The organism is Leclercia sp. Colony189 (genome assembly GCF_009740165.1).
Classification (GTDB): domain Bacteria; phylum Pseudomonadota; class Gammaproteobacteria; order Enterobacterales; family Enterobacteriaceae; genus Enterobacter.
The window spans coordinates 1,667,135-1,724,805 of the sequence record NZ_CP046557.1 but is presented as its reverse complement, the minus strand read 5'-3'; the positions used below and the strand labels follow the sequence as shown (position 1 = coordinate 1,724,805).

Genomic DNA, 57,671 nt, shown 5'->3' with positions numbered 1-57,671 from the left:
ATTTTGGTCAATTTACCGACGTTCTCCGCCGTGATCTGGGTCAACGGGCTGTATTTCTGCGCGTTAAGCTGTCCGTGGAAGCTGTCCCAGGTGGCGGCAGAGGGCACCAGCGGGGTCGCTGGTTGCTCAGCCGAAGCCACTTTTTGTCCCTCACTCTGCCCGGTAGAGGCTTCATCGGTGGTTTTGGTGGTTCCCGGCGCCTGCTGATCCGCTGCATCCACGTTGAGCTCTTCTTGCGTTCCCTGAGAGGCCTCAGTGGCTTTCTCCTGCGCCTGCACAGAGAGTGGCGCGATCAGCAGCGCCAGCGCCGTCATGCTGACTTTCATAAAGGGGTAGTGTTTATCGTTATACACGGGTGGGACTCCTCAGGCTCTGACGCGGGTATTGTGGTGAACGGGCTTGCTGCTCAGCATAATCAGACCAATCAGGCCGACCACCATCGCTGCAGTAATGATGTACTGGTGCAGCAGCGCGGCGGCGAACCCAATACCAATGAGTACCACGAGGGTGACGATAACCAGAAAGATACGCGCCCCACGACCAGATGCGGCACGTAACATCAAGGTCAGTACCGCCAGTACCGCGCTGGCAATGGCGACGCCCAGCGCACCGATGGTATCGGTAACGCCGGTAAGAGGCGTCAGCCAGGCGTATAACGCCACCGCGACGCCAATGACCGCAGCCAGCAGCAGCAATATCGTGCCAGCGCGGGAGGATTGAGAATGTAACATAGCAGGAACTCCCCCTATCAAAACAAAATTAACCAATAATTCAGGCTCGTGGATTTATGCGGCTGCGACTTGCATGGGCAATAGCGAAAAACTCAGGCAGTAAGAAAAACAGCGGCATAGATCACTAAACGTAACTGAGTATAGAAGAAGGATTTTAAAGGGGGCGTGCAAACACGGCATAGCCGCGTAGTTGGGCATAAAAAATGCCGCCTGAGGAGGCGGCATAATGATGTTAACGAACCAGATGCAGGAAGTGCAGATGCTTTTCGTACTGGTCGAGAATATCGTTGATCAGCTGCTCCTGGTTCCAGCTCATCACGTCGTAATTCTGTCCCCCTTCTTTGAGGTAGACTTCCGCACGATAGTATCGGTGTTGCTCCGCCTGCTGTTCGTCGTTGTCTATCGCCGACAGGGCAAAGGTCGGAGAGTTATAGCCCCGCAGCCTCACCTCATAGAGGAAGTTCAGTTCGTTGCCTAAGTCCACCTCAAGACGAATACGATCGTCGGAGGCATCGCTGATTCGGCTCACCGTGCCCTGCTTGCTCAACTCCTCCTGCACGAGGATCATCGCCGGTTTGATGACTTCGTCCATAAAGCGTTTCACCAGCGATCGTTTTGGCAGATAGGCAATGTTGCGTAAACGACGCTGCCACGGAATAGGATTGCGGGCCGCGGTCGGCGCAATCGTCGCCATGCTCAGGCTCTCGCGTTTGGTTAAATCCCGACGCAGCGCTTTGAGCAGCCCGTAGATGGAAATCAGCAGGATGATGGAAAACGGTAACGCGCTGGCGATGGTGACGGTTTGCAGCGCGCTTAACCCACCCGCGAGCAGCAGCGCAATCGCCACCACGCCCATCAGCGCGGCCCAGAAAATGCGCTGCCAGACGGGAGTATTGGCCTCGCCGCCGGATGCCAGCGTATCCACCACCATCGCCCCGGAGTCGGCCGAGGTGACAAAGAAGACGATGACCATCGCCATGGCGATAAACGACAGCACAGACGAGAACGGGAAGTGCTCAAGGAAGTTGAAGAGCGCCAGCGCAACGTCCTGCTGCACCGTATTCGCCAGATCGGTTGCCCCCTCGCGCATGATGAGATTGATCGCGCTGTTGCCGAAGACGGTCATCCACATCAGCGTGAAGCCCGCGGGAACAAAGAGCACGCCGGTGACGAATTCACGGATGGTTCTGCCGCGGGAGACGCGGGCGATAAACATCCCGACAAACGGTGACCAGGAGAGCCACCAGCCCCAGTAGAGCAGTGTCCAGCCACCCAGCCAGTTGCTGGATTTTGGCTCGTAGGCGTAAAGGTTGAACGTCTTACTCACCAGCTCGGAGAGATAGCCGCCGGTGTTTTCCACGAAGGATTTCAGCAGCAGCACGGTTGGCCCCAGGCACAGTACCAGCGCCAGCAGCAGTAACGCCAGCCCCAGGTTAAGCTCGGACAGGATACGAATGCCTTTGTCTAGCCCGGAGACCACGGAAATTGTCGCGAGCCCGGTGATGACCACGATCAGGATAACCTGCACCGTTTCGTTGATGGGCACCCCGAAGAGATGATTGAGCCCGGCGTTCACCTGCAGCACGCCATAACCCAGCGAGGTCGCCACCCCAAAAACGGTACCGATAACGGCAAAAATATCAACGGCATGGCCTATCGGACCATGAATTTTGTCGCCAATAATGGGATAAAGCGCCGAGCGCAACGTCAGAGGCAGGCCGTGCCGGTAGCTGAAAAAGGCCAGGATTAGCGCCACAATGGCGTAGATAGCCCATGCATGAAGCCCCCAGTGGAAGAAGGTCAGCCGCATCGCCTCTTTCGCGGCGGTGACGGTCTCGGGCGTACCTACCGGTGGAGAGAGATAGTGCATAACCGGCTCGGCCACGCCGAAGAACATCAGGCCGATCCCCATACCCGCTGAAAAGAGCATGGCAAACCAGGAGTGATAGCTGAAATCGGGCTGGGCATGATCGGGGCCAAGTTTGATATCGCCGTAGCGCGACAACCCCAGGAAGGTCACGCTGAGTAAGATCAGCGCGACCGCCAGGATGTAGAACCAGCTGGCGTTGGTGAATATTTGCTGCTGTAGCAGTTTAAAATTTTTGTCAGCTACGTCAGGAAAAATCGCTGCAAAAGCAACGAGAAGGAAAATTAACAAAGCAGATGTATAGAATACCGCTTTGTTAATCTTGCTTTCAGACTTCTGGGGGATGGTGTTATTTTCACTCATATTTTATCTATTCCATTAATCCGGATGTGAGGAATCACCTCTTTGAGGTTAGCAAATTTACGCTGCTTATGCAGGTGCTGATGACATTGTCATCGGATTATCTCCTTGTGATTACTGGGTTTGATTTATTGAGATCGGGTCTTTAGTTGGCTGACATAATGTCATCGGACAGGTAAAACGACAAAAGAAAAAACCCCGCGATATTGCTATCGCAGGGCTTATCTAATCTGGCGGAAGCGCAGAGATTCGAACTCTGGAACCCTTTCGGGTCGCCGGTTTTCAAGACCGGTGCCTTCAACCGCTCGGCCACACTTCCAGAATGAGGCGAACTATAAACAGCTCCTTGCGCCCTGTAAAGCGTGCCCGCGATCGTTCGCCTGAAAAATAGTCAAAATGCGGTTAATCGGTTGAATAGCCAACATCCTGACCATTTTATCAGCACAAAATCACGCGCTGACCGCTCAATGTTTTTTGATATACATATCCTTGGTGAAGTAGTACCCCAGCTTATCCGGCGTAAATCCGCCCACCCACGGCTTCACCAGATGGGTGCGCACGTAGTGATAGACCGGAATAGCCGGGACATCCCGCGCCAGCAGATCTTCGGCCTGCTGGTAAAATGCCCCGCGCTCGGCGGTGGTTTTCGCCTTCGCGGCATTTGCCAGCGCCTCGTCATAGGCCGCATTACTGTACTGGCTGGTGTTCTGACTGTCACCGGTACGGAAGTTATTCAGGAAAGTCGCCGCATCGTCGAAATCGGCGATCCAGGCGTAGCGCACCGCGTCAAAGTTGTGGGTATGCATGGTGTCCAGCATCGTTTTCCACTCCTGGTTTTGCAGCTTCGCCTCCACGCCGAGGTTTTTCTTCCACATCGAGCTGACGGCAATGGCAATCCGCTGGTGTGACTCCGAGGTGTTATACAGGAGATTAAAGCTGAGCGGGTGGCCGTCGTTAAAGCCTGCTTCGTTCAGCAGTTTTTTCGCTTCGGCGATGCGTTTATCCATCGGCCAGCTGGCGTAATCCGGATTTTTCAGTTTCACCCCGCCGATATCCGGCTGGCTAATCACCCAGGCCGGACGTTGCCCCTGCCCCAGCACCTTCCCGGCAATAATCTCTTTATCCAGCGCCAGGTTCAGCGCCTTGCGCACGCGCGGATCGTTAAACGGCGGCCGGGAGGTATTGAACTGGTAGTAGTAGGTTGCCAGCTGCGGGGAAACATCCACCTCTTTGCCCAGCGTTTTTTGCAGCTGCGCGAACTGGTTGATAGGCAGCGTATAAGCGATATCGATTTCACCCGCCCTGTAGCGGTTCACGTCGGCGGCTTCGGAGGTGATGGGCAGATAAGTCACCTTGTTGATCACCGTATGGGCATTGTCCCAGTAGCGCGGGTTGCGCTCGGCGACGATCCGCTCGTTGACCACCCACTGCTTGAGGGTATAGGCCCCGCTGCCAACAAAGTGCTCCGGCCTGGACCATTTATCGCCGTAGCGACCAATCAGGACCTTATCCACCGGCACCAGCGACGGGTGCGCCAGCATGGCAAGAAATGCCGCGTTGGGCTGATCCAGCGTCACTTCCAGAGTGGTGTCGTTCAGCGCCTTCACCCCCAGGGTATCAGGGGCTTTTTTCCCCTCGGCGATATCGGTGGCGTTGACCATATGCATGTTGCCTGGGAAGCTGGCATACGGCGAGACGGTTTTGGGGTCCACCAGCCGCTGCCAGCTCCAGACTACGTCCTGGGCAGTAATCGCTGTACCGTCGCTCCAGGTAATCCCCGGACGGAGATGGAAGGTCCAGACGGTGTTGTCTTTGTTCTCCCATTTCTCGGCCAGCCGCGGCTGGATCTCACCTTGCGGCGAGACGCTCACCAGCCCGTCGAATATATCGCTGATAATATTGAATTCGACATCGCTTTCGACTTTATGCGGATCGAGCGATGCCGGCTCATTGCCATTATTCCTGACCAGTTCCTGCTTCTCTGCCAGCTCTGTTCCTGCCGGTACACTGGCGGCGAACGCCGTTGTGCTTGCGCACAGGATGCCTGCCGTCAGTAAAGAGAGGGTAAATGTTGCTTGTGATGAGGGTTTCATGTCCTTCGCCTTATAGTTTCGTTTTGACGATGCAAAATAACTCTTAGCGCTGGGGCTGGAATAAGGCAATATATTTCAGTGACCTATAAGAGCTTGATCTGATTAATCCTGACAAACCGGGGTTCGTGCTGCATTGAGCGCATTGCGAAACATTTCATGCTACCTCAATACCTAAGATGCTGAGTAAAGATGGGTAAAACCATTTTATAACCGGCGCGTCGTTTTCTATTCTTGCCGTCAATTACATCTGTCATAAGAGAGTGACTCATGGATCGTATTATTAGTTCTTCACGCGACCGCACATCGCTACTCAGCACCCACAAGGTGCTGCGCAATACCTACTTTATGCTCAGCCTGACGCTGGCCTTCTCCGCGCTGACGGCCACCGCCAGCACCGTACTGATGCTGCCATCGCCGGGGCTGATCCTGACCCTGGTCGGTATGTATGGTCTGATGTTCCTGACCTACAAAACGGCTAACAAGCCGGTAGGTATTTTGTCGGCGTTCGCCTTCACCGGTTTCCTGGGCTACATCCTGGGGCCAATGCTTAACACCTACCTGTCTGCCGGTATGGGCGATCTGATCGGCCTGGCGCTGGGGGGGACAGCACTGGTCTTCTTCTGCTGTTCTGCCTATGTGCTGACCACCCGCAAGGACATGTCTTTCCTTGGCGGTATGCTGATGGCGGGCATCGTGGTGGTGCTGATCGGTATGGTGGCGAACATCTTCCTGCAGCTGCCAGCTCTGCACCTGGCTATCAGCGCCGTGTTCATCCTGATCTCCTCCGGGGCGATCCTGATGGAAACCAGCAACATCATTCACGGCGGTGAGACGAACTACATCCGCGCTACCGTGAGCCTGTATGTATCGCTGTACAACATCTTCGTCAGCCTGTTGAGCATCCTGGGCTTCGCCAGCCGCGATTAACCGACAGTGCTCTATAACCAGCCCCGCTTATGCGGGGCTTTCTTTTTTGGTAAACTGTCGCGGTTTTCGATAATTCCGTGATGATTATGCTGAACTTTGAAGGTAAAGAGATTGAGACCGATAGCGAAGGCTATCTGAAAGAGACCAGCCAGTGGAGCGAAGGGCTGGCGGCGATTATCGCCGAAAAAGAGTCTATTGCCCTGACGCCAGAGCACTGGGAAGTGGTGCGCTTTGTGCGCGACTTCTATCTGGAATTTAACACCTCTCCCGCCATCCGCATGCTGGTGAAAGCGATGGCCAATAAGTATGGCGAGGAGAAAGGCAACAGCCGCTACCTCTATCGTCTGTTCCCGAAAGGCCCGGCAAAACAGGCAACCAAAATCGCCGGTCTGCCTAAGCCCGTGAAGTGCATTTAATAGCGAATACCGAAGTTCACGTATTCCCGGCCGGGTTGATGCGGTTCTGACAGAACCTTTTCAACCCGTGCAATGCGCGGCCCGCCCGCCTTAAGCCAGGCGAGCAGTTTATCGACCTGTTCCGCCTCGCCGCAGGCCACCACTTCGACGCTTCCGTCATCCAGATTACGCGCGTAACCGGTCAGCCCCAGCTCCGTGGCTTCTCGCTGCGTGCTGTAACGAAAGCCCACACCCTGAACCGTGCCGTGAACCCACGCGATAATGCAGACATTTGCCATACTCCCTCCCCTTATCCATGCCTGACCTGAACCCAAAGAATAGCAAATTATGGCTCCAGGTTTAGCGTAGCGTTTTGGGTAAACAGCCGTAATGCTGGCGGAAACGGGCCGTGAAACGCGAGCTGGACAGGTACCCGCACTGCATGGCGATCTCGCCGATGGGCAGGCGGGTCGACTGTAGCTGCGAGAGCGCTACCGCCATGCGTACCTCCTCCACAATCTGGCGAAAACTTTGCGACTCTTCCCGTAAGCGTCGGCGCAAGGTGGGTACGCTTACGGCCAGACGGCTGGCGATCTCCTGCGCGGTCCATGCCTTACCGGGCGACACCATGATGAAATGCCGTACCTGCTCGGTAAGATTGATATTTCTCTCGATAAGCAGCGGCCCTGCCACCCCATCATGCAGCAGCGCCAGCAGGAGCCCGAAGGCCTGATGCTTTTGCAGCTCTTCCGGAAAACCGTGCCGCACCGCATGCAGCAGATTGCTCCACATAAAGGCCAGCCCTTCGCTGAGCGGAGCACACAACGAGTCCGTTCTGGCGCGCGGCCAGGATTGCAGGTAGCGCGTTTTAAACTCGGCGATAATGTCGGGGGATAACAGCAGCAGATCGGAATGAAACAGCTCCTGCGCGGGCTGATTAATGATCTCCATTGGGGTATTCGCCGGAATAATGATTAGCTCATCCGGCGTCGCCACTAAGCGCCGCTCATCCTGAATAATCACCTTGCTGCCGTGTGTAATATGGCAAATGGCCGGGTAAAAAAGCTTTACGTGGTGCAGGCGATGCATTTTGCTGGCATTGACCTCAGCCGCTGTCAGATGATTATGTTGAAAATGAAAATCCTGCACCGGACCACCTTTTATCGTGCGTATGTTGCGGTTAATTGCGCTTTAGCCAGTACATGGCTGTTGAGCATGAAACCGACCAGCGCGCCGCTGGCATTACTGTCGATTGGCAGTTTATCCACATTCAGCGCCCAGACGGTGAACTGATAGGGGTGCGGTTTATCCCCTTCCGGCGGACACGCCCCACCAAAGCCAGCATACCCGAAATCGTTCCGCCCCTGCACCGCCCCTGCGGGTAATTTATCGCTGTCCGTTTTTCCGGCGCCAGCGGGCAGGCTCAGCGTGTGAGCGGGAAGATTGACCAGGGTCCAGTGCCACCAGCCGCTGCCCGTGGGGGCGGCTGGATCGTAGGCCGTGATGGCAAAACTTTTTGTGCCCGCCGGGGGATGCTGCCAGGCCAGCTGTGGCGAGGCATTTCCTCCCTTGCAGCCAAAGCCAGTAAAAACCTGCTGTTGCGTTAAGGGGTGGCCATCGGCGATATCCTGACTGCTGAGACTAAACGGCAACGCCGCAGACGCAGTAAAACTGATTGTCGCCAGCGTAATGACGGCGATGGCAATGTGCTTTTTCATTGTGGTTTCCTTTTGCTGAACCGGAAACCTCACTGTAAAGCTCACGACGAATTCATAATGTGCCTGAGCGATTTTAAAATGTGCCGAAACGCTCAATAGTGTCCGCAGATGATTGCCACTGACCATCTGTGCTACTCTACGCGCCATTTCCCTGGAATCGACAGAACAGAAAATTATGAGTGTACGTTTAGTGTTAGCCAAAGGGCGCGAGAAATCATTGCTGCGCCGCCATCCCTGGGTCTTCTCCGGTGCAGTTGCCCGTATGGAAGGCAAAGCCAGCCTCGGTGAAACCATCGATATCGTTGACCACCAGGGTAAATGGTTAGCGCGCGGCGCATACTCGCCTGCGTCCCAGATCCGGGCGCGCGTCTGGACGTTTGATAAAGATGAATCCATCGATATCGACTTCTTTGTCCGTCGCCTGGAGCAGGCGCAGCAGTGGCGCGACTGGCTGGCAAAACGCGACGGGCTGGACAGCTATCGTCTGATCGCCGGTGAATCCGACGGTCTGCCAGGCGTGACCATCGACCGTTTTGGCAATTTCCTGGTGCTGCAGCTGCTAAGCGCGGGGGCGGAGTATCAACGCGCGGCGTTAATCAGCGCGCTGCAGACGCTGTTCCCTGAGTGTGCCATTTACGATCGCAGCGACGTCGCGGTGCGTAAAAAAGAGGGCATGGAACTGACCCAGGGTCCGGTAACGGGCGAACTGCCACCTGCCCTGCTGCCTATCGAAGAGCACGGCATGAAACTGCTGGTGGATATTCAGGGCGGCCACAAAACCGGTTACTACCTCGATCAGCGCGACAGCCGTCTGGCAACACGCCAGTACGTTGCCGACAAGCGCGTGCTGAACTGCTTCTCCTATACCGGCGGTTTTGCGGTTTCGGCGCTGATGGGCGGATGTCGTCAGGTGGTGAGCGTGGATACGTCCCAGGAAGCGCTGGACGTGGCGAAGCAGAACGTCGAGTTGAACAAGCTGGATCTCAGTAAAGCCGAGTTTGTGCGCGATGACGTCTTTAAGCTGCTGCGCAAATACCGCGACCAGGGCGAGACGTTTGACGTGATCGTCATGGATCCGCCGAAGTTCGTGGAAAATAAAAACCAGCTGATGGGCGCCTGCCGTGGGTATAAAGACATTAATATGCTCGCCATCCAGCTGCTTAACCCGGGCGGAGTGTTGCTGACCTTCTCCTGTTCCGGCCTGATGACCACCGAATTATTCCAGAAAATTATCGCGGATGCCGCTGTAGATGCTGGTCGTGATGTACAATTTATAGAGCAGTTCCGTCAGGCGGCCGATCATCCGGTGATCGCTACCTATCCGGAAGGGCTGTATCTGAAAGGATTTGCCTGTCGCATCATGTAACTTGAAAAGTGGAATGTTGCCCACACCTATAGTGTAAGTAACATTTCCGGGAGGTGACTATGAATGCCAGCAAATTCGGTATCGGCCAGCAGGTCCGCCATTCCCTGTTAGGTTATCTGGGTGTGGTCGTGGATATCGACCCGGAATATTCTCTCGACGAGCCGTCAGCGGATGAGCTGGCGGTGAATGCAGAACTCCGCGCCGCGCCCTGGTACCACGTGGTGATGGAAGATGACGATGGCCAGGCCGTGCATACCTATCTTGCCGAAGCCCAGTTAAGTAGCGAACAGCAGGATGAACATCCTGAACAGCCATCGATGGATGAACTGGCGCAAACGATCCGCAAACAGTTGCAGGCGCCGCGCCTGCGTAACTAATGAAAACCCGGTAGCCCACGGCTGACCGGGTTTTTTATTACTTCGCCATCCCGAGACGTGGGATCTCAATGGCCGGGCAGCGATCCATCACCACATTCAGGCCTGCATCCCGTGCCAGCACCGCCGCCTGTTCATTGATTACCCCGAGCTGTAGCCACAACGTTTTCGCCCCGACCGCAATGGCTTCCTGCGCCACCCCCCAAGCCGCTTCAGAGTTGCGGAACACATCCACCATATCGATTTTTTCCGGGACTTCCGCCAGGGTGCCGTATCCCTGCTGGCCCAGCAATGTTTTACCTGCCACTTTTGGTGATACCGGGATCACGTGGTAGCCCTGGTCGAGCAGGTATTTCATCACCCGATAACTCGGGCGATCGGGCTTATCACTCGCCCCTACCAACGCAATGGTTCGGGTGGTGGTAAGGATGTCAGCTATGTTGTTCTCTTTCATTTATCTCCTCCTGGCTCGTTCAAACCGGGTATCAACGCCGTTAAGTATCTTCTCATCCCATACGTCTGTATGAGGGCAAATTGCCGGACCCTGTCTATATGTTAGTAAATATGATTAACGAAAAATTTTGATACATTATTCAAGACGCATGTCTTTTAAGAGGGCTCACTATGAAAACCGACATTGCCTGGAGTCTGTTTGCGCTGCTCATGCCGGTTTGCGTTTTCGCCACAACGCTGCGGCTCTCTACAGACATCGACCTGCTGGTACTTGATGGCAAAAAAGTCTCCAGTTCCCTGCTGCGCGGCGCCGATAGCATAGAGTTGGACAACGGTCCGCATCAGATTGTCTTCCGGGTAGAAAAAACCATTCGCCTTGGCAATCACGAGGAGCGCATCTATATCTCCCCTCCTCTGGTCGCCAGCTTTAACACCCAGCGGATCAGTCAGGTTAATTTTAGCCTTCCGCGGCTGGAAACAGAAAAAGAGTCACAACTTTTTGATAAATCACCGCAAATCGAATTGCTGGATGGTGACGCGACCCCGATTCCGGTCAAGCTGGATATTCTGGCGATCACCAATACGCCGAACGGCGTCAATTACGAGTACGATACCGAGCGCTATAACAAAGCCGGGCAGAGCGCCTCGATACCGCAGTTTTCTACCACCATGGCGGATGACAGCACGCTCTTGTCCGGCGTGTCTGAACTGGATATGCCGCCACCGCAATCCCAGAGCATGACGGAGCAGCGCCTGAAATACTGGTTTGCCCAGGCCGATCCCGAGACCCGAAGCCGTTTCCTGCAATGGGCGAAGCAACAACCCTCGTCCTGAGCCGCATTTTTTATCCCTTTCTCTTGCAGCGTCAGGTGCTTCCAGTAATCTGTAGCCAGTTAACTAACGGATAGAGACTATGGAACTCACAACCCGCACACTGCCGGAACGCAAACATATCGCCCTTGTCGCGCACGATCACTGCAAACAGATGCTGCTCAACTGGGTTCAGCGCCATAAATCCCTGCTGGGACAACATCAGCTTTCGGCCACCGGAACAACCGGCAACCTGATCCATCGTGAGACCGGGCTGCAGGTGAATGCCATGCTGAGCGGCCCTATGGGGGGCGATCAGCAGGTGGGCGCCCAGATTTCGGAAGGAAAGATTGATGTGCTGATCTTCTTATGGGACCCGCTCAATGCAGTACCGCACGATCCGGACGTAAAAGCCCTGTTGCGTCTGGCAACGGTGTGGAATATTCCGGTCGCCACTAACCTGTCGACGGCGGACTTTATTATCGAATCCCCACAGTTCAACTCGCCGGTGGAGATCCTGATCCCGGATTATCAGCGCTATCTGGCTGAACGTCTGAAGTAAATGCCCGTCCTGCCGGGTGGCGGCTTCGCCTTACCCGGCCTACGGTTTCCGTGCCACCGGCACATCGATGTTTTTCAACATCTCCACAAAGCGTGACGGCTGCTGTTTATTGAACAGCAACCAGACCCGGTGGCGGGCGCGGGTCATCGCCACATATAACAATCGCCGCTCTTCGGCATCGGGAAAGTCTTCAGTCACAGGCAGCAGAGCCTGCTCCATGACCGATTCGCGCGCAGGCGCCGGGAAACCGTCGCTTCCTTCCTGTAACCCCACGACGATGACATAGTCCGCCTGCTGCCCCTTGCTGGCGTGGATGGTCATAAAATCCAGCTGCAACTTTGGCCAGCGGGTCGCGGCTTTCTCCAGGCTGGCGGGCTTGAGATGGTGATAGCGCGCCAGCACCAGAATGCGCTCCTCCGGTCTGGCGTAACCGCTGAGCTTATCCAACAGGGCATCAAGCTGATCGTCTGCCAGCAGCGTGACCGCTTTTTTGTCCCCTGCCGAGAGGCTGTTCAGCGGTTTTGCCAGCTGATGCGGGTTCTGTTGGATAAAGCGGTTGGCAATCTCACCGATCCGGTTATTGAACCGGTAAGTCGTGTCGAGATCGCAGCGATCGCCTTCGCCAAAGTAGTGATGAAACGCGGTAGTCAGCGACAGCTGCGCGCCGCTGAAGCGATAGATCGCCTGCCAGTCGTCCCCCACGGCGAACAGGGTGGTGTGCTTGTTCTGTGCCCGCAGCGCCGCCAGCAGCGCCGCACGCTGAGGGGAGATATCCTGAAACTCATCCACCAGTATGTGTTTCCAGGGGCTGATAAAACGACCTTTTTCCAGAATAACGATCGCCTGATGAATCAGGCCGGAAAAATCAACGGCGTTTTCTGCTTTCAGGGCAGCTTTCCACGCCTTAAGCAGCGGTGCCATCAACTTCACCCGCTTTGAAAACAGCGCCTGCACCTCTTCAGGGGCGCCGGCAATCATCTCTGCCTGAGCGCCACCGTGCATGCGCATCAGGCTTACCCAGCGATCGAGCCGGGGTGCCAGTCGGCGCGCCAGCTTCTCGTTTTGCCAGAAACTGCCCTCCGGCACGTCCCAGTTCAGCTCCTCTTCCAGCCACTGGCGCCAGCCTTTGGCCTGCGCTTTTTTCTCGCTACACTGCTGCTGCCAGGCATCGATAAATAGCTTCTGCCGCGCCGCGGTGTCATTTTCAAGCTCGCTGACCACGGGCACCTTTTTACTCCCCTGCTGAATGATGTGCAGGGCAAGGGAGTGGAAGGTTCGGGCGGTAATGTCGCGGGTATGCAGCCGCGCCTCGATCCGCTCATCCATCTCCTGGGCCGCCTTACGGCCAAAGGCCAGGAGTAAAATCTGATCGGCAGAGGCTTCATTGCGGGTCAGCAGCCAGCCTGCCCTGGCCACCAGCACCGAGGTTTTGCCACTACCGGCACCGGCCAGCACCAGCAGCGACGACTCGCCATTGACCACCGCCCGGGCCTGGGCCGGATTGAGGGGGGAAGACTCAATACCGGCAAAAAAGTCGGCATACTGGCTGAGCATGGCGTCGGTCCACGCCTGATTGTGCGCCAGCCTGCTCTGGTCAATGTCTTCCAGCCAGGCCTGACACTGACGCCAGGCTTCCCGGCAGTTATCAAACTCGTCGAGCCGTGAGACGGACAATGGCAAGGCCTGTAACGCCTGGCGAATTTTTTGCTGCAAACCGAGCGTTTTTTCCCGCGTCAGCCAGCTGTTTTGCTCATTTGTTGCGGCAATGTCATTCAGCGCGTTTTGCAGGACCTGCGCCGCCACCTCACTCATTTCAGCACTCCACTGCTGCCAGAGCGTGTTCAGATGGTGGTGAAAACGCTGGGTTTCCGCCCACTCGGTGCCATGCAGACGGACCACTTTTTCATCGGGCAGAACAAACTCCAGCTCCCCCCAGACCAGGCCGCGTTTGCAGTGAATGGCCAATAGCTGGTTGAAAGGGATGAGATATTCATGACGTTCGCCTGAGACCTTGACCCCGGCGTTGAGCAGAACGACTTTGTCGTACGGATGTTGTGCCAGGCGCTTGCCTAACGATGTTGCTTTCAGTTCCATGTCCAGCCTGATCCACGACGTGAATAATTGCATAACAGTTTAACTGCCAGTTTTCAGGTGCTCCAGCGCAAAAAAACGTTACAATCAGCAGGGCTTCAACATTACGGCAAGAATTGAGGTTTTATGCGTACCGTTCTGAATATTTTGAATTTTGTGCTGGGTGGTTTTGTCACTACCCTCTCCTGGCTGCTGGCGACGCTGGTCAGCGTGGTGCTGATCTTCACCCTGCCGCTGACGCGCTCCTGCTGGGAAATCACCAAACTCTCGCTGGTGCCTTACGGTAACGAAGCGGTTCACGTGGATGAACTGGAGCCTGACAGTAAAAGTACGCTGATGAACACCGGCGGAACGCTGCTCAATATTCTGTGGCTGATCTTTTTCGGCTGGTGGCTGTGTGTGATGCATATTGCGGCGGGGATCGCCCAGTGCCTGACCCTGATTGGCATCCCCGTCGGGATCGCCAATTTCAAAATTGCCGCCATCGCTCTATGGCCGGTCGGACGCCGGGTTGTGCCGGTGGAAGTGGCCCGCGCCGCGCGGGAAGCCAACGCCCGCCGTCGTTTTCCGTAACAAGGACCCCGCGCGCCCATGCTAAGCCCCCTGCTTCGCCGCTACACCCTGAACAGCGCCTGGCTCTACAATGCCCGGATCTTTATTGCCCTGTGTGGCAGCACCGCCCTGCCCTGGTGGCTGGGCGAAGTAAAGCTAACCATCCCGCTGACGCTGGGGGTGGTTGCCGGTGCGCTGGCCGACCTGGACGATCGCCTTACCGGTCGGCTGCGCAATCTGGTTATCACCCTGATCTGCTTTTTTATCGCCTCTGCATCGGTTGAGCTGCTCTTCCCGTGGCCATGGTTTTTCGCGATTGGGCTGACGCTCTCCACCAGCGTCTTTATTCTGCTGGGTGGGCTGGGCCAGCGCTACGCCACCATCGCCTTTGGCGCGCTGCTTATTGCCATCTATACCATGCTGGGGGTGTCGCTGTATGACCAGTGGTATCAACAGCCGGTGCTGCTGTTGCTGGGCGCGGTCTGGTATAACCTGCTGACGCTCGCCGGGCATCTTATTTTTCCCATTCGCCCGTTGCAGGATAATCTGGCCCGCAGCTATGAGCAGCTGGCCCACTATCTGGAATTAAAGTCCCGGCTCTTCGATCCGGATATTGAAGATGATGGCCAGGCACCGCTGTACGATCTGGCCCTGGCGAACGGGCAACTGGTGACCACACTAAACCAGACCAAAGCATCGTTACTCACCCGTTTACGCGGCGATCGCGGTCAGCGCGGCACCCGCCGAACCTTACATTATTACTTTGTGGCGCAGGATATCCACGAGCGCGCCAGCTCATCGCATATTCAGTACGCCGATCTGCGCGAAAAGTTTCGCTACAGCGACGTGATGTTCCGCTTCCAGCGTCTGTTGTCCATGCAGTCGCAAGCCTGCCAGCAGCTGTCGCGCTCCATTCTGCTGCGCACCCCTTATCAGCACGATCCGCGATTTGAACGGGCGTTTACCCACCTGGATGCAGCGCTCGACCGCGTTCAGGCCAGCGGCACCTCTGCTGAGCAGATGAAAGCGCTGGGTTTTCTGTTAAATAACTTACGCGCCATAGATGCCCAGCTCGCCACCATCGAATCTGAGCAGGCGCTGGCAACACCCGGTAATGATGTGAATAACCAGCTTGCGGATGACAGTCTGCATGGGTTTAGCGATATCTGGCTGCGTTTAAGTCGTCATTTTTCTCCGGAATCGGCGCTGTTTCGCCATGCGGTGAGGATGTCGCTGGTGCTCTGTATTGGTTATGCTTTTATACAGATAACCGGGCTTAATCACGGCTACTGGATTTTGCTTACCAGCCTCTTTGTCTGTCAGCCCAACTACAACGCCACCCGCCATCGGCTGGCGCTGCGTATTCTCGGCACCCTGGTAGGGGTCGCTGTCGGGTTACCCATCCTTTACTTTGTCCCTTCGCTGGAAGGCCAGCTGATCTTAATTGTGATCACCGGCGTGCTGTTTTTTGCGTTTCGCAATGTGCAATATGCCCACGCCACCATGTTTATCACCCTGCTGGTGCTGCTCTGCTTTAACCTGCTTGGGGAAGGCTTTGAGGTAGCTTTGCCGCGCGTCATTGATACGTTAATTGGCTGCGCCATTGCCTGGGCTGCAGTGAGTTTCATCTGGCCAGACTGGCGGTTCCGTAATCTGCCTCGGGTGCTGGATCAGGCGATGAATGCTAACTGCCGTTATCTCGATGCCATCCTTGAGCAGTATCACCAGGGGCGCGATAACCGTCTGGCGTACCGTATAGCCCGGCGTGACGCCTATAACCGCGACGCGGAGCTGGCTTCTGTGGTGTCGAATATGTCCACGGAGCCGCGGGCAACCGCAGAAACCCGTGAAATCGCATTCCGTTTGCTGTGCCTGAACCATACTTTTACCAGCTACATCGCCGCGTTGGGCGCACACCGCGAGCGGCTCAACAACCCCGCAATCCTGGGGTTGCTCGACGATGCGGTCTGCTATGTTGATGATGCGCTTCATCAACGTCCGGCGGATGAGCCTCGTGTTCAACAGGCACTAAGCGAACTGGCGCAACGCATTTCACATATTGAGCCAGGCGCAGAGAGCAAGGCGCCTCTGGTGCTGCAGCAGATTGGTCTGCTCATCGCGTTGCTGCCAGAAATTTGCCATCTACAACAGCACGTTAATCAACTGCCGGAGTGACGGGCGTCTCAACCGGCAGCTTTTTGTACCACTCCACCAGCTCCTGGCGTCTGACTTCCGGGAGCGCAGCGACGTGGAGCCCGGTGATCGCCCCTTCCAGCGCAAACAGCACCTTGTAACTGAGGTGCTTGTTCAGCACTCTGATCTTCAGCCAGCACTGTTCTGCTCCCAGCTCACGTAATGCCTCTTCATTGGTGATGCCCGCTTCATAGAGCAGGATCTCCAGCTGAAAGGTGAGATTGGGTAAATCTTTCAGCCTCTCGCGCTTGTAGCGTTCGCAGCGCTCCCGCCGCGCCGCCTCCAGCGCAAACGACGAGAGCTGCAGAAGCGTTTCGCGATCCTGCCAGAGACCTTCATCGACGCGAAAATAGTTTAACAACACCGGCCGCCCCCGCTTCACCAGCGACAGGAAAGACGAGGCATGCTTTACGCAGTAGGGTGCACTCTCCTCACAGGCCCGCAGGTATAACTCCCCTTCCGACACCATGGCAAATACCGTGTCATCTACCGCCAGAGTGTAACCGCCAAACAGGGCACGATACTGAACTTCGCCCAGAGGAGACAGGTATTCTGCTGATTGATAGATCCGTTCATACGATAACTTTTTCATGATATTTCCCTTTTAAATCATGGAGTAATGATGAAGTCGCTTGTTAACGGATCCGTTAGCCAAAAAATAGGTAACTTATGATTGAACGGCAAGCTGATTTTTCAATACGACTGAATTACAAACCAAATTTGCGAGGAGCTTTCCGAAAATGAGGTTGATCTTTAGTCGCACAGGGGTTACTGTATATCCATACAGTAACTACAGGGCTGGATTGATTATGTACTCTTCAGGCTATGCAAACCGTTCAACTACTTTCTCTTCTACCGCAGGTAAAAGCGCGCTGAATTCCACTGCGCCTGTTTCCACCGGGCTGATTAGTGAAGTGCTCTACCGTGAAGACCAGCCCATGATGACGCAGCTGTTATTGCTGCCACTGTTACAGCAGCTTGGTCAGCAGTCGCGCTGGCAGCTGTGGCTTACGCCGCAGCAGAAATTGAGCCGGGAATGGGTGCAGTCCGCCGGCTTGCCGCTCGCAAAAGTGATGCAAATAAGCCAGATGGATCCATGCCATACTGTAGATTCAATGGTGAGGGCGTTACGTACCGGAAATTACAGCGTCGTGATCGGTTGGTTTACGCACGAGTTGACGGAAACGGAACAACATCGTCTGGCTGAAGCCGCCGAAGAAGGTAATGCGCTCGGCTTCATAATGCGTCCCATTCGAATGAATGCTCTGGGCAACGGACACCTTTCTGGGCTAAAAATTCACTCCAATTTGTATCATTAAGTAAAAATAAGAGTATTCCTGGAATTTTTTTTGCGCCCTCTGTACGCCGTTGGTTCTCTATAAAAAAGCCGCGAAAAGTCTTGTCTGCCGCGGCTTTCTTCATTTTAGCACGCCTTAAATTGCGCAATAAATGTTAAATATTGTGTATACAAAACTTTTTTTTTCATATGCCTGACAGAGTTCACACTTGTAAGTTTTCAGGTACGTTGTAGACTTTACATCGCCAGGGGTGCTCGGCCTAAGCCGAAGATATCGGTAGGTTTACTCTTTGTCCCCGCCCCCCGGTGAAGGATTTAACCGTGACTCTCATTGAGATTCTCATGGCGATTTTTGGATGATAACGAGGCGCAAAAAATGAAAAAGACAGCTATCGCGATTGCAGTGGCACTGGCTGGTTTCGCTACCGTAGCGCAGGCCGCTCCGAAAGATAATACCTGGTACGCTGGTGGTAAACTGGGCTGGTCTCAGTTCCATGACACTGGTTGGTATAACGACGCTCTGAACAACGACGGTCCAACTCATGAAAGCCAGCTGGGCGCAGGCGCGTTCGGTGGTTATCAGGTTAACCCGTACGTTGGCTTCGAAATGGGTTACGACTGGCTGGGCCGTATGCCTTACAAAGGCGACAACGTTAACGGCGCATTCAAAGCTCAGGGCGTTCAGCTGACTGCTAAACTGGGCTACCCAGTAAATGACGCTGTAGACATCTACACCCGTCTGGGCGGCATGGTATGGCGTGCAGACTCCAGCAACAGCATCGCTGGCGACGACCATGACACCGGCGTCTCCCCAGTATTCGCTGGTGGCGTTGAGTGGGCTATGACCCGTGACGTTGCTACCCGTCTGGAATACCAGTGGGTTAACAACATCGGCGACGGCAACACCGTTGGTGTTCGTCCAGACAACGGCATGCTGAGCGTGGGTGTTTCCTACCGTTTCGGCCAGCAGGAAGAAGCAGCGCCAATCGTTGCTCCAGCTCCAGCACCGGCTCCAGAAGTACAGACCAAGCACTTCACTCTGAAGTCTGACGTTCTGTTCAACTTCAACAAAGCAACCCTGAAACCAGAAGGTCAGCAGGCACTGGATCAGCTGTACACCCAGCTGAGCAACCTGGATCCTAAAGATGGTTCCGTAGTGGTTCTGGGCTTCACCGACCGTATCGGTTCTGACGCTTACAACCAGGGTCTGTCTGAGAAACGTGCTCAGTCCGTTGTTGACTACCTGATCTCTAAAGGTATCCCGGCTAACAAGATCTCCCCACGTGGTATGGGCGAATCTAACCCAGTTACCGGTTCTACCTGTGACAACGTGAAAGCTCGCGCTGCACTGATCGACTGCCTGGCTCCAGATCGTCGCGTAGAGATCGAAGTTAAAGGCATCAAAGACGTTGTAACTCAGCCAGCGGCATAAGTTATCGTCTGACAAAAAACCCCGCCATGTTGCGGGGTTTTTTATTGCCTGAATAAAGTAAAACGCTACTTTTTACCGGCCAGCAGCGCCTGGAGATCGGTTTTCAGGGTCGACATCTGACTGGCGTACTTCTCTTTATGTTCCGCATCTTCAATCAGCTGTACGATGGTTTCTGACAAGGTTTTCCCCCGTCGCTGGGCGAGCCCGGCCAGACGCTGCCAGACCATGAACTCCAGATCAATCGACTTTTTACGGGTATGTTGATGCTCAGCATTAAAGTGCCGTTTGCGCCGCGCACGGATAGTCTGCTTCATTCGGTTCAGTAAGGCAGGATTAATATGCTTTTCAATCCAGCCATTGACCAGAATGGGTTCATTTTCGAGGGTCAGCAATAAATCTACAGCTTCTTTTGCAGCACTGGCTTCGAGGTAGCAGGTGATCAACTCCCCTTCACGGTGTTTTTTGACCAGATACTTCCATTTCCAGCCGCTTTCGAGATTTTCCAGTTGTTGATATTTCATTGCGATCTCAGTGTGACCGTGTAACTGTGTTCAGAATATCAGTTTTTTAGCAATCTGCTGAAAAGAAATCATATCCTGTGACACGCGGTGACGCATTCCTGCCCGGAAACCCCGATTCCCTCATGTGCAGAGCCTGCGCCTTACGGTATACTCCATCGTTTTACTTCTGACAAAAAAACATCAACTTTGACCATTACGAAACTTGCATGGCGTGACCTTGTTCCGGATACCGACAGTTATCAGGAACTGTTTGCACAGCCAGATCTCGCGAAAGAAGACGAATACATCCTCAGCGACACTCAGCCCCGTTTGCATTACGCGCTGGAGCAGGTGTTAAGCCCATGGGCTACCTCACCATTCATGTTGTTGAAAGCGCCAGACGAAGCGGAGTATCTGAATCTTCTGGCAGATGCCATGCGGCAGCTGCAGCCAGAAGCCGGAACGGTCTTTGGTGGTGAGTACCGCATCGATGGGCATACCGTTACCTTTGAACCCGCCACCGTACCCGATAGCCGTTTTGCTGTCACCGGCAACATCGTCCAGGCGGGCTGGACAGAAGCAGAGCAGCTGTTCGGCTGTCTGCGCCAGTTTAACGGTGAACTTACCCTGCACCCCGGTCTGGTTCATCAGGCAAACGGCGGCGTGCTGGTTATCTCCCTGCGCACGCTGCTTGCTCAGCCGCTTCTGTGGATGCGCCTGAAAAACAGCGTTAGCCAGCAGCGCTTCGATTGGGTGGCCTACGACGAGTCGCGCCCTCTTCCGGTCGCTGTGCCCTCTATGCCGCTCACCCTGAAAGTGGTGCTCATCGGCGATCGCGAAGCGCTGGCGGATTTCCAGGAGATGGAACCCGAACTGGCCGACCAGGTGGTCTACAGCGAGTTTGAAGAGAGTACCCAGATTGCGGATGCTGAAGATATGCAGCAATGGCTGCAGTGGGTTTACGCCGTCTGCCAGCGTGCGCAGCTGCCAACGCCTGCTGCCGATGCCTGGCCGGTGCTGATCCGCGAAGCGGTCCGCTATACCGGCGATCAGGAGACTCTGCCGCTTTGTCCTCTCTGGCTTGGCAAACAGCTGCGTGAAGCCGCAGCCATGACCGAAGACGATACGGTCACCGGCGAACAGCTCTCCCAGATGCTGGTGCAGCGCGAATGGCGTGAAGGCTATCTTGCCGATCGCATGCAGGATGAGATCCTGCTTGAGCAGATCCTGGTTGAAACCGAAGGCGAACGCGTCGGGCAGATCAACGCTCTGTCGGTAATTGAATTCCCTGGCCACCCGCGCGCCTTTGGCGAGCCGTCGCGTATCAGCTGCGTCGTGCATATCGGCGACGGTGAGTTTATCGATGTCGAACGCAAAGCCGAGCTGGGCGGGAATATTCACGCCAAGGGCATGATGATCATGCAGGCCTTCCTGATGTCGGAACTGCAGCTCGAGCAGCAGATCCCCTTCACCGCCTCGCTGACCTTCGAGCAGTCCTACAGCGAAGTGGATGGCGACAGTGCGTCGATGGCAGAGCTGTGTGCCCTCATCAGCGCCCTGGCCGATGTGCCGGTGAATCAGAGCATTGCGATCACCGGTTCCGTGGACCAGTTTGGTCGCGCGCAGCCGGTCGGCGGTCTGAATGAGAAGATCGAGGGCTTCTTTACCGTTTGCCAGCAGCGTGGGCTGAGCGGTAAACAGGGTGTGATCATTCCTCTTCCGAACGTGCGTCATCTCAGCCTCAGTCAGGAACTGCTGAAGGCGGTAGAAGAGGAACAATTCAGCCTCTGGGCCATCGAAGACATTACAGATGCGCTACCCTTACTGACAAACCTGGAGTGGGACGCCGAGGGGCAAACCACACTGATGCAGACTATCCAGGAACGAATTGCGCAGGCAACGCAACAGGAAGCGCGCCACCGTTATCCCTGGCCGTTACGCTGGTTGAACTGGTTCACGCCAAACTGATCGGACTTGTTCAGCGTACACGTGTTAGCTATCCTGCGTCCTTCACTAAAATAAGGCATACTGAGAACATGGTAGATAAACGCGAATCCTTTACAAAAGAAGATCTTCTTGCCTCTGGTCGCGGTGAACTGTTTGGCGCGAAAGGCCCGCAGTTACCGGCCCCGAACATGCTGATGATGGACCGTGTCGTGAAGATGACGGAAACCGGCGGCAACTTCGATAAGGGTTACGTAGAAGCAGAGCTCGATATCAACCCGGACCTGTGGTTCTTTGGCTGCCACTTTATTGGCGATCCGGTGATGCCAGGCTGCCTGGGTCTGGACGCGATGTGGCAGCTGGTTGGCTTCTACCTCGGCTGGCTGGGTGGCGAAGGCAAAGGCCGCGCGCTGGGCGTGGGTGAAGTGAAATTCACCGGTCAGGTTCTGCCGACCGCGAAAAAAGTTACCTACCGTATTCACTTCAAACGCATTGTTAACCGTCGCCTGATTATGGGCCTGGCGGATGGCGAAGTGCTGGTCGACGGGCGTCTGATCTACACCGCGAACGACCTGAAAGTGGGTCTGTTCCAGGACACCTCCGCATTCTGATTGTTGCTTTTACCAGAGCATATAAAGGCGAAACCTCCGCAGTGCGGAGGTTTCTTTTTTTAAAGAGACGCTATCAAGCAAGTACTGCCCTGTCTCCGATGGCTTCTCGCCAGCCCCCTAACCATTGTGACCTCTGATTCAAGGTCTGATAGGGACACATTTCTTTTGAACGTCCGGCGATGCCAGCCTGATAACCACGTTGATGAGCCCTTTCAAGGCGATCTCGTTTCTGTCTCTTCATGCCTCGTTTCCCTCATTATTTGATCTGGTGGAAAAGAAAACAGTGATTACAAAATGTGCAATCACAGATAACGAATACCCTGATTACCGCCGAGCGTCAATGCGCAAAATTCACGCCAGTGTCATAAATGTGAGCTACACAAAAGTTCATTTGTACAAAAATTGTGACACGGCACAAGTAACCGCCTGAGGGGCAAACGAAAAAAAAGCCGCAATTAGCATCAAGCTAAGTGCGGCTCCGTGCGATGAATTTTACTTATGGCAGTCGGGAGATCTCTCTCGCAATGCTGGCAGACTCCTGCGCCCAGCCCTGGGCCAGCACTTTTACCATCTCATCGTAACCATCTTTCTGCTGGATCAGCTCCAGATGGAAAGGTCGTTTGATCAGCTGACCCTGATGGTTCAGCAGCCACTCCCCGCTGACGATCACCCTGCCATCATAGCGCCCGTGGAAGCCAGTGACATTGACGTTAAGCGTATCCTGGTTACTTCCCAGCGGCTGCGACGCTACCACCCATCCCGGCAGTTGGCTGCCAAGGTTGGCGACCAGCGTGTTACGCAGCTGCTGATCCAGCGGGCTGGCCCAGAGATTGTTGCTGGCGATGACGTACTGCACATCGCTGGTCTGATAGACCACGCCATTACCGGCGAGATAATCAGGGACCGCTACCTGTTCGACCCACAGCAGGCGGTTCCCCTGGCTGGCCGTCGTTTGCCCGCCCGCCTGCGCTGCCAGCGGCAGCTGATAATAGCTCTTGTTCTCTGATGCGCTACAGGCGGTCAGAAGCGCCACTGCGGTGATGATTAGCCATTTTTTCATTACTTAGCCCCCTTCGGCTCAGGGTCCTTTTTCTCTTTTGCTTCGAATACCAGCGCATTGCTCTTGGTATTCAGCGTTTTCAGTACCGGCTGGAGCTCACGCAGAACCTGATCGAGGCGCTGCATATCCGCCACCATCTTGTTATATGCCGCGGAGCCCGGCTGGAAGCCCTGCATACTGCGGTTCAGTTCACGCAGCGTCTTTTGCATGTCCTGCGGCAGCTGCTGCATCGACTGGCTGGCGGTCAGCTTGTTGAGATTATCCAGCGTGGCCTGCAGTCGGCGCATCGTCGCCTGGCTTTCACTAAGCGTGTTGGTGGCCTGCTGAATCATCGGATTGAGCGGCAGGTTGTTGATCTTATCCAACGTTTCCATCAGACGCTGTTGGATCTGCGCCAGGCCACCGCTAACGGTCGGGATAATTTTATACCCGCCAAACTCGCGGATCGCTTTTAGCGGCGGCTCTTTCGGGAAGAAGTCCATATCCACATACAGCGCCCCGGTCACCAGATTACCGGTTTTGAGCGAGCCGCGCAGGCCGCGCTTCATCAGCCCGTCGATATGCTGAGCAATGTCCGGCGTATCGCCAACCTGATTAATCAGACGCTCCGGCTCAATGCGGATCAGCACCGGAATACGGTAGTCATCATCCAGCACCTGGCGCATACCCGGCGCAAAGAACGGCACCTTAGCGACGGTTCCGAGACGGATACCGCGGAATTCAACCGGCGCGCCCGGCTGCAGGCCGCGGACAGAATCTTTGAAGAACATCAGGTAGTCGATATGGTCGGTATAGAGCGAATCCTGAATGCTTCTCTGATCGTCATAGAGCTTGAATGCCGTGTGCTGCGCCACCGGCTGGCCCTGATCCAGCCCTTCCGGCACGTCAAAACTGACGCCACCGCCGAAGAGCGTAGAGAGTGAGCCCATTTCGACGCGCATACCGGCTGAGGTTAAGTCCACGGCGATACCGCTGTCTTTCCAGAAACGCACGTTGCTGGTCACCAGGCGATCGTTAGGCGCATTGATAAACAGCTGGTAACTGATGGTGCGTTTTTGGGTGTCAAACGTGCTGGTTTCAACGGAACCCACGCGATAACCGCGGAACAATACCGGATCGCCCGGACTCAGCTGGCCCGCTTTTTTACTGTCGAGGATGACGCGGATCCCCTTCGCATCGGGTGGCGCCAGCGGCGGTGAGTCCAGAAGTTGATATTCCGCTGGCTGGACGCCCTTTTTGCCCGGTTGCAGTTCAATATATGCCCCGGATAACAACGTACCCAGACCGCTGATGCCTTCACGGCCCACCTGCGGTTTCACCACCCAGAACACCGAGTCGCCGTGTAGCAGCTTCTCCATGCCAGCGTGGAGACGGGCTTTGATCTCTACGTGTGTCAGGTCGTCAGTCAGGGTCGCGCTTTCGACGACCCCCACATCCACGCTGCGGCTTTTGATGGTGGTTTTACCGCCCTCAATGCCCTCGGCGTTGGTGGTGATTAACGTCACTTCCGGACCCTGATGGCTGTAATGATAAAACAGGATCCAGGCACCGATCAGGGCAGTCACGATGGGGAAAATCCACACCGGCGACCAGTTTCTGACCTTCTGCACTTTCGCCTCTCCGCTTCTCTTTTCCATGCTTTTATTCATCCTCATGGCTCGACGCTGACTCACGATCCCAGGATAACCGAGGGTCGAAAGTCATGGCCGCAAACATGGTCATAATCACGACCAATGCAAACATCACCGCTCCGATGGCGGGATAGATACTCATTAATCCGCCTATACGCACCAGCGCAGAGAGGACGGCAATCACAAAGACGTCAATCATTGACCAGCGCCCGACAAACTCTACGACTTCATAGATCAGATGCATCCGCTCGCTGTCACGCTTGCCGTGTCCTTTGGCATCCCAGCAGAGCCAGGCAATCGCAATCATTTTGAGCGTGGGAACCATAATACTGGCGATAAAGATCACCAGCGCAACCGGATAGGAGCCTTCACTCCATAGCAGTACAACCCCGGCCATGATAGTCGATGGCATTCTATCGCCCAGCAGGTCGGTAATCATAATCGGCAGAATGTTGGCCGGGAGATAGAGGATCATGGAGGTAATAAGCAGTGCCATGGTCCACTGAAGACTGTTTTTACGCCGCACATGCCCTTTTGTTGCGCAACGTGGGCAGACATACTGGTCGGCAGGAAGGATCGCTGTGCAGCAGGCGCATAAGCGCAAATTTTGGTTGATTCCCGGCACACCGGGTTGCAGCGTTTGCGGCAATACGGGCGCAGGAGCGATATCGTCCCATGCCCAACGGCGATCCACGCACTGAAACGCGCGTAGTTGCAGGATACAGAACAGGCACCAGGGAATAAAACTGCTGCCAATGCCGATATCGCCGTAGGCCATCAGCTTAACAAAGCTCACCAGAATACCGGCTAAGAAAATCTCCGCCATCCCCCAGCTTTTCAACTGGAACAGGATCCGCGCCAGCCTGATTTTCAGTGCTCCGGGCATATGCGCCCGGTTCACGAGCAGTAAGATAACCACCAGGCAAAACGCCGGAACGATCTGGACGAAAAGTAAAAAGAATGTTCCCAGACTGGCGTAATTCTCTGAGAACATCACGCGGGGTATCTCCAGCAAATGGACTTCGCTGGTGATCCCCCCCACCTTCATATTAATAAAGGGGAAAAGATTGGAGAGAAAGAGCATAAACAACGCAGCAATGGCATAAGCAGTAGGACGCTGCCGCGGCGCGTCCCACTCTGTTGTCAGCGTTGTCCCGCAGCGCGGGCATGCCGCTTTGTGGCCATGCTCGAGCACCGGAAGCGCCACGAGCATATCGCACTGTGAGCATAAAATATGCCGGTCGGCATGGTGATGTTCACACATACTGGCTCCATGTTTAACTTATGCGCCGTTTTTCAGAGCCTCAAGATATTCCCAGCGTTCAAATGCCTCTTCCAGCGCCTGCTCAGCCTGGGCCATATCGGCCAGAACTTTTTGAGTATAGTCATGCGGCTGGCTGAAGAATGACGCGTCTGCCACCTGAGCCTGCAAACTTTCCAGACTGGCTTCGAGCTCTTCCAGACGCTGCGGCAAGCCTTCCAGTTCGCGCTGAAGGTTATAGCTTAATTTGGCCGTGGTGCGTTTGCTATTTTCTGCTTTTGGAACAGCAACTTCCGCTTCCACCTTCGCTTTTGACTGTTTTGTCGCCTGCGATTGTGCCTGCTGCCCACGGGCATCGTGATAACCGCCCACATACTGACCAATTCGCCCCTGGCCTTCGAAGATCCAGCATTCGGTGACGGTGTTATCCACGAACTGACGATCGTGGCTGACCAGCATCACAGTTCCCTGATAACTATCAATCAGTTCTTCCAGAAGTTCCAGCGTTTCAACGTCAAGATCGTTGGTCGGTTCGTCAAGAATAAGCAGGTTGCTGGGTTTCAGGAACAAACGCGCCAGTAACAGGCGGTTACGCTCCCCACCAGAGAGGGCGCGCACCGGGGTCATCGCCCGTTTTGGATGGAACAGGAAGTCCTGCAGATAGCCCAGCACGTGGCGCGGCTTACCGTTCACCATCACTTCCTGCTTGCCTTCGGCGAGGTTGTCCATCACCGTTTTATCCGGATCCAGCTCAGCGCGGTGCTGGTCGAAGTACGCCACTTCGAGCTTGGTACCGCAGTGGATGCGGCCGCTATCTGCCTTAAGTTGATCCAGCATCAGCTTCAGCAGCGTGGTCTTACCGCAGCCGTTCGGGCCGATAAGGGCGATTTTGTCGCCGCGCTGCACCTGGGCGGAGAAGTCCTTCACCAGCACCTTGCCGTCGACCTGGTAGTTGACGTTCTCCATCTCAAAGACGATTTTGCCTGAACGGCTCGCCTCTTCGACCTGCATCTTCGCGCTGCCCATCACCTCGCGGCGTTCGCTGCGCTCGCGGCGCATCGCTTTCAGGGCACGGACGCGGCCTTCATTACGGGTACGACGCGCTTTAATGCCCTGACGGATCCACACCTCTTCCTGCGCCAGCTTGCGGTCGAACTCTGCATTTTGCAGCTCCTCTACCCGCAGGTTTTCCTCTTTTTTCAGCAGATAGGTGTCGTAATCCCCCGGATAGGTCACCAGCTTGCCGCGATCGAGATCGACAATACGGGTCGCCATATTGCGGATAAACGAACGGTCATGAGAGATGAAGATGATGGTGCCGTTGAAGGTTTTCAGGAACCCTTCCAGCCAGTCAATGGTTTCGATATCCAGGTGGTTGGTCGGCTCATCAAGCAGCAGCACTTTCGGCCCGCTGACCAGCGCCCGGCCCAGCGCCGCCTTACGCAGCCAGCCGCCAGAAAGAGAGGCCAGCGGCATGTCCGCTTCCAGACCTAACTGCGCCAGCACTTCGTTGATGCGGTTTTCCAGCTGCCACAGGCCATGATGATCCAGCAGCTCCTGCAGGCGCGCCATCTCATTCAGGTTTTTGGTGCTGGGATCGGTCATCACCAGATGTGAGATCTCGTGGTAGCGCTTCAGGTATTCGGCCTGCTCTTCGATGCCTTCGGCGACAAAATCGTAGACGCTGCCCTGAACGTTGCGCGGCGGATCCTGCTGCAGACGCGCCACAACCAGATCCTGTTCGTAAATAATGCGCCCGTCATCCAGCCCCTGCTCGCGGTTGAGGATCTTCATCAGCGTCGATTTTCCGGCGCCATTACGCCCCACCAGACAGACACGTTCGTTATCTTCGATATGCAGCTCAGCATTATCGAGAAGCGGCGCGTCGCTGAACGACAGCCACGCCCCATGCATACTAATTAATGACATTTACTTTTCCTTTCAGACCGCGGTAATCAGCCAGCAGTTATGGATCTGACGGTTACGGGCAAAATCCTGGGACAGGGTTTTTTGACTGATCTCTTGTGCTTTCAGCCCCAGCTTTTCCAGCCCTTCATGATCCATGCGGAAACCGCGTTTGTTGTTCGAGAACATGATCGTGCCGCCTTTACGCAGCATACGTTTGAGATCTTTCATCAGCGCAATATGGTCGCGCTGGACATCGAAAGACTCTTCCATGCGTTTGGAGTTAGAGAAGGTCGGCGGATCGATAAAGATCAGATCGAACTGCTCTTCGGTTTCACGCAGCCAGCCCAGCACGTCAGCCTGCAACAGGCGGTGCGCGCGGCCGGTCAGGCCGTTAAGGCGCAGGTTGCGCTCCGCCCACTCCAGATAGGTGCGGGACATATCCACGGTGGTAGTGGTACGCGCACCGCCCAGGCCGGCATGTACGCTGGCGCTGCCGGTATAGGAGAAGAGGTTCAGGAAGTCTTTACCTTTACTCATCTGGCCCAGCATGCGGCGGGCAATGCGGTGGTCGAGGAACAGCCCGGTATCGAGATAGTCGGTGAGGTTCACCCACAGGCGCGCGTTGTATTCGCCTACTTCGATAAACTCGCCCTTGCTGTTCATCTTCTCATACTGGTTTTTACCCTTCTGACGCTCACGGGTTTTAAGGATCAGTTTGTTTGGCGCAATATTCAGCACGCTGATGGTCGCGGCAATAATATCAAGCATACGCTGACGGGCTTTCTGCGGATCGACGGTTTTAGGCGGGGCATACTCCTGCACAACCACCCAGTCGGCGTAGCGATCGACCGCCACGTTGTATTCCGGCAGATCGGCGTCATACAGGCGATAACATTCAATGCCTTCCTGCTTCGCCCATTTTTCAAATTTCTTCAGGTTCTTGCGCAGGCGGTTGGCGTAATCTTCCGCGATGGTGGCAGGTTTGCTGTCCGCCTCTTTCTCGGCCAGATGGTAATTTTTCTGCACACAGTCCAGCGGACCGTTTTTGGCCTTGAACTGGCGCTCGGCGCGCAGTTGCAGGCAGCTCAACAGCTCAGGGGAGGCGCTGAACAAAGAGAGGTTCCAGCCGCCAAACAGATCCTTCATGGTGCGCCCCAGCAGGCTATGCAGGGCAATCAGCGCAGGCTCGCTGTCCAGACGTTCGCCGTAAGGCGGGTTGCTGATTACCGTGCCGTACGGGCCTTTTGGCAGCGGATTGGTGAGCTGGGAAACGTCTTTAACCTCAAAGGCGATCAGCTCGCCGATCCCGGCGCGGCGGGCGTTGCTGCGCGCGCGTTCAATGACGCGGGCGTCGCTGTCAGAACCATAGAAGCGGGATTCATAGGCTGCCAGCCCGGCACGTGCGCGCGTCTGGGCTTCGGCTTTTACCTCCTGCCAGATGGCCTCGTCGTGCTGAGCCCAGCCCTTAAAGCCCCACGCGCCGCGATGCAGGCCAGGCGCGCGGTCGGTTGCCAGCATCGCCGCTTCGATAAGCAGGGTACCGGAACCACACATCGGATCGAGCAACGGCGTACCCGGCAGCCAGCCGGAACGCATCACGATGGCGGCCGCCAGGTTCTCTTTGATCGGCGCAATACCGGCACGATCGCGGTAGCCGCGCTGGTGCAGGCCTTCGCCACACAGATCCAGCGCAATGCTGGCAACTTCTTTATTCAGGCGAACGTTGATGCGCAGGTCCGGATTTTCACGATCGACGTTCGGACGCTCCAGATTTTTGCGCGTGAAACAGTCGACGATGGCATCTTTGACCTTCAGCGCCCCGTACTGGCTGTTACGGATCTCATCGTTCAGGCCGCTGAAGTGCACGGCAAAAGTGGCGCCTGGGGCAAAAATCTCTGTCCAGTCGATAGTCTGCACGCCAATATAAAGATCGAGATCGCTATAAACCTTGCACTCTCTCATCGGCAACATGATGCGTGAGGCCAGGCGGCTCCACATCAGGCTCTGGTAAATAAGCCGCGTGTCGCCCTGAAAATGGACACCACCCTGAACCACCTGGCACTCTTGCGCGCCCAGATTTTCCAGTTCAGTTTTTAACAGCTCTTCCAGCCCACGGGCCGTACTGGCAAACAGAGAATTCATATCGTCACTTTTACTCTAAGAAAATTGCTGCGCATTATAGCCAATCTGGGCTCTATGTCATAAAGTTGAGGGCTTATTTTCATTTGAGGGCTGCGCCGTGGCGACGTTATCCAGGCTTTTCATTCATCCGGTTAAATCCATGCGCGGTATTGGGCTCACGCATGCCCTTGCCGATGTCAGCGGTTTTGCCTTTGATCGCATTTTTATGGTCACAGAGCTGGATGGCACATTTATTACCGCACGCCAGTTCCCGCAAATGGTTCGCTTCATCCCGGCGCCGGTTCAGGATGGTCTCCATCTGACTGCGCCGGATGGTTCCAGTAGTATCGTCCGTTTCAGCGATTTTGCGCCAGCGGATGCGCCCACCGAAGTCTGGGGCAACCACTTTACCGCCCGTATCGCCCCGGACGCGATCAACCGCTGGCTGAGCGAATTCTTTTCCCGCCCGGTTCAGCTCCGCTGGGTTGGGCCGGAGCTGACGCGACGCGTGGCTAAGTTTGCCGCGGTGCCGCTCTCTTTTGCCGACGGATTCCCGTATCTGCTCACAAACGAAGCCTCGCTGCGCGACCTGCAACAGCGCTGCCCGGCCAGCGTGCAGATGGAGCAGTTCCGCCCGAACCTGGTGGTGACAGGCGCTGCCGCCTGGGAAGAGGACACCTGGAAAGTGATCCGCATCGGCGAGGTCATTTTTGACGTGGTGAAACCCTGCAGCCGCTGCATCTTTACCACCGTCAGCCCGGAGAAAGGGCAGAAACACCCGGCTGGCGAACCGCTAAAAACCCTGCAATCTTTCCGCACCGCGCAGGATAATGGTGATGTCGATTTCGGCCAGAACCTGATCCCGCGCTCCAGCGGAGTGATCCGCGTGGGCGACGAGGTGGAGATCCTCTCGACCGCCCCGGGCCGTCTCTACGGTGCAGGCGCCGAAGAAGAGGCCAGCGACGTGGAAGTGCAGCCTGCAACGGCGGTGACCATCCAGTGGCAGGGGCAGACCATTCGCGGTAACAATCAGCAGGTGTTATTGGAGCAGCTTGAACAGGCCGGGATTCGCGTGCCCTACTCCTGCCGTGCGGGGATTTGCGGATGCTGTCGCATTACGCTGGTTGAGGGGGAAGTGAGCGCGCTGAAGAAATCGGCCATTGGCAGCGACGGCACAATCCTGTGCTGTAGCTGCGTACCGAAAACGTCGTTACAACTCGAGGCTTAAACGGCCTGTTCCAGGCTGAAGCTGACCGGTTGCGGTTTCAGCCTGTCATTCATCACTTTAATCGGGTCGCCCAACTGCATGGTGCGCCCGGCAATGGTCACCGCGGGCTGCGCCAGTAAACAGAGCGCAGCGTTGTCGCCCGGCTCCACCACCAGCAAATTCACCTGCTCACCATTTTCGCTCAGGCTGACACAGGCGGCATCACCGATAACCGGCGTCCAGCGTTCACCGTGGGCAAGAAAGTGCCAGCTTTTTGGCATCTGGGGTTTGAGGAAGCGGATCGCCACCAGCGCATTAAGCACCAGTTCAGCACGCTGCTCTTTCGACAGTTCCAGGTCACGGCACTTCTCTTCAAAAGAGAAATAGAGCGCGGCATCATCGACGCAAAAACCGGTATCGGCAAAGGCGTCCGGGGTTAACATCCGGCGGGCAAAACGTGAACGAAACAGCATACCATTGGCCAGATCGAGCATCATACGATCGTGCTCTTCGCAGAAATACCAGCGCCAGTTATCGTCAGGTTTAATTCGCATCTGTCTCTCCCGTGCCCGAAACGTCCTGTCGTAAGAAAGTCCTTATTGCCGCTTCGTTTTTTTAACCTCAGTAATCAAAGACTACTATGTCTAATAAAGCAACAGTCCGGGAATATAAAACAACCAGAGCTGGAAATAAAGCCCTGGTTGTCAGTCATGCTAAAAGGTTAGAGGTGATTAACGATTTCTTTAATCAGCGGCGGACCTTTAAAAATAAAGCCGGAATATATCTGAACAAGCGAAGCGCCAGCAGCCATTTTTTCACGGGCGGCGATGACTGAATCAATCCCGCCAACCCCAATAATCGGTAAGCGGCCATTTAATTCCTGCGCCAGACGACGAATTATTTCGGTGCTTTTTAACTGCACCGGGCGTCCGCTCAAGCCACCCATTTCATCGCAATGCTTCATCCCCTGAACTAAAGTGCGGTCGAGCGTGGTATTGGTAGCGATAACACCATCAATATTATGACGAACTAAACTGTCGGCCACCTGAATCAGCTCTTCTTCACTCAGATCCGGCGCAATTTTAACGGCGACCGGCACATATTTATGGTGCGTCGCCTGGAGTTCATTTTGCTTATTTTTAATGGCGGTTAATAAGTCGTCCAGCGCTTCGCCGTATTGCAGGGTACGCAGACCTGGCGTGTTAGGCGAGGAGATATTCACCGCAATATATCCGGCATAAGCGTAGACTTTCTCCATGCAGATCAGGTAGTCATCTTTGCCCTGCTCGACCGGCGTGTCTTTATTTTTGCCGATATTAATGCCTAATACGCCGTCGAAATGGGCCTTTTTCACATTCTCAACGAGGTGATCGACACCGAGATTGTTAAACCCCATGCGGTTAATCAGCCCCTCGGCTTCTACCAGGCGGAACAGGCGTGGCTTGTCGTTACCCGGTTGCGGACGCGGTGTGACGGTACCAATTTCGATGGAGCCGAAGCCCATCGCACCCAGTGCATCAATGCACTCGCCATTTTTATCCAGCCCTGCCGCCAGACCCAATGGGTTTTTAAAGGTTAACCCCATACAGGTGACCGGCTTATCCATCACTTTCTGGCGCACCAGCGCTTCGAGCGGGGTTCCCGTAATACGGCGTAACTGCTGGAATGTTAATTCATGAGCGCGCTCAGGATCGAGCTGGAAAAGGGCTTTACGAACGAAGGGGTAGTACATGAACTCTCCTGGATTCCCGGTGTGCAAACCGGGGGCGTATTATCTGCGATCGCAGCGGGAAAGGGAATTGACCTGAGGCAAAAAAAGCCCCGTGCCGCGCAATCGTTTACTTTTCACTCCTCCTTTATTCAATTTTCGGCATTTATCTTGCGGATAAATCATTTAGCGGAATAAGCCAGCGGTGCCACACTGCCAACAAATGTTATCAATGTTAGATAAAAGCGAATAATTGGTTATAAGGAGCATCTATGCGCGTCATTACGTTGGCCGGCAGTCCGCGATTCCCTTCCCGCTCCAGCGCACTGCTGGAGTACGCCCGGGAGCAGCTTACCTCTCTGGATGTGGAGGTGTTCCACTGGAATCTACAAAATTTTGCCCCGGAAGATCTGCTCTATGCCCGCTTCGACAGCCCTGCGCTGAAGGCGCTGAATGAACAGTTAAAAGAGGCCGATGGGCTGATCGTCGCCACGCCGATCTATAAAGCCTCGTTCTCCGGTGCCCTGAAAACCCTGCTGGATCTGCTGCCGGAGCGCGCGTTAGAGGGCAAAGTCGTCCTGCCGCTGGCGACGGGCGGCACTGTGGCCCACCTGCTGGCGGTGGATTACGCCCTGAAACCGGTGCTCAACGCCCTGAAAGCCCAGGAGATCCTGCACGGCGTCTTTGCCGATGATTCTCAGGTCATCGATTACCAGCACAAGCCGCACTTTACCCCAAACCTGCAAACCCGCCTCGACAGCGCGCTGGAGACCTTCTGGCAGGCGCTGCATCGCCGCGACGTGCAGGTTCCCGCCTTCGGTCTTCAGAAAGGAGTCGCCCATGTTTAAATCCCTCGCACGCCTGAGTCTGGCAGGTCTGGTGGCTCTCTCCGCCCTGGCGCATGGCGCAGAGCCCGCGCCCGACAATCTGCGTATTGGCTATCAGAAAGGCAGCGTCAGTATGGTGCTGGCGAAAAGCCATCAGCTGCTGGAAAAACGCTACCCGGACACCAAATTCTCCTGGGTTGAGTTCCCGGCCGGCCCGCAGATGCTGGAGGCGCTGAACGTAGGCAGTATCGATCTCGGCAGCACGGGCGATATCCCGCCAATTTTCGCCCAGGCCGCCGGCGCGGATCTGCTTTACGTCGGCGTTGAGCCGCCAAAACCGAAAGCCGAAGTGATCCTGGTGCCTGAAAATAGCCCGATTAAGAGCGTGGCGGATCTGAAAGGCCACAAAGTGGCTTTCCAGAAAGGCTCCAGCTCCCACAACCTTTTATTGCGCGCGCTCCAGCAGGCGGGCCTGACCTTTAAGGATATTCAGCCGGTCTATCTCTCCCCGTCGGATGCCCGCGCCGCCTTCCAGCAAAAGAGTGTCGATGCCTGGGCTATCTGGGACCCTTACTACTCTGCGGTGCTGCTGCAGGGGGAGGTGAGAGTACTGAAAGATGGCGAAACCCTGAAACAGACCGGCTCTTTCTACCTTGCCGCACGCCCCTATGCCGAGAAGAACGGTGCCTTTATTCAGGGCGTGCTGGATACCTTTAGCGAAGCGGACGCCCTCACCCAGAGCCAGCGCCAGCGCCAGCGCCAGGCCAGTATCGCCCTGCTGGCAAAATCGATGGGTCTGCCGGAGCCGGTCATTGCTACCTACCTTGACCATCGCCCGCCAACCGTCATCAAACCGGTGGATGCGAAAATCGCCGTGTTACAGCAGCAAACCGCCGACCTGTTTTACGACAACCATCTGGTACCGAAAAAAATCGTTATTCGCGACCGCATCTGGCAGCCCACTGCCTCGAAAGGAGATAAATCATGAGTCTGAATCTGTTCTGGTTTTTACCTACCCATGGCGACGGTCATTACCTTGGCACCGACGAGGGTGCTCGTCCGGTGGATCATGCTTATCTCCAGCAGATCGCCCAGGCGGCCGATCGGATTGGTTTTACCGGGGTGCTGATCCCGACAGGTCGTTCCTGCGAGGATGCGTGGCTGGTGGCGGCGTCGATGATCCCGGTGACCCAACGCCTGAAGTTTCTGGTGGCCCTGCGTCCCAGCGTGACCTCCCCGACGGTGGCCGCACGCCAGGCCGCGACCCTCGACCGTCTGTCGAATGGCCGCGCCCTGTTTAACCTGGTGACCGGCAGCGATCCGCAGGAGCTGGCGGGAGATGGCGTCTTTTTGGATCACACCGCGCGGTACGAAGCCTCCTCTGAATTCACTCACGTCTGGCGTCGTCTGCTGGAGGGGGAGAACGTCACCTTCGAGGGCAAGCATATCCATGTGCGTGACGCGAAACTCTACTTCCCGCCGATCCAGCAGCCGCGTCCACCGCTCTATTTTGGCGGTTCATCGGAGGTTGCCCAGGATCTGGCCGCCGAGCAGGTGGATCTCTACCTTACCTGGGGCGAGCCGCCGGCGCTGGTAAAAGAGAAAATCGAACAGGTGCGCGCCAAAGCCGCGGCGCGGGGTCGTAAAGTCCGCTTCGGTATTCGTCTGCATGTGATTGTGCGCGAAACCACTAAAGAGGCGTGGCAGGCCGCCGACCGCCTGATTTCGCATCTGGACGATGACACCATTGCCAAAGCGCAGGCCGCGTTTGCCCGCACCGATTCCGTGGGGCAACACCGAATGGCCTCCCTGCACAACGGTAAAAGAGAGAATCTGGAGATCAGCCCGAACCTGTGGGCGGGCGTCGGCCTGGTGCGCGGCGGCGCAGGTACCGCCCTGGTGGGGGATGGCCCGACCGTGGCGGCGCGCATTAATGAGTACGCTGACCTCGGTATCGACAGCTTTATTCTCTCCGGTTATCCGCATCTGGAGGAGGCGTACAAGGTGGGCGAACTGCTGTTCCCGCATCTGGATGTCGCCATTCCGGAGATCCCGCAGCCGCAGCAGCTGTTGCAGCAGGGCGAAGCGGTCGCCAACGAATTTATTCCGCGTAAAGTCGCCCAGAGCTAAGGAGAACGCATGGCTCATTCTTCCCGAAAATGGCTGCTGCGCATTGCACCCTGGCTGCTTCCCGCAGGCATTGTGCTTATCTGGCAGTTGGCCTCCTCCGTGGGCTGGCTCTCCAGCCGCATCCTGCCGTCGCCGGAGGGGGTTGTGGAGGCGTTCTGGTCGCTGAGCGCCAGCGGCGAGCTGTGGCAGCATCTGGCGATCAGCGCCTGGCGCGCGGTGATTGGTTTTTCCATCGGCGGGACGATTGGCCTGACGCTGGGGCTGATCAGCGGTCTCTCCCGCTGGGGTGAGCGTCTGCTGGACACCTCGATTCAGATGCTGCGCAACGTGCCACATCTGGCGCTGATCCCGCTGGTGATCCTCTGGTTTGGTATCGATGAGACGGCGAAGATTTTTCTCGTCGCCCTCGGCACGCTCTTCCCGGTCTATATCAACACCTGGCACGGCATCCGTAATATCGATCGCGGGCTGGTGGAGATGGCGCGCAGCTACGGTTTGTCCGGCTTCGCCCTGTTTATCCACGTTATCCTGCCGGGCGCCCTCCCCTCCATTATGGTCGGCGTGCGCTTCGCCCTCGGCCTGATGTGGCTGACGTTAATTGTGGCGGAAACCATCTCCGCCAACTCGGGTATCGGCTACCTGGCGATGAACGCCCGCGAATTCCTGCAGACCGATGTGGTCGTGGTGGCCATTGTTCTCTACGCCCTGCTCGGCAAACTGGCGGATGTCAGCGCCCAGTGGCTGGAACGCCGCTGGCTGCGCTGGAATCCGGCCTACGCGATAAAGGAGGCACACGCATGAATACAGCTCGCTTAAACCAGGGTACGCCGCTGTTGCTCAATGGCGTGACCAAACGCTACGGCGAAAACACCATTCTGAACGAACTGGAGCTGCATATTCCCGCCGGGCAATTCGTGGCGGTGGTGGGCCGCAGCGGCGGTGGCAAAAGCACCCTGCTGCGCCTGTTGGCCGGGCTGGAAGCGCCAAACAGCGGCGAACTGCTGGCCGGGAACACCCCGCTGGCGGAGATCCAGGACGATACCCGGATGATGTTCCAAGATGCCCGACTGCTGCCGTGGAAACCGGTAATCGATAACGTGGGGCTGGGGCTGAAAGGCGACTGGAAAGCGCAGGCATTACAGGCGCTGGCCGCCGTCGGGCTGGACAATCGCGCCGGGGAGTGGCCTGCCGCCCTGTCAGGGGGACAGAAACAGCGCGTGGCGCTGGCCAGAGCGCTGATCCATCGCCCGGGGCTGTTGCTGCTGGATGAGCCGCTGGGGGCGCTGGACGCCCTGACGCGGATTGAGATGCAGGATCTTATCGTCTCGTTATGGCAGGAGCACGGCTTTACGGTGCTGTTGGTGACCCACGATGTGAGCGAAGCCGTGGCCATGGCGGACCGGGTACTGCTCATTGAGGAGGGCAAGATTGGGCTGGATCTGACGATTGACCTTCCTCGCCCTCGCCGGGTGGGTTCGGCACGGCTGGCGGAGCTGGAAGCGGAGGTCCTCGATCGGGTGATGAAGCGTGGGGTAACGGAGCGGCAGTTGATTACGGCTAATGCCTGATGCCCTCACCCTGACCCTCTCCCACAGGGAGAGGGAGGGTAACCATAGGCCCGGTAAGCGTAGCGCCACCGGGCATCAGGCTGCACAGCACTGCCGGGTGGCGGCTTCGCCTTACCCGGCCTACAAAACAGAACCCAGGCCGGACCCGGCTTTCTGTCAGGCCAGCGCCTTGCTGATCTTCTCGTAGAGATCGCCGGAGAGGTTCTCCAGCCCTTTTAGCTGCTCCAGCGCGGCACGCATCTTCGCCTGACGCTTCTCATCGTAGCGTTTCAGACGGATCAGCGGCTCAATCAGACGCGACGCTACCTGCGGGTTACGGCTGTTGAGCTCGGTCAGCATCTCCACCATAAACTGGTAGCCGCTGCCATCTTCCGCATGGAAGGCGGCCGGGTTGCTGCTGGCAAAGGCGCCAATCAGGGAACGGACGCGGTTCGGGTTGCTCAGAGTGAACGAGCGGTGATTGAGCAGGCTGCGCACCTTGTTCACCACATCCGCCGCCGGGCTGGTGGACTGCAGGATGAACCACTTGTCCATTACCAGACCATCCTGATGCCATTTGTCGTCATACTCCTGCATCAGGGCATCACGGCACGGCAGCTCTGCGGCAACGCTGGCAGCCAGCGCAGCCAGCGCATCGGTCATGTTGTCGGCCGTGTGATACTGCTTGCTGACCAGTTCGTCGGCGAGCGCCGTCTCCCCAAATGCCAGGTAGCGCAGGCAGGTGTTACGCAGTGAGCGTTTGCCAATATCGGCATGCTCAACCCGATAGGCGTCCAGTTTGTGGTGGTTGTAGACCGCCAGGAACTCATCCGCCAGCTCGGTTGCCAGGGTACGGGTCAGGGCCTCACGCACCGTCGCGATAGCGATCGGATCGATAATCTCAAACAGCTCGGCGATTTCGTTCACCGACGGCAGGGTAAGGATTTCAGCCGCCAGCGCCGGATCGATCCTCTCATCTAACAGAATGGCGCGGAAGGCGTCGGCAACATGCGCCGGTACCGACAGCGGCTGCCCCTGCTGATGACGATTGACGTTCAGCTTGATATAGGTCCCCAGCAGGCTCTGCGCCGCATCCCAGCGGGAGAAGTCATTACGTGCATGACGCATCAGGAAGGTCAGCTGCTGATCGCTCCACTTGTACTCCAGCTTAACTGGCGCGGAGAATTCACACAGCAGCGCAGGTACCGGCTGGAAATAGACGTTATCAAAGATGAAGGTCTGCTCGGCCTGGGTCACGTTCAACACGTTATGCACCGGATGGCCGCCTTTTTGCAGCGGGATCACCTTGCCTTCGTTATCGTACAGCTCAATGGCGAACGGAATATGCAGCGGGTGCTTCTCTTCCTGCTCGGCGGTCGGCGGCGTGCGCTGGCTGATGGTCAGGGTGTACTGCTCGGTTTCCGGGTTGTAGTCGTCTTTAACGGTCACGATCGGCGTACCGGCCTGGCTGTACCAGCGGCGGAAGTGAGAGAGATCGATGTTAGAGGCATCTTCCATCGCCTGAACGAAATCGTCGCAGGTGGCGGCGCTGCCGTCATGGCGTTCGAAATAGAGCTGCATCCCTTTCTGGAAATTCTCTTCGCCCAGCAGGGTGTGGATCATACGAATAATTTCAGAACCCTTTTCATACACCGTCAGGGTGTAGAAGTTGTTCATCTCAATCACTTTATCCGGGCGGATCGGGTGCGCCATTGGGCTGGCGTCTTCGGCAAACTGCAGGCCGCGCATGGTGCGCACGTTATTGATGCGGTTCACCGCCCGCGAGCCGAGATCGGAGCTGAACTCCTGATCTCGGAAGACGGTTAAGCCCTCTTTCAGGCTCAGCTGGAACCAGTCACGGCAGGTGACGCGGTTGCCGGTCCAGTTGTGGAAATATTCGTGGCCGATGACGCGCTCGATATCGAGGTAGTCTTTATCGGTGGCGGTATCGGTACGCGCCAGCACATATTTGGAGTTAAAGACGTTAAGGCCCTTGTTCTCCATCGCGCCCATATTGAAGAAGTCGACGGCGACGATCATATAGATGTCGAGGTCATACTCGAGACCGAAACGCTTTTCATCCCACTTCATGGAGTTGATAAGCGAGGTCATCGCCCACGGGGCGCGGTCGAGGTTACCGCGATCGACAAACAGCTCCAGCGCCACTTCACGGCCTGAACGGGTGGTGAAGGTGTCGCGCAGAACGTCAAAATCACCCGCCACCAGCGCAAACAGGTAGCACGGTTTCGGGAACGGATCCTGCCACTGCACCCAGTGACGGCCATTATCCAGCTCGCCCTCGCCTACGCGGTTACCGTTGGAGAGCAAAAACGGATAGGTGGCTTTATCGGCGATGATTTTGGTGGTAAAGCGGGCCAGCACATCCGGGCGGTCGAGATACCAGGTGATGTGACGGAAACCTTCAGCTTCACACTGGGTGCAGAGCGCCACGCCCGACTGGTATAACCCCTCCAGTGCGGTGTTAGACGCCGGGCTAATCTCGTTAACGATGCGTAACGTAAAACGTTCCGGCAGGTTATCCAGCACCAGCTGGTTATCTTCTTCTTTATAGTCGGTCCATGGGGTGTCGTTTACCTGCACCGACACTAAGGTCAGGTCTTCGCCGTCAAGACGCAGCGGCACCGCCGTGGCGTTGTGACGCGTCACCTGGCTTACCGCCGTCACAACGGTTTTTGTGGCATCCAGGTCAAAAGTCAGATCGATATCGCTAATCAGGTAATCCGGCGCACGGTAGTCGTGGCGGTATTTGGCTTGAGGCTGTTGTGTCATAGAAAACCTTTTGCATCGTTTGTCGAATAACGAACCAGTCTATTCCTGTTGTCTAAATCGCGCTATGCAGAATGTTCATCTTTTCAGTCACAAACACTCTATTTGCTACATTTTTATAACACGCGGCACGAAATGCTCTCGACCCTGAACCAGGCTTATGGTGTGATCGGGGTTCAATAAATCGCTAAACAAGGTATACTCCAGCGGTTTCATTAGTCGTTTATTGTACTAAACGCTCCCGTGAGAGGATGCTACTGCGCACCTATGACTCAATTCGCTTCTCCTGTTCTGCATACGCTGCTGGATACCGACGCGTACAAACTGCATATGCAGCAAGCCGTTTTCCACCAATACCACGACGTACAGGTCGCGGCTGAATTCCGCTGCCGTGGTGACGATTTGCTGGGGATCTATGCTGACGCCATCCGTGAGCAAGTCGACGCAATGCAGCATCTTCGTCTGCAGGATGATGAATTCCAGTGGCTTTCCAGCCTGCCCTTCTTTAAAGAAGATTACCTTCAGTGGCTGCGCAATTTCCGCTACGACCCGAAACAGGTCAACATCAGCAACGATAATGGCAAGCTACATATTCGCCTTGAAGGTCCGTGGCGGGAAGTGATCATGTGGGAAGTGCCCCTGCTGGCGGTGATCAGCGAGCTGGTGCACCGCTTCCGTTCACCGGAGGCGAGCGTTGAGCTGGCTCTGACGACGCTGGAACAGAAGCTGGTTGATTTTGCCCGGCTGACCGACTCGCTGGATATGTCGCGTTTCCGTCTGATGGATTTTGGCACCCGTCGCCGTTTCTCCCGCGAGGTGCAACAGGCCATTGTCGAGCGTTTGCAGCAGGAGCCGTGGTTTGTCGGCACCAGCAATTACGATCTGGCCCGCCGTCTGAACCTGACCCCAATGGGCACCCAGGCGCACGAGTGGTTCCAGGCGCATCAGCAGATCAGTCCGGAGCTGGCGACCAGCCAGCGTGCGGCGCTGGCCGCCTGGCTTACAGAGTATCCGGCGCAGCTCGGCATCGCCTTAACCGACTGTATTACCATGGACGCCTTCCTGCGTGATTTCGGGCCTGAGTTCGCCAACGCCTATCAGGGGCTGCGCCATGACTCCGGGGATCCGCTGGAGTGGGGTGAGAAAGCGATTGCCCATTATCAAAAGCTGGGCATCGACCCGATGAGCAAAGTGCTGGTCTTCTCAGATAATCTCGACCTGCCAAAAGCGGTAGGCTTGTACCGACACTTCTCCTCGCGCGTAAATCTGGCCTTTGGGATCGGCACCCGTCTGACCTGCGATATTCCGCAGGTAAAACCGCTGAATATCGTGATTAAACTGGTGGAATGTAACGGCAAGCCGGTGGCGAAGCTCTCCGACAGCCCGGGCAAAACCATCTGTCATGACAAAGCCTTCGTGCGGGCACTGCGCAAAGCGTTCGACCTGCCTCAGGTAAAAATCGCCAGCTAATCTCTTCGGGGAGCCTGCCGCGCTCCCTTCTCTTATTTATTTCCTATTTCTTCTCTTATGATTGCGAAATCTGCTTGTCTGATGGCAGATGCCAGGTAACATAGATATCCCCCTGTTTAGGGGGATACAGATTTTATTTTTGGACAACATAGAGAGACTATTATGAGCGTTGTGCCTGTAGCCGACGTACTCCAGGGCCGCGTAGCCGTTGACAGCGAAGTCACCGTGCGCGGATGGGTGCGTACCCGCCGAGATTCAAAAGCTGGCTTTTCATTCCTCGCCGTCTATGACGGTTCCTGCTTTGATCCTGTACAGGCCGTAATTAATAATTCTCTGCCCAATTACAATCAGGAAGTGCTGCGTCTGACCACGGGTTGCTCCGTTGTCGTCACCGGTAAAATCGTGGCTTCTCAGGGCCAGGGTCAGAGCTATGAACTGCAGGCCACCTCCATTGAAGTGACCGGCTGGGTTGAAGATCCAGATACCTACCCGATGGCGGCAAAACGCCACAGCATCGAGTATCTGCGCGAAGTGGCTCACCTGCGTCCGCGTACCAACATGATTGGTGCCGTGGCCCGCGTTCGTCATACGCTTGCACAGGCGCTGCACCGCTTCTTCGACGAGCAGGGTTTCTTCTGGGTCTCCACGCCGCTTATCACCGCCTCTGATACCGAAGGCGCAGGCGAGATGTTCCGCGTCTCCACGCTGGATATGGAAAACCTGCCGCGCACGCCAGAAGGCAAAGTGGATTACGACAAAGATTTCTTTGGTAAAGAGGCCTTCCTGACCGTGTCTGGCCAGCTGAACGGCGAAACCTACGCCTGTGCGCTGTCTAAGATCTACACTTTCGGCCCGACCTTCCGTGCTGAAAACTCCAACACCAGCCGCCACCTGGCAGAATTCTGGATGCTGGAGCCAGAAGTGGCCTTCGCCGATCTCAATGATGTTGCGGGCCTGGCAGAAGCGATGCTGAAGTATGTCTTCAAGGCCGTGCTCACCGAGCGCGCAGACGACATGAAATTCTTCGCCGAGCGCGTCGACAGCGATGCGATTGCCCGTCTGGAGCGTTTCGTCTCTGCTGACTTTGCGCAGGTGGATTACACCGATGCCGTCGCGATCCTCGAGAAATGCGGTGAGAAGTTCGAGAACCCGGTTTACTGGGGCGTCGATCTGGCTTCCGAGCATGAACGTTACCTGGCCGAGAAACACTTCAAGGCGCCAGTAGTAGTTAAAAACTATCCGAAAGACATTAAGGCGTTCTATATGCGCCTTAACGAAGATGGCAAAACCGTTGCCGCGATGGACGTGCTGGCGCCGGGCATCGGTGAAATCATCGGGGGGTCTCAGCGTGAAGAGCGTCTGGATGTGCTGGATGCGCGTATGGCTGAAATGGGCCTCAACAAAGAGGACTACTGGTGGTATCGCGATTTACGTCGCTATGGCACCGTGCCGCACTCCGGTTTCGGGCTCGGCTTTGAGCGTCTGATTGCCTATGTCACCGGCGTTCAGAACGTGCGTGATGTTATTCCTTTCCCGCGTACTCCGCGCAGCGCAACCTTCTAATCCCGTAATACTCAATGGCCAGCTATGCTGGCCATTATTTTATCCTGCCGTGTCAACTTGTGTCAGTTGAAAGTCAGCATCTTTAAAGCGCAACCCCGCCAGATCCTCTACAGTGTTACGCTTTATTTCCATGAAACATCTTTGAACAAAAAATAAACCCTATTCTTATTGCGCCTAATCTCTTTCTTAAGCATTAGCACATTTTTCGCACAAATCCCCGGCTATCCAGACGTCCATCTCCAGAAATAAGAAAAATTGTTCGCTAATGCTTCGGATCATAAAAAAAGTCATTATCTGAAATTAAGATAAGCAATTCATATAGATAGAATATGTGAAGCTTTAAATTTAGCCATTCAACTCTGAACTTTGAGGTGCCTCACAAAGTTCCTTAAAATTCACATTTAGTTACACATATTTTCTTATTGTAACTGATTCTTTATATTTGTAGCACTTTCAGGCTAGCGAAACCGCTATTTGAATGGAAAGATGCCTGTCAGACACATAAAGACACCAAACTCTCATCAATAGTTCCGGAAATATTTATTGACAGAATTTATTGACGGCAGTGGCGAGTGTCATAAAAAAACCAATGAGGGTAATAAATAATGATGAAGCGCAATATCCTGGCAGTGGTTATCCCTGCCCTGCTGGCAGCCGGTGCAGCTAACGCAGCAGAAATCTATAACAAAAACGCTAACAAGCTGGACTTCTACGGTAAAGCTGTAGGTGAGCACATCTGGACCACCAACGGTGACACCAACAACGGTGATACCACCTATGCGCGTATCGGCTTCAAAGGTGAAACTCAGATTAATGACCAGCTGGCCGGTTACGGTCAGTGGGAATACAACATGGACGCTTCTTCCCAGGAAGGCGCTCAGGGCACCAAGACCCGTCTGGCATTCGCAGGCCTGAAAGCTGGTGACTACGGTTCATTCGACTACGGTCGTAACTACGGCGTGTTCTATGATGCGCTGGCTTCTACCGATATGTTCGTTATCTGGGGCGGTGACTCCCTGGCGGCAACCGACAACTTCATGACCGCACGTAGCACCGGTCTGGCTACCTACCGTAACTCTGACTTCTTCGGTCTGGTTGACGGCCTGGCAGTAGGTCTGCAGTATCAGGGTAAAAACGAGTCTGGCCACACCATCAGCCGTCAGAACGGCGACGGCGGCAGCTACTCTCTGGGCTATGACTTCGCTGAAGGCTTCAACGTAACCGCAGCCTACTCTAACTCTGACCGCTCTACTGCGCAGAGTGCAGACAATAAAGGCGAACGTGCTGAAGGCTGGGCAACCTCCCTGAAATATGATGCAAACAACCTGTACGCAGCAGTAATGTACGGCGAATCTCAGAACATGACCCGTGAAAACGACGGCGAGTTCGCGAACAAGACTCAGAACGTTGAAGCTGTGGTTCAGTACCAGTTCGACTTCGGTCTGCGTCCATCCGTGGGTTACGTACAGTCCAAAGGTAAAGATCTGACTGGTCGTAACGGTTTCTCCGGCGGCGATGCTGACCTGGTGAAATACGTAGAAGTGGGTACCTGGTACTACTTCAACAAGAACATGAACGTGTACGCTGCGTACCGCTTCAACCTGCTGGACGACAACAACTACACCGAAGCAACTGGCCTGTCTACCGACGACCAGGCGGGTGTAGGTATCGTTTACCAGTTCTAATCAGTACACCACTTTGTTATATGTCTAAAAAACAGGGCTTCGGCCCTGTTTTTTTATGCCTGAAAGCAAAAAATGGCGACTTTTGAAAAGCCGCACGCTTTTTGTAGCAAACGGTTGGCATTTTGTAGAACTATCGTTAACCTGATAGCGGATTTCACTTCCGTAACCACAATGGAACTTCGTCATGTTTGAGAACATTACCGCCGCCCCTGCCGACCCTATTCTGGGCCTGGCCGATCTGTTTCGTGCCGATGACCGCCCCGGGAAAATTAACCTGGGTATTGGTGTCTATAAAGATGAGACCGGCAAGACCCCGGTACTGACCAGCGTAAAAAAAGCTGAGCAGTATCTGCTGGAAAATGAAAATACCAAAAACTACCTCGGCATCGACGGTATTCCGGAATTTGGTCGTTGCACCCAGGAACTGCTCTTCGGCAAAGGCAGCGCGATTGTCAGCGATAAACGTGCCCGCACGGCACAGACCCCTGGCGGTACTGGCGCACTGCGCGTGGCAGCGGATTTCCTTGCCAAAAACACCAGCGTAAAAACCGTCTGGGTGAGCAATCCGAGCTGGCCGAACCACAAGAGCGTCTTTAACTCTGCGGGTCTGGAAGTGCGTGAATATGCTTACTACGACGCGGCCAACCACTCTCTGGACTTCGACGGCCTGCTGGCCAGCCTGAGCGAAGCGCAGGCGGGCGATGTGGTGCTGTTCCACGGCTGCTGCCATAACCCAACCGGCATTGATCCGACGCTGGAGCAGTGGGAACAGCTGGCGAAACTCTCCGTAGAAAAAGGCTGGCTGCCGCTGTTCGACTTCGCGTATCAGGGCTTTGCCCGTGGTCTGGAAGAAGATGCAGAAGGCCTGCGCGCTTTCGCAGCAGTCCATAAAGAGCTGATTGTTGCCAGCTCTTACTCCAAGAACTTCGGCCTCTACAATGAGCGCGTTGGTGCCTGTACGCTGGTGGCGTCTGATGAGCAGACCGTTGACCGTGCGTTCAGCCAGATGAAATCCGTTATTCGTGCTAACTACTCTAACCCGCCGGCTCACGGTGCGTCTGTAGTGGCGACTATCCTCAGTAATGACGCCCTGCGCGCTATCTGGGAGCAGGAACTGAACGACATGCGTCAGCGTATTCAGCGCATGCGTCAGCTGTTTGTGAACACCCTGGCAGAAAAAGGGGCTGATCGCGACTTCAGCTTTATCATCAAACAGAATGGCATGTTCTCATTCAGCGGCCTGACCAAAGAGCAGGTTCTGCGTCTGCGCGAAGAGTTTGGCGTCTATGCGGTGGCATCAGGTCGTGTTAACGTGGCGGGGATGACGCCGGATAACATGGCGCCACTGTGCGAAGCGATTGTCGCAGTGCTGTAAAAACGCTAAGCCGGGCGCACTGCGTTTGCCCGGCCTACGTGTAGGCCCGGTAAGCGTAGCGCCACCGGGCAATTAAAAAAGCCTGCTTAAAGCAGGCTTTTTTAATTGTGATTACCAGACCGGCAGTTCATCCTGCAGGAATGGGTTGTGCAGCCGTTCGTATCCCAGGGTAGACATCGGGCCATGACCTGAAATAAAGGTCACATCGTCGCCCAGCGGTAATAACTTCTCTTTGATCGAGCGGATCAGCTGGCCGTGATCGCCCCGGGGGAAATCACTGCGCCCTACGCCGCCTTTAAAGATCACATCACCGGAAATCAGCAGGCGCGACTGGTCATCAAAGAAAACAATATGGCCTGGAGTATGCCCTGGACAATGCAAGACCTGTAATGTCACATTGCCCACGTTGACGCTCTCGCCCTCATTCAGCCAGCGATCCGGCGTCAGAGGAAGACATTCATCAAGGCCAAACATGCGGCTTTGCGCCGGCAATCCCTGCAGCCAGAACTCATCTTCTTTTTCCGGGCCAATCACCGGCACGCCATAATGCTGTGCCAGTTCAGCCGCCGCCCCCACGTGATCGAGATGGCCGTGGGTCAACAGGATCTGCATTAAGGTCACGCCAGCGGCAGCGACTTCCTGTTTGATCTTCTCTGCATCGCCACCGGGATCGACCAGGGCTGCCAGTTTGGTTTGTTCACACCAGATAAGCGAACAGTTCTGGGAGAAGGCGGTGACCGGAATAATACGATAGTTCATACTGCTCCTGATTTGTTATTACCAGTGCCGCAATGGCCCGGTATCAATATGCACAAAGTTGCTACGTGGGTAATATCCTACACCACCTGCGCGCATAGATAACGCAGCTTTGCGAACATTGGCTAACGAAATGCCTTCAATATGAAAATCCATCGCCTGCCCTTTGGTGTGATAGCTCTTTTTGGCTACACCGCGGCTGTGGGCACGCAATTCATTATTGGTATCAAGGGAGCGATAGCCGGAAATGAGCTGTACCGGTTTGCGGGTGCCAAGCAAACCCTGCAGGCGGTAAAGCTGGTCAAATAATCCCGGATCGATGGTTTTTACTTTATTGGCGCGGAAATCACGGAAAAAGTGATTCAGCCTGGCTAATTCATCCTGAATATAGCCCCGACCGTCAAAAAACTCAGCTTTGATTGACTCACCTGTGTGCAGGTTATTAAGCGTCAAAATACGTGGTCGAGGGGTAGAGAGCGTGGCAAATGATGGCGTAGGTAAGATGGCCGCGCCCAGCGCAATGCCACCTAACGCCAACAACTTACGGCGATTAGCGTCGAATTTGTCCATGGTAATCAGGTCTACAGGTCAATGTTATCGTATAGATGCTTTACAGCGCACGAAGGGCACATTACCGGGCAAACCTGTCATCGTCAAGGCACCACAACCCAGGAAAGACGGGGCTTGCAACCGCAAGACCCCGTTTATTTTCCCACTTAGACTACCGGAATTTTCCGAACTTCTTCATTTATCTGATCAATTGCTCTGCTTTGGGCAGAATTTGTGTGTTGGACCGGGCAGTCTCATCATAATTGTAAATATCTGTACGGTACTGCGTTCGACCGTCTTTGCCGACGAAGGCGGTAAGATAGTACAGATTAACCGGAATATTCTGGCGGATATTCACATATCGCGTGTCACCCTGCTTCAGCGCATCCGAGATACGTGTGTCGTTCCAGCCTGCATCCTGTAACAACATATTTGCCAGTTCTGACGCTTTATTGACGCGCACACAACCGGAGCTGAGCGCACGCGCATCTTTCTGGAACAGGTTGTGGTTCGGCGTATCGTGCAGATAGATGGCATCCGAGCTTGGCATATTGAATTTATACCGACCCAGCGAGTTGTGTGCACCCGGTGCCTGCTGGAAACGGAAGGGTAAATTCGCCGGCGTGATGGTCGCCCAGTCGACTTGCCACGGATCTATCGCCTCTTTACTGTTCCAGCCGCGCAGCACGGTATAGTTATGGCGTTCAAGATAACCCGGGTCATTCCACACCTTCGGCAAAATATCTTTGCGCGCCAGCGTCGGCGGCACATTCCACGGCGGGTTAACCACCACATTATTCAGCGCGCTACTCATCATCGGCGTTTTACGATCCGGGCGGCCCACAATCACGCGGGAGGCCAGCACTTCGCTGCCATTCTGGTAATAGACCAGCGAAAAGGCCGGGATATTCACCATGATGCCCGTCGAGAGTGTTCCGGGCAACAAACGCAGGCGCTGGATATTCAACGCCAGCACCCCGGCACGCTGCGCAGGAGTCATGTTTAGCGCCTCACGCGTCGCCTGGCCGATAACGCCATCAGCGCCCAGCCCCTGGCTGGTCTGGAAGGCTTTTACCGCTTCAACCAGGCTGCGGTCATAGGAGGCCGGCTTGCTGGAAACAGACTTCTTCTTTTCGACAGACGGAGCCGATGGACTGACGACCACGCTTTGCGGATCGTCACCCGGCAGGGCAATTTTCGGCCCGCCGTCAATCACGCCGGAACGTTTGAGGATTTCTCGCAACGCGGGTACGTCGCTGCTCCACTGCCCCGGGCTCAGCTTAGCGGTACTCTGGATCTGGGGCCAGGGCTGCGTGTCAGCCACCAGCTCCAGCAGCGACTGGTGCATCACAGCATATTGCGGATGCGTCGGGGCCAGCCCGGCAATGAAGTGCGGCACCGTGCCGTTATCCAGCGCCAGCTGCCACTGGTTAATCACCGACAGCGGCGGTGTCGCCAGCTTGTAAGGCTTATTGCTGTAGAGCCAGCGGTTGCCGTTGACCGGGATCCCCGCCACAAACTGCAGATAGCCCATCATCGCATCCGATAGCACCACGTCACGCGCCATTCCGGTGACGGCAGGCTGGGTCAGCAACTCGACCCAGGCAGTAAACTGCGGCTGAAATCCGGCGATGGCGACTTCAGCCAGCTGCTGCTGGAACGCGCGCACGGCTTCACGATCGTCCCACATCGGCTTCATGTCACGCGCGGCATACAGCAGCGTAAGTTGATTGAGATAGGCCGGGGTGTAGCCGGCAGGCAGCGCCGCAAGCAATTCCTGACGGCGTTGCTCTGCATTGATATCCGCAGGCAGCGGCCGGATACCGGCCATTATGGCGGTGGCAGGCGATTGTTCAAGCGGCTGGGACAGCGCAGTCGGTTGCGCGCCCACCGTGGCGGAGCTATCGACAGGAACCAGCTCGGGCTCATCCGCCCGCGCACTAAACAGCGGAGCAACTAACACCGTCAAACACAAACTGAGTGCCGACAGCTGACGACCATACATATTATTCAGCAACATCCCTTGCCCCCTGTTTGCTATACGTCACGCCCTCATCACCGGGGCTTCACTTCATTATAGAAAGGCAGACCGGCACCAGCCTTACCTTATGTAAAGAAGTTTAAAGTTAACGCAGCCGCCAGTACAAGCTCAAGGAATAAAAAAAGGCGGCCCGGGGGCCGCCATCGCTAATTTTCAGATTCCTCAGGAGGCGTCAGCCGTTCCGGGCAAGGACTCAGGCGGCTGCGGGGCAAAGCCGCGCAGACCCACAACGTGGACATGCTCGCTGTTCTGATAGACCTTACGCACCAGTTTATAGGTGGTGCCTTTCTCCGGACTGATATTTTCCGGCGCCGCGATAATCAGCTGCATATCCAGACGATCGCACAGCTCAAACAGCGTGGCGATCGAACGGGCATCCAGACGCGCCGCCTCATCAAGGAACAGCAGGCGGCATGGAGAGATATCCTTGCCGCGCAGACGGCGGGATTCATCTTCCCAGCTCTGGACCACCATCACCAGAATCGACATCCCGGTACCGATCGCTTCCCCGGTCGACAGGGCGCCCGATTCCGCGCGCAGCCAGCCGTCAGAACCACGGTTAACTTCCACTTCCATCTCGAGATAGTTACGGTAGTCCAGCAGCTCCTCACCGATGGTCTGCGGCGTGCGCTGGCCCATGTCGATCTGCGGGTTCAGACGCTGATACAGCTTCGCCAGCGCTTCGGAGAAGGTCAGGCGGTTGCTGTTGAACAGATCCTGATGCTGCTCGTGCTGCTCGGCCAGCACGTCAAGCAGCGTGGCGTGGGCTTCACGCACGTTGACGTTCAGCCGCACGCTGTTAACCTGACCGAAGGAGACGCTCTGCAGCCCCTGGTTCAACTGACGAATACGGTTCTGCTCGCGCTGGATCGTCTTACGGATGATATTGGCCACGCTGCGGGAGCTGATCGCCAGCTTCTGCTCACGTGAGGTCAGCTCTTCCGTCAGACGGCCCAGTTCAATCTCCATCTGTTCAATGGCTTCAACCGGGTCATCGGTGCGAATAATATCCTGGCGAATACGCTCGCGCAGGTGCTGATAGACCGCCACGAAGAACTGAATTTTGCGCTCAGGGCGCTTCGGATCTTCCGACATGCGCAGCACATCGCGCAGGTGTTCGTTATCCGCCACCGCCAGACGCAGCGCACCCAGCGCCTTATCCGACATAGAACGCAGCTCATCGCCGGAGAGATAGGCCAGCTCGCGGCGGTGCAGACGGCGTTCAACACCATTGTCTTTCACCATTCGCATCACGGCGCACCAGCCCGCTTTGGCGGTCACCACCTGCTCGCGCTTCTCGTGGTAGTCACGTTCCAGCTTGCGCAGACGGCGGGTCAGGTTGTCCATCTCCGCTTCACAGAAGGTGAGCGCTTTTTCCAGCTGGTTGCGGCGGGCGCGGTTATTGCTGAGCTGGGCATGGAGTTCGTCGCGACGAATGCGCGCCCGCTCCTCCGCCCCGCTGTCGGCCCGCACGCCGATATCCTGCAGCTCTTTATGCAGGTCGGTCAGCAGCTCTTTCTTGGTATCAAACGAGCTTTTCAGCGACGCCAGCACCTGATTGTACTGGTTCAGCTGCGCGGCATGGCTACGCATCGCCTCACGGGCGCGGGTACGCTCCATTTCCGCCTGCTCCAGACGCTGGCGCAGCTTCTCGTTCAGGTCGCTGTTGCCGTTCAGCATCTCCGCTGAGTCGGAGTAGCTGAAGTGCGCCCGGCGCTGGGAAACTTCGGTCAGGGCAAACGCCTGCTGACGCGCTTCGCGCTGGACCTGCTGGGACCAGGCATAATCTTCTTTCAGCTGTTCGAACTGTTCCGGGTCGCTCTGCAGCACTGAGACCATCGGCTCCAGCTTCGCCAGCTGATTGCCGTACTGCTGGACAAAGCGCGCGGCTTCCTGCGCTTCGTCGAGACGCTCCTGGATCTCATCCACCCGATCGGCGAGGGTGTCATCTGCCAGCAGGTTCAGGCGCGGCAGAATGCGGTTAAGGGCAGCGACGCCCTCTTTAGCCTGCTCGAACTGGAGGCGGCTCTGCTGGTTATCATTTTCGTGGGCTGAAATCGCGCGTTCAAGCTCGGTACGACGGGTGGTGAACTTGCGGATCTCGGCTTCCGGATCGGCCTCAAAGGCCACGGCCAGATGGCTACCGATAAAGCGGCTGAACGCCTGGTGCAGACGCTGGGTTTTTTGCACGTCGAACGAGAGCGTCGCAAAACGTTCTGATAGCGCTTCACGCTCGGTATGCAGGCTCTCAATACGGCTTTCACGGGCCGCGCGGCCAAACAGCGGCAGCGCCGGGAAGCGCGAATAGCGCCACTGGCGATCGGCGATTTTCACCACCACCGCTTTTTCCAGCTCGTCGACGCCAAAGACGCTGTCATCGAACGACTGCGGATCCCCTTCGATCAGATAGAGATCTTCCGGGCAATCTTCCAGCCCTTCGAGCTGGTCCGCGATCAGCGACAGATCCGGCACCACAATCGCGTGGCGGGATGGACCATACAGCGCCGAGTAGTACGGGGCATCTTCCAGGCTGACGTCGTCATAAATCTCTGACAGCAGCACGCCGCCAAAACGCTCTGCAAGGGTGTTCAGACGGGCATCTTCCGCACCACCCGGCTGGCTTAAACGTTCGATTTCGTCGTCGACGGCGCGCTTACGCGCACCCACTTCGTCACGTTCAACAATTGCTTCGCGTTCACGCTCCAGCAGCTGCTGCAGATACTCCGTGACCTCCTGGCTGGATTCGAAGGTTTCGCCACACTGCTCGCTGAGCTGGCTGAGGCTGCTCTGGGCGGCCAGCCAGACTGGGGCGCGCTGCATCAGCGTCTGAATACGCGACTGTAGCTGCTCCATCTCCTGACGCAGCGCCATACGCTGTTCACTGGCACTGGATACGCTGTCGGACAGCGACGCGATACGGGCTTCCAGCTCCTGATGCAGGCTTTCCAGATCGTCAATATCGACCCGTTTACCCTGACGCTTGCAGAACTCAGCCAGCAGGCGTTCCGCCTCCTGCTGTTCACGCAGGCGCTGCTCCAGCTCGTTCAGGCGCATACGCAGCGGCTGAACCTGTTCCGCCAGGTGGCGCTGGTTAACGCCATCACGCAGCAGCTCGCGGGCCACTTCCCACGCTTCGGCGCGCGCCAGCGGGCCGTTAATCGCGGCCACCAGCTGGTATGCCTGTTCAAACTGGCTGTGCGCAGTTTGCGCCACGCTCATTTTCTGCTCGAGATTCAGCAGTTTTTCTGTAGCTTCCTGCTCTTTGGCCTGGAAAGTCTCCAGCCACTGATCCGCGCTCTCTGGCGTCAGGTCCGGCAGGTGGCAAAGCGCTTTTGCACGTTCCAGCGCCTGCAACGCCTGATTGTACTGAATGGCGCGGGTTTGCTGGACGTCGAGCGCCTGCTGATAGTCAGCAAGCTGGCTTTTCAGCTCATCCACTTCCAGCTCGGCGGCTTCGGCCCGGGCTTCGTTCTCTTCCTGCTTGTCGGCAGCTTCCGCCACCACTTCGTTCTGCTCTTCCAGACGAATTTGCAGTTCATCGAGATCCGCTTCGTAGCGCTCGATTTTTTCCTGCTGACGCAGCGCGGTCTGCACCAGGTTCAGGTGATCGCTGGCGGCCTGATAGTCGGCCTCCAGATCCCCTTCTGCCCCGTTATGCTCGGACAGCTCGCGGGCCATCTCGACGTGCTTGTACTGCTCAGAGGCCAGCTGCTGGCGGGAGGTGAAGAGCTCACGGCGATACTCGAGAGCCTGATCGAGATGAATGCGGCGCTCGTTGGCGTGGCGCATGTAGTCCGCCGCCACATAGTTGGTGGCTTCGCTGATCAGGTGCTTGAACAGGTCACGGTCAGACTGCGTGACGCGAATGGCTTCCAGCGTCATACGGTTTTCACGCAGCGCCGCTTCCATGTCCTGGAACGCCTTACGCACACCGCTGTTTTCCGGTAACAGGTAATCACGCAGGGAGCGGGTAATGGCGCTGGAGATCCCGCCGTAGAGCGAGGCTTCGATCAGACGATAATATTTACTGCGGTCCGAGGCAGAGCGCAGACGACGGGCGACGATGCCCAGATCGAACATCAGCGAGTGGTATTCGGTGATGGAGTTGAACTGCTTAAACTGCACGCCTTCGATGGCTTCCAGCTTGTCTTTCAGCTCCTGCAGCGTCAGTACGCGCGCCTGGCGTTCGTTCAGGGTTTCCGTCAATAGCGCGGTGGGCTGAACGGAGGTTGGCAGCCCCTGAATGGCGAACGGTTTGATATCCACTTTACGGTCGCGACCGGCGACCTGCTGCAAGCGGACGCCAACCACCACGCGCTGATGGCGGGAGTTGATCACGTCCAGCACGGAGTAACAGACACCCGCCTTCAGCTTACCGTGCAGACCCTTATCGCGGGAACCGCTGGTCGCGCCAGCTTCGGTGGTGTTACGGAAGTGCAGCAGGGTTAAGTCCGGGATCAGCGCCGTGACGAAGGCCGCCATGGTGGTGGATTTCCCTGCCCCGTTACCGCCCGAGAGCGTGGTCACCAGCTCATCGAGATCAAAGGTGCGGGCAAAGAAACCGTTCCAGTTAACCAGCGTCAGTGAGCGAAATTTACCGCGTTCAATCATTACTCTTCCTCCCCGCTATCCGGCTGATTGTCTTCATGCTCGTCATTGAGCTGCAGATGGTTTTCCACCGGCATCGCTTCGCCATCACGGATCATGCGCAGCTGCGCTTCGCGGGCGTCATCGCCCACGCGCACGTCGGCACCGAAGCGGAACACAGATTCAGTGATGCGGAATTTGCTGCTGTCATGGCCCATAAACCACACCATCCCCAGACGGCGCAGACGGTTCAGGGAGGAGCGCACTTTTTCCTGTAACTTCTGACGGTCCACGTCCGAGCCGGTGGAGCGGTTGTTTACCAGCTTCAGCAGCTTGCCTTCGTCCGCCAGGGTCATCAGCTCGTCATAGAGCTCCTGCTGGGTGAAGATGCCTTCGTTCGCCAGACGCTCCGGGCTGAGGTAGAGATAGCAGAGAATTTTGCCGACCATCATGTCCAGCTCGGAGAGCACCGAGCGCGGGATAAGCGTGGTGGATCGCGGGCGCAGATAGAAGAACCCCTCCGGCGCGCGGATCAGCTCCACGTTATAGCGGGCGTAAAACTCTTCCAGGTACTCCTGAAAATCCATTAAAAAAGCGTGATTATCCAGCTCGTCGAGACCAATGTGACGACCGGCACGCAGCTGGCTGTCCAGCGCCGGAAAGATCGGATTTGCCAGCGCCTGGGCCAGCTTAACTGGCATCACGTGTTCAATATTTGTCAATGACATGCGCCTGTACCTTGGCTCCGTAATCGTTGATCGGCTGCCACTTCGGCGGCAGGCCGGTGAAATCTGCTTGCGCGACGCCCAGGCGTACCGCCTGATCGACCACGATGCGGGCGATATCGAAATGGCGGGCACGCGGGTATTGTGCGAGGTAGTCGCGCACCACCAGACCGAGATCGAGTGGTTTGTTTTTGGTTTTGAAGATCGCCAGTTGCTCCTCGATCATCGCGGCAAGCTGTTCCCGTATTTCGTTAAACTCTTCATATTCCAGATCGGCTGGCAGCTCGCCGGTGACCTCTTCGTCGCGCAGGCTCATCTCTTCGTCACGCATATCGAGCAGGCGGTCAGCGCTGGCGTAGGTCAGCGCCCACGGCGCATCGAAATAGGTCTGTACCGACTGGCGCAGACGCTGGGCAAACACGCGGTTTTTATCCATATCGATAGCGGTTCGGATAAATTTATGCACGTGGCGGTCATAGCCGATCCACAGGTCAATCGCCTGCTGGCCCCAGCTGATAATACGGTCCAGCTTGCTCTGCAGATCGAAGACCAGGCGATCGACAAAATGCAGATTGTCCTGGGCAAGGGTGGCATCCTGAATGCGCAGCAGGTTGGCCTGCAGCTTGTCGCCCGCAGCCTCCAGCGTATCCTGCAGTTCACGCAGGGTGCCGGAGGTTTCTGACAGCAGCATTTCACAGCTGGAGATTGCCGCCCGCCAGTCTTTGTTCAGAAGCTGGGCGATGTCGTCCTTCACCAGCTGCTGCTGCTCATCCATGATGCGCTGCGTCAAATCGATGCTGTCGAAAATCTCGGCTACTGAATATTTCAGGGGCGCATAGACGTTACGGTGCCAGTGGAACTCGTCACCGCCCTCATCTGCGGCATCGGCTGCACGCTTCAGTTCGCCCGCCACAATGGAGAGCTGCATCGAGAGGCGCAGGGTCGAGAATTCGCGCTGGCGAATGTAGTAGTCGGTAATGCCGATGCCCAGTGGCGTCAGACGATAGATGGCATTCCCTTCTGCCAGCTCGCTGGTAAAGCGGTTCAGCAGACGTTGACGCACCATATCGTTAATCGCGTTATTGGCACGCACATTAATGGTTTCGCTGGTTTGCTCAAACGCATCACTGACATGGCGGAACGCATCCACCAGTTCGCCCTCGCTCATTTCTCCATCCAGCCGTTCGCTGTTCAGCGTGGCGACCGCCAGCAGAAAAGAGAGTCTGTCTACCGGCAGCGAGAGGGAGAAATCGTTTTTTCGGGCCCAGGCAACCAGTTCGGGGACTGTCTGGGAAAATTCACTCATAAGTTATCCTTGCTCTGCGGCTTGCGCGCGGTGACGTGAATGTAGCGGCCAAGGCTAATATAAGGCTCCTGGCGACAGTACCGCGTCTCTAATTCTGTCAGGGCGTCAAAGCACTCATGCTGCTTCTGTTTATCACGCAGATAATCATGAAACACCCTGATGCCGGTTTTCCCGGTAATCTGCCAGCCGGAAGTTTCCAGCCAGCCATAAACCTGCTGCGGGTCGCGCGGAAAGTCCGGTGACAGCGTACGGCGTTTCTTCTTGTACATACCCTGCTGTACATAACCGAAATTACCCACCAGCACATTACGCATTAACAGGCCGTTAGCGTTGTAAAACATCAGCGACAGCGCGCCGCCGGGGCGCAGTATCGACCAGAGCGTCTTCAGCAGCGCCTGGGGTTCGGCTACCCATTCCAGCACCGCATGAGACAATATCAGATCAACCGGGCTTTCCAAATGTTGAGCAATCTCCTGAGCGGCACAATGTATAAATTGCATGTTATCGCTCACACCTTTCTCCACCGCGGCCTGTTCAGCGCGGGCGATCATTTCAGCGGAGAGATCGCAGAGGATAACGTGGTGCCCACGCTCAGCCATTTTTATCGCCGTCTGGCCTTCACCGCCGCCAGCGTCGAGGACACGCAGTTTCTTGTCGCCAAACCCATCCAGCAGGATGTCCAGATCCTGCCAGAGGATCGTCTGCCGCAGACGGCCTTTAGTCGTGCCGTAAATATTGCGGGCAAACTTTTCCGCGATGTCATCAAAATTGCGATCCCGCATTGGGAGAGCTCCACCCACTCACAACAAAACCGCTATTTTGTCACAGCCGGGCGGAGAATGAACCTCTCTGGTGTAATATCGCTGACAATCATCAGCTATATGGTTAAAAAAGGAGCCAGAAAGGATGCTTTTCACCCTAAAAAAATATATTGGCGGCATGATGCTTCCCCTCCCTCTTCTTCTGCTGTGTATCGCACTGGGGCTGGGGTTGCTATGGTTCAGCCGCCATCAGAAAAGCGGCAAAATTTTGGTTACGGCAGGCTGGCTGGCGCTGACGCTGCTGAGCCTGCAGCCGGTCGCGGATGGGCTGTTACGCCCGGTCGAAGACAAATACCCCACCTGGCAGGGAAATGAGAAGGTTAAGTACAT

General features: G+C 56.0%; 50 protein-coding genes and 1 tRNA gene (2 of these 51 running past the window's edge). 23 read left to right on the top strand and 28 right to left on the bottom strand.

Features of this window, described 5'->3' with window-relative positions:
* The 5 genes from GNG29_RS08035 to GNG29_RS08015 all read right to left on the bottom strand — a co-directional run.
* A protein-coding gene (locus tag GNG29_RS08035) for a pyrroloquinoline quinone-dependent dehydrogenase (RefSeq protein WP_103178974.1) crosses the window boundary here: on the bottom strand, positions 1–353 show its 5' end (the start). Its footprint begins 1,744 nt before the window's first position; 353 of the gene's 2,097 nt are visible here — the first part of the coding sequence; it begins with the start codon at positions 351–353; its stop codon lies off the left edge, out of view.
* 12 nt (positions 354–365) lie between these two features.
* Positions 366–731 (bottom strand): hypothetical protein, encoded by a 366-nt coding sequence (locus tag GNG29_RS08030; protein WP_103178973.1) that lies wholly within the window; start codon positions 729–731, stop codon positions 366–368.
* A gap of 232 nt (positions 732–963) precedes the next feature.
* On the bottom strand, positions 964–2,961 hold the full coding sequence (locus GNG29_RS08025; protein ID WP_103178972.1) for a choline BCCT transporter BetT: 1,998 nt from the start codon (positions 2,959–2,961) through the stop codon (positions 964–966).
* Positions 2,962–3,189: 228 nt separating this feature from the next.
* A tRNA-Ser gene (locus GNG29_RS08020) sits at positions 3,190–3,277 on the bottom strand.
* Between the two features lie 145 nt (positions 3,278–3,422).
* Positions 3,423–5,051, bottom strand: a complete 1,629-nt coding sequence (locus GNG29_RS08015) for an ABC transporter substrate-binding protein (protein WP_156654233.1) — start codon at positions 5,049–5,051, stop codon at positions 3,423–3,425.
* A gap of 267 nt (positions 5,052–5,318) precedes the next feature.
* Between GNG29_RS08015 and yccA the strand changes: the two genes are divergently transcribed.
* Together yccA and tusE are read left to right on the top strand one after the other, a co-directional pair.
* Positions 5,319–5,978: an FtsH protease modulator YccA gene (yccA, locus tag GNG29_RS08010; protein ID WP_103823337.1), complete on the top strand. Its 660-nt coding sequence runs from the start codon at positions 5,319–5,321 to the stop codon at positions 5,976–5,978.
* Between the two features lie 86 nt (positions 5,979–6,064).
* The gene (gene tusE, locus GNG29_RS08005) at positions 6,065–6,394 is read left to right on the top strand and encodes a sulfurtransferase TusE (protein WP_103823605.1); all 330 of its coding nucleotides are present in this window, start codon (positions 6,065–6,067) and stop codon (positions 6,392–6,394) included.
* On the opposite strand, the gene yccX is transcribed toward tusE, so the two are convergent.
* The 3 genes from yccX to GNG29_RS07990 form a co-directional block, all read right to left on the bottom strand.
* On the bottom strand, positions 6,391–6,672 hold the full coding sequence (gene yccX / locus GNG29_RS08000; protein ID WP_156654232.1) for an acylphosphatase: 282 nt from the start codon (positions 6,670–6,672) through the stop codon (positions 6,391–6,393). The two genes, tusE and yccX, sit on opposite strands and share 4 nt — an antisense overlap.
* Before the next feature lie 61 nt (positions 6,673–6,733).
* Positions 6,734–7,462, bottom strand: a complete 729-nt coding sequence (locus tag GNG29_RS07995) for a helix-turn-helix transcriptional regulator (protein ID WP_409201136.1) — start codon at positions 7,460–7,462, stop codon at positions 6,734–6,736.
* A gap of 71 nt (positions 7,463–7,533) precedes the next feature.
* Positions 7,534–8,091 carry a kinase inhibitor gene (locus tag GNG29_RS07990; protein WP_156654230.1) on the bottom strand — a complete coding sequence of 186 codons (558 nt, stop codon included), beginning with the start codon at positions 8,089–8,091 and terminating at the stop codon, positions 7,534–7,536.
* A 175-nt stretch (positions 8,092–8,266) separates the two neighbouring features.
* Here GNG29_RS07990 and rlmI point away from each other — a divergent pair, with 175 nt between their 5' ends.
* Positions 8,267–9,457, top strand: coding sequence for a 23S rRNA (cytosine(1962)-C(5))-methyltransferase RlmI (gene rlmI / locus GNG29_RS07985; protein ID WP_156654229.1), 1,191 nt, complete (start codon positions 8,267–8,269; stop codon positions 9,455–9,457).
* Between the two features lie 59 nt (positions 9,458–9,516).
* Positions 9,517–9,834 carry a heat shock protein HspQ gene (gene hspQ / locus GNG29_RS07980; protein WP_103823342.1) on the top strand — a complete coding sequence of 106 codons (318 nt, stop codon included), beginning with the start codon at positions 9,517–9,519 and terminating at the stop codon, positions 9,832–9,834.
* 37 nt (positions 9,835–9,871) lie between these two features.
* Here hspQ and GNG29_RS07975 read toward each other — a convergent pair whose 3' ends face one another.
* Positions 9,872–10,285: a CoA-binding protein gene (locus GNG29_RS07975; protein ID WP_103178964.1), complete on the bottom strand. Its 414-nt coding sequence runs from the start codon at positions 10,283–10,285 to the stop codon at positions 9,872–9,874.
* 170 nt (positions 10,286–10,455) lie between these two features.
* Here GNG29_RS07975 and csgI point away from each other — a divergent pair, with 170 nt between their 5' ends.
* Together csgI and mgsA are read left to right on the top strand one after the other, a co-directional pair.
* Entirely contained in the window at positions 10,456–11,118 is a 663-nt protein-coding gene (csgI, locus tag GNG29_RS07970; RefSeq protein WP_156654228.1) for a curli synthesis inhibitor, read from the top strand.
* A 79-nt stretch (positions 11,119–11,197) separates the two neighbouring features.
* On the top strand, positions 11,198–11,656 hold the full coding sequence (gene mgsA, locus GNG29_RS07965; RefSeq protein WP_156654227.1) for a methylglyoxal synthase: 459 nt from the start codon (positions 11,198–11,200) through the stop codon (positions 11,654–11,656).
* A 39-nt stretch (positions 11,657–11,695) separates the two neighbouring features.
* Here mgsA and helD read toward each other — a convergent pair whose 3' ends face one another.
* Positions 11,696–13,750: a DNA helicase IV gene (gene helD / locus GNG29_RS07960; protein ID WP_103178961.1), complete on the bottom strand. Its 2,055-nt coding sequence runs from the start codon at positions 13,748–13,750 to the stop codon at positions 11,696–11,698.
* A 123-nt stretch (positions 13,751–13,873) separates the two neighbouring features.
* Here helD and GNG29_RS07955 point away from each other — a divergent pair, with 123 nt between their 5' ends.
* Positions 13,874–14,320, top strand: a complete 447-nt coding sequence (locus GNG29_RS07955) for a YccF domain-containing protein (protein WP_103178960.1) — start codon at positions 13,874–13,876, stop codon at positions 14,318–14,320.
* Positions 14,321–14,338: 18 nt separating this feature from the next.
* On the top strand, positions 14,339–16,474 hold the full coding sequence (yccS, locus tag GNG29_RS07950; RefSeq protein WP_103178959.1) for a YccS family putative transporter: 2,136 nt from the start codon (positions 14,339–14,341) through the stop codon (positions 16,472–16,474).
* Here the strand turns inward: yccS and GNG29_RS07945 are convergent.
* A complete protein-coding gene (locus tag GNG29_RS07945; protein WP_156654226.1) occupies positions 16,455–17,084 on the bottom strand; it encodes a TfoX/Sxy family DNA transformation protein in 630 nt (209 codons plus the stop codon). The two genes, yccS and GNG29_RS07945, sit on opposite strands and share 20 nt — an antisense overlap.
* Positions 17,085–17,301: 217 nt before the next feature.
* On the opposite strand from GNG29_RS07945, the gene sulA reads away from it, so the two are divergent.
* Both sulA and ompA read left to right on the top strand, forming a co-directional pair.
* A complete protein-coding gene (gene sulA / locus GNG29_RS07940; protein ID WP_156654225.1) occupies positions 17,302–17,811 on the top strand; it encodes an SOS-induced cell division inhibitor SulA in 510 nt (169 codons plus the stop codon).
* A 354-nt stretch (positions 17,812–18,165) separates the two neighbouring features.
* Positions 18,166–19,221, top strand: a complete 1,056-nt coding sequence (gene ompA / locus GNG29_RS07935) for a porin OmpA (protein WP_103181059.1) — start codon at positions 18,166–18,168, stop codon at positions 19,219–19,221.
* A 65-nt stretch (positions 19,222–19,286) separates the two neighbouring features.
* Here ompA and matP read toward each other — a convergent pair whose 3' ends face one another.
* Positions 19,287–19,742: a macrodomain Ter protein MatP gene (matP, locus tag GNG29_RS07930; protein WP_103178956.1), complete on the bottom strand. Its 456-nt coding sequence runs from the start codon at positions 19,740–19,742 to the stop codon at positions 19,287–19,289.
* 186 nt (positions 19,743–19,928) lie between these two features.
* Between matP and GNG29_RS07925 the strand changes: the two genes are divergently transcribed.
* Together GNG29_RS07925 and fabA are read left to right on the top strand one after the other, a co-directional pair.
* A complete protein-coding gene (locus GNG29_RS07925) occupies positions 19,929–21,689 on the top strand; it encodes a Lon protease family protein (protein ID WP_156654224.1) in 1,761 nt (586 codons plus the stop codon).
* Between the two features lie 68 nt (positions 21,690–21,757).
* On the top strand, positions 21,758–22,276 hold the full coding sequence (gene fabA, locus GNG29_RS07920) for a bifunctional 3-hydroxydecanoyl-ACP dehydratase/trans-2-decenoyl-ACP isomerase (protein WP_156654223.1): 519 nt from the start codon (positions 21,758–21,760) through the stop codon (positions 22,274–22,276).
* A 73-nt stretch (positions 22,277–22,349) separates the two neighbouring features.
* Here fabA and rmf read toward each other — a convergent pair whose 3' ends face one another.
* The 6 genes from rmf to rlmKL all read right to left on the bottom strand — a co-directional run bounded on the left by rmf (position 22,350) and on the right by rlmKL (position 30,278).
* Positions 22,350–22,517: a ribosome modulation factor gene (rmf, locus tag GNG29_RS07915; protein WP_010429337.1), complete on the bottom strand. Its 168-nt coding sequence runs from the start codon at positions 22,515–22,517 to the stop codon at positions 22,350–22,352.
* Between the two features lie 255 nt (positions 22,518–22,772).
* The gene (gene pqiC, locus GNG29_RS07910; RefSeq protein WP_156654222.1) at positions 22,773–23,336 is read right to left on the bottom strand and encodes a membrane integrity-associated transporter subunit PqiC; all 564 of its coding nucleotides are present in this window, start codon (positions 23,334–23,336) and stop codon (positions 22,773–22,775) included.
* Positions 23,336–24,973, bottom strand: coding sequence for an intermembrane transport protein PqiB (gene pqiB / locus GNG29_RS07905; protein ID WP_103181058.1), 1,638 nt, complete (start codon positions 24,971–24,973; stop codon positions 23,336–23,338). Before pqiB ends, pqiC begins: the two co-directional genes overlap by 1 nt.
* Before the next feature lie 4 nt (positions 24,974–24,977).
* A complete protein-coding gene (gene pqiA / locus GNG29_RS07900; protein ID WP_103178952.1) occupies positions 24,978–26,231 on the bottom strand; it encodes a membrane integrity-associated transporter subunit PqiA in 1,254 nt (417 codons plus the stop codon).
* A gap of 18 nt (positions 26,232–26,249) precedes the next feature.
* Positions 26,250–28,157 (bottom strand): ABC transporter ATP-binding protein, encoded by a 1,908-nt coding sequence (locus tag GNG29_RS07895; protein WP_156654221.1) that lies wholly within the window; start codon positions 28,155–28,157, stop codon positions 26,250–26,252.
* A gap of 12 nt (positions 28,158–28,169) precedes the next feature.
* Positions 28,170–30,278 carry a bifunctional 23S rRNA (guanine(2069)-N(7))-methyltransferase RlmK/23S rRNA (guanine(2445)-N(2))-methyltransferase RlmL gene (gene rlmKL / locus GNG29_RS07890; protein WP_103178950.1) on the bottom strand — a complete coding sequence of 703 codons (2,109 nt, stop codon included), beginning with the start codon at positions 30,276–30,278 and terminating at the stop codon, positions 28,170–28,172.
* A 97-nt stretch (positions 30,279–30,375) separates the two neighbouring features.
* Here rlmKL and GNG29_RS07885 point away from each other — a divergent pair, with 97 nt between their 5' ends.
* The gene (locus GNG29_RS07885; protein ID WP_103178949.1) at positions 30,376–31,485 is read left to right on the top strand and encodes a YcbX family protein; all 1,110 of its coding nucleotides are present in this window, start codon (positions 30,376–30,378) and stop codon (positions 31,483–31,485) included.
* Here GNG29_RS07885 and zapC read toward each other — a convergent pair.
* Both zapC and pyrD read right to left on the bottom strand, forming a co-directional pair.
* Positions 31,482–32,018: a cell division protein ZapC gene (zapC, locus tag GNG29_RS07880; RefSeq protein ID WP_103178948.1), complete on the bottom strand. Its 537-nt coding sequence runs from the start codon at positions 32,016–32,018 to the stop codon at positions 31,482–31,484. The genes GNG29_RS07885 and zapC overlap by 4 nt on opposite strands.
* A 167-nt stretch (positions 32,019–32,185) precedes the next feature.
* On the bottom strand, positions 32,186–33,196 hold the full coding sequence (pyrD, locus tag GNG29_RS07875) for a quinone-dependent dihydroorotate dehydrogenase (protein WP_156654220.1): 1,011 nt from the start codon (positions 33,194–33,196) through the stop codon (positions 32,186–32,188).
* A 248-nt stretch (positions 33,197–33,444) separates the two neighbouring features.
* Here pyrD and ssuE point away from each other — a divergent pair, with 248 nt between their 5' ends.
* Genes ssuE through ssuB form a run of 5 tightly spaced genes read left to right on the top strand, consistent with a single transcriptional unit; the run spans position 33,445 to position 37,697 of the window.
* Positions 33,445–34,020 carry an NADPH-dependent FMN reductase gene (ssuE, locus tag GNG29_RS07870; RefSeq protein WP_103178946.1) on the top strand — a complete coding sequence of 192 codons (576 nt, stop codon included), beginning with the start codon at positions 33,445–33,447 and terminating at the stop codon, positions 34,018–34,020.
* On the top strand, positions 34,013–34,987 hold the full coding sequence (locus GNG29_RS07865) for a sulfonate ABC transporter substrate-binding protein (protein ID WP_156654219.1): 975 nt from the start codon (positions 34,013–34,015) through the stop codon (positions 34,985–34,987). Before ssuE ends, GNG29_RS07865 begins: the two co-directional genes overlap by 8 nt.
* Positions 34,984–36,129 (top strand): FMNH2-dependent alkanesulfonate monooxygenase, encoded by a 1,146-nt coding sequence (ssuD, locus tag GNG29_RS07860; RefSeq protein WP_156654218.1) that lies wholly within the window; start codon positions 34,984–34,986, stop codon positions 36,127–36,129. Before GNG29_RS07865 ends, ssuD begins: the two co-directional genes overlap by 4 nt.
* 9 nt (positions 36,130–36,138) lie before the next feature.
* Positions 36,139–36,930 carry an aliphatic sulfonate ABC transporter permease SsuC gene (ssuC, locus tag GNG29_RS07855; protein ID WP_114387510.1) on the top strand — a complete coding sequence of 264 codons (792 nt, stop codon included), beginning with the start codon at positions 36,139–36,141 and terminating at the stop codon, positions 36,928–36,930.
* On the top strand, positions 36,927–37,697 hold the full coding sequence (gene ssuB, locus GNG29_RS07850; protein WP_156654217.1) for an aliphatic sulfonates ABC transporter ATP-binding protein: 771 nt from the start codon (positions 36,927–36,929) through the stop codon (positions 37,695–37,697). The genes ssuC and ssuB overlap by 4 nt, the downstream gene beginning before the upstream one ends.
* A gap of 156 nt (positions 37,698–37,853) precedes the next feature.
* On the opposite strand, the gene pepN is transcribed toward ssuB, so the two are convergent.
* Positions 37,854–40,466: an aminopeptidase N gene (gene pepN, locus GNG29_RS07845; RefSeq protein WP_156654216.1), complete on the bottom strand. Its 2,613-nt coding sequence runs from the start codon at positions 40,464–40,466 to the stop codon at positions 37,854–37,856.
* A gap of 264 nt (positions 40,467–40,730) precedes the next feature.
* On the opposite strand from pepN, the gene pncB reads away from it, so the two are divergent.
* The 4 genes from pncB (at position 40,731) to GNG29_RS07825 (ending at position 46,556) form a co-directional block, all read left to right on the top strand.
* Positions 40,731–41,933: a nicotinate phosphoribosyltransferase gene (pncB, locus tag GNG29_RS07840; protein WP_103178940.1), complete on the top strand. Its 1,203-nt coding sequence runs from the start codon at positions 40,731–40,733 to the stop codon at positions 41,931–41,933.
* Positions 41,934–42,095: 162 nt separating this feature from the next.
* Positions 42,096–43,496, top strand: coding sequence for an asparagine--tRNA ligase (gene asnS / locus GNG29_RS07835; protein ID WP_103178939.1), 1,401 nt, complete (start codon positions 42,096–42,098; stop codon positions 43,494–43,496).
* A gap of 605 nt (positions 43,497–44,101) precedes the next feature.
* A complete protein-coding gene (locus tag GNG29_RS07830; protein WP_103178938.1) occupies positions 44,102–45,181 on the top strand; it encodes a porin in 1,080 nt (359 codons plus the stop codon).
* Positions 45,182–45,365: 184 nt separating this feature from the next.
* The gene (locus GNG29_RS07825; RefSeq protein ID WP_103178937.1) at positions 45,366–46,556 is read left to right on the top strand and encodes an amino acid aminotransferase; all 1,191 of its coding nucleotides are present in this window, start codon (positions 45,366–45,368) and stop codon (positions 46,554–46,556) included.
* Positions 46,557–46,667: 111 nt separating this feature from the next.
* Here the strand turns inward: GNG29_RS07825 and GNG29_RS07820 are convergent, their stop codons facing one another.
* From GNG29_RS07820 to cmoM, 7 genes are all read right to left on the bottom strand, one after another.
* Positions 46,668–47,315, bottom strand: a complete 648-nt coding sequence (locus tag GNG29_RS07820; protein WP_103178936.1) for an MBL fold metallo-hydrolase — start codon at positions 47,313–47,315, stop codon at positions 46,668–46,670.
* Between the two features lie 18 nt (positions 47,316–47,333).
* The gene (locus GNG29_RS07815) at positions 47,334–47,882 is read right to left on the bottom strand and encodes a YcbK family protein (protein ID WP_103178935.1); all 549 of its coding nucleotides are present in this window, start codon (positions 47,880–47,882) and stop codon (positions 47,334–47,336) included.
* 178 nt (positions 47,883–48,060) lie between these two features.
* Entirely contained in the window at positions 48,061–49,881 is a 1,821-nt protein-coding gene (gene ldtD, locus GNG29_RS07810; RefSeq protein WP_156654215.1) for a L,D-transpeptidase, read from the bottom strand.
* A gap of 183 nt (positions 49,882–50,064) precedes the next feature.
* Entirely contained in the window at positions 50,065–54,513 is a 4,449-nt protein-coding gene (gene mukB / locus GNG29_RS07805; RefSeq protein ID WP_103178933.1) for a chromosome partition protein MukB, read from the bottom strand.
* Complete coding sequence (mukE, locus tag GNG29_RS07800) at positions 54,513–55,217, bottom strand: chromosome partition protein MukE (protein WP_103178932.1); 705 nt, start codon at positions 55,215–55,217, stop codon at positions 54,513–54,515. Before mukE ends, mukB begins: the two co-directional genes overlap by 1 nt.
* A complete protein-coding gene (mukF, locus tag GNG29_RS07795) occupies positions 55,198–56,520 on the bottom strand; it encodes a chromosome partition protein MukF (protein WP_103178931.1) in 1,323 nt (440 codons plus the stop codon). Before mukF ends, mukE begins: the two co-directional genes overlap by 20 nt.
* The gene (gene cmoM, locus GNG29_RS07790; RefSeq protein ID WP_103178930.1) at positions 56,517–57,302 is read right to left on the bottom strand and encodes a tRNA uridine 5-oxyacetic acid(34) methyltransferase CmoM; all 786 of its coding nucleotides are present in this window, start codon (positions 57,300–57,302) and stop codon (positions 56,517–56,519) included. Before cmoM ends, mukF begins: the two co-directional genes overlap by 4 nt.
* Positions 57,303–57,426: 124 nt before the next feature.
* On the opposite strand from cmoM, the gene elyC reads away from it, so the two are divergent.
* Positions 57,427–57,671: the start of an envelope biogenesis factor ElyC gene (gene elyC / locus GNG29_RS07785; RefSeq protein WP_103178929.1), read on the top strand. Its footprint extends 535 nt past the window's final position; 245 of the gene's 780 nt are visible here — the first part of the coding sequence; it begins with the start codon at positions 57,427–57,429; its stop codon lies beyond the right edge, outside the window.

Bases quoted from the DNA above. Each gene is read 5' to 3' on its own strand.
- GNG29_RS08030 (WP_103178973.1), bottom strand. From the start codon at position 731: ATGTTACATTCTCAATCCTCCCGCGCTGGCACGATATTGCTGCTGCTG.
- GNG29_RS08025 (WP_103178972.1), bottom strand. From the start codon at position 2,961: ATGAGTGAAAATAACACCATCCCCCAGAAGTCTGAAAGCAAGATTAAC.
- GNG29_RS08015 (WP_156654233.1), bottom strand. From the start codon at position 5,051: ATGAAACCCTCATCACAAGCAACATTTACCCTCTCTTTACTGACGGCA.
- yccA (WP_103823337.1), top strand. From the start codon at position 5,319: ATGGATCGTATTATTAGTTCTTCACGCGACCGCACATCGCTACTCAGC.
- tusE (WP_103823605.1), top strand. From the start codon at position 6,065: ATGCTGAACTTTGAAGGTAAAGAGATTGAGACCGATAGCGAAGGCTAT.
- yccX (WP_156654232.1), bottom strand. From the start codon at position 6,672: ATGGCAAATGTCTGCATTATCGCGTGGGTTCACGGCACGGTTCAGGGT.
- GNG29_RS07995 (WP_409201136.1), bottom strand. From the start codon at position 7,462: ATGCATCGCCTGCACCACGTAAAGCTTTTTTACCCGGCCATTTGCCAT.
- GNG29_RS07990 (WP_156654230.1), bottom strand. From the start codon at position 8,091: ATGAAAAAGCACATTGCCATCGCCGTCATTACGCTGGCGACAATCAGT.
- rlmI (WP_156654229.1), top strand. From the start codon at position 8,267: ATGAGTGTACGTTTAGTGTTAGCCAAAGGGCGCGAGAAATCATTGCTG.
- hspQ (WP_103823342.1), top strand. From the start codon at position 9,517: ATGAATGCCAGCAAATTCGGTATCGGCCAGCAGGTCCGCCATTCCCTG.
- GNG29_RS07975 (WP_103178964.1), bottom strand. From the start codon at position 10,285: ATGAAAGAGAACAACATAGCTGACATCCTTACCACCACCCGAACCATT.
- csgI (WP_156654228.1), top strand. From the start codon at position 10,456: ATGAAAACCGACATTGCCTGGAGTCTGTTTGCGCTGCTCATGCCGGTT.
- mgsA (WP_156654227.1), top strand. From the start codon at position 11,198: ATGGAACTCACAACCCGCACACTGCCGGAACGCAAACATATCGCCCTT.
- helD (WP_103178961.1), bottom strand. From the start codon at position 13,750: ATGGAACTGAAAGCAACATCGTTAGGCAAGCGCCTGGCACAACATCCG.
- GNG29_RS07955 (WP_103178960.1), top strand. From the start codon at position 13,874: ATGCGTACCGTTCTGAATATTTTGAATTTTGTGCTGGGTGGTTTTGTC.
- yccS (WP_103178959.1), top strand. From the start codon at position 14,339: ATGCTAAGCCCCCTGCTTCGCCGCTACACCCTGAACAGCGCCTGGCTC.
- GNG29_RS07945 (WP_156654226.1), bottom strand. From the start codon at position 17,084: ATGAAAAAGTTATCGTATGAACGGATCTATCAATCAGCAGAATACCTG.
- sulA (WP_156654225.1), top strand. From the start codon at position 17,302: ATGTACTCTTCAGGCTATGCAAACCGTTCAACTACTTTCTCTTCTACC.
- ompA (WP_103181059.1), top strand. From the start codon at position 18,166: ATGAAAAAGACAGCTATCGCGATTGCAGTGGCACTGGCTGGTTTCGCT.
- matP (WP_103178956.1), bottom strand. From the start codon at position 19,742: ATGAAATATCAACAACTGGAAAATCTCGAAAGCGGCTGGAAATGGAAG.
- fabA (WP_156654223.1), top strand. From the start codon at position 21,758: ATGGTAGATAAACGCGAATCCTTTACAAAAGAAGATCTTCTTGCCTCT.
- rmf (WP_010429337.1), bottom strand. From the start codon at position 22,517: ATGAAGAGACAGAAACGAGATCGCCTTGAAAGGGCTCATCAACGTGGT.
- pqiC (WP_156654222.1), bottom strand. From the start codon at position 23,336: ATGAAAAAATGGCTAATCATCACCGCAGTGGCGCTTCTGACCGCCTGT.
- pqiB (WP_103181058.1), bottom strand. From the start codon at position 24,973: ATGGAAAAGAGAAGCGGAGAGGCGAAAGTGCAGAAGGTCAGAAACTGG.
- pqiA (WP_103178952.1), bottom strand. From the start codon at position 26,231: ATGTGTGAACATCACCATGCCGACCGGCATATTTTATGCTCACAGTGC.
- GNG29_RS07895 (WP_156654221.1), bottom strand. From the start codon at position 28,157: ATGTCATTAATTAGTATGCATGGGGCGTGGCTGTCGTTCAGCGACGCG.
- rlmKL (WP_103178950.1), bottom strand. From the start codon at position 30,278: ATGAATTCTCTGTTTGCCAGTACGGCCCGTGGGCTGGAAGAGCTGTTA.
- zapC (WP_103178948.1), bottom strand. From the start codon at position 32,018: ATGCGAATTAAACCTGACGATAACTGGCGCTGGTATTTCTGCGAAGAG.
- pyrD (WP_156654220.1), bottom strand. From the start codon at position 33,196: ATGTACTACCCCTTCGTTCGTAAAGCCCTTTTCCAGCTCGATCCTGAG.
- ssuE (WP_103178946.1), top strand. From the start codon at position 33,445: ATGCGCGTCATTACGTTGGCCGGCAGTCCGCGATTCCCTTCCCGCTCC.
- GNG29_RS07865 (WP_156654219.1), top strand. From the start codon at position 34,013: ATGTTTAAATCCCTCGCACGCCTGAGTCTGGCAGGTCTGGTGGCTCTC.
- ssuD (WP_156654218.1), top strand. From the start codon at position 34,984: ATGAGTCTGAATCTGTTCTGGTTTTTACCTACCCATGGCGACGGTCAT.
- ssuC (WP_114387510.1), top strand. From the start codon at position 36,139: ATGGCTCATTCTTCCCGAAAATGGCTGCTGCGCATTGCACCCTGGCTG.
- ssuB (WP_156654217.1), top strand. From the start codon at position 36,927: ATGAATACAGCTCGCTTAAACCAGGGTACGCCGCTGTTGCTCAATGGC.
- pepN (WP_156654216.1), bottom strand. From the start codon at position 40,466: ATGACACAACAGCCTCAAGCCAAATACCGCCACGACTACCGTGCGCCG.
- pncB (WP_103178940.1), top strand. From the start codon at position 40,731: ATGACTCAATTCGCTTCTCCTGTTCTGCATACGCTGCTGGATACCGAC.
- asnS (WP_103178939.1), top strand. From the start codon at position 42,096: ATGAGCGTTGTGCCTGTAGCCGACGTACTCCAGGGCCGCGTAGCCGTT.
- GNG29_RS07830 (WP_103178938.1), top strand. From the start codon at position 44,102: ATGATGAAGCGCAATATCCTGGCAGTGGTTATCCCTGCCCTGCTGGCA.
- GNG29_RS07825 (WP_103178937.1), top strand. From the start codon at position 45,366: ATGTTTGAGAACATTACCGCCGCCCCTGCCGACCCTATTCTGGGCCTG.
- GNG29_RS07820 (WP_103178936.1), bottom strand. From the start codon at position 47,315: ATGAACTATCGTATTATTCCGGTCACCGCCTTCTCCCAGAACTGTTCG.
- GNG29_RS07815 (WP_103178935.1), bottom strand. From the start codon at position 47,882: ATGGACAAATTCGACGCTAATCGCCGTAAGTTGTTGGCGTTAGGTGGC.
- ldtD (WP_156654215.1), bottom strand. From the start codon at position 49,881: ATGTTGCTGAATAATATGTATGGTCGTCAGCTGTCGGCACTCAGTTTG.
- mukB (WP_103178933.1), bottom strand. From the start codon at position 54,513: ATGATTGAACGCGGTAAATTTCGCTCACTGACGCTGGTTAACTGGAAC.
- mukE (WP_103178932.1), bottom strand. From the start codon at position 55,217: ATGTCATTGACAAATATTGAACACGTGATGCCAGTTAAGCTGGCCCAG.
- mukF (WP_103178931.1), bottom strand. From the start codon at position 56,520: ATGAGTGAATTTTCCCAGACAGTCCCCGAACTGGTTGCCTGGGCCCGA.
- cmoM (WP_103178930.1), bottom strand. From the start codon at position 57,302: ATGCGGGATCGCAATTTTGATGACATCGCGGAAAAGTTTGCCCGCAAT.